Genomic DNA, 57,671 nt, shown 5'->3' on the forward strand with positions numbered 1-57,671 from the left:
CGCGAATACCAACCTGAACGATTTTTTCCAATTGTGGAAGTTTGATCGCGTTGAACATAATTGATGCGTGAGAGTAGGTAAAACCTTCATAAGCATTACGTAAATCCATGTGTGCATCGAAATGTAAAATTCCAAATGAATCATGGTTTTCAGCTAAAGCTTCATAATATCCCAAAGGTGTAGAATGGTCTCCGCCTAAAAGAATTACTTTCTTACCTTTATTCATCCAATACAATGAGCGTTCTTTTACTTCGTCATTGAACTGTTTGGAAGCTTTGTTTATTTCTTCTAAATACCCTCTTAGTGTAGCGTCATTTTCAATATCTTCACCATTTTCTAGCGCTTCTATAATAGGTTGCGCTAAACTTTTATATTTTTCACTGTTTTCCGACCAGTGCGCAGGAGTTTCATCCATGAAAATTCCTAATTTCCATAAATCCGGAAATTCCTGGTGCAGTAAATCAACCTGAAATGAGGCGTTTAAAATAGCATCAGGACCATTACTGGCACCGCTTCCATAACTTACAGTTACTTCCCAAGGTGCGGGTACAACAATAATATCACTTTCTTCAGCTGTAAAGGGAAGCCCGTATATGCTGGAATCTGGTAAGCCAGGTTGTGATGGATCGAAATTTTCAATTTTTGTTTGCTTTGTCGACATGTTATGAATCACTAGTTGAACTGCAAATATAAAAAAACTTACCTGCGTTAAAAAGGATATCTTGATCCATGGTAGGGAGGGTAAATGAACAAATAAAGGTTCGGGAATTTAGGCTATCTTTACAGTCTACTAAAAGTATAAGAAATAAAATGGCAGAACAACGTATCCATATTTGGACAGGGACATCAAATAAAACGGAAGAACAATTTTATAAATATTTTGACCAAAGCAAATTTATTAAGGATTATAATCGATTTAAAACGGATGAAACCTATGCGAGAAATGCACCTGACTTTAATCTCCGTTCACAGTTTAGCAAAGCAATTGACAAACAGTATGATTATGATGTAGATTGGATCACTGTTTACTTTAGTCGCAAAAAAATGAGTATTCAAGCTGCTATAGAAGAACTGCCTATATGGAATGATCAAACAGAAGTAGCAATCTATCAGGCATGTGTTGACAAAGGAATTTCAAATGTGAATGCCATATTATGTTATGCTGATGCCGAATTGATCATAGACAAACCAATTGGAAATTACAACGATATGACCTATATAGGTTGTTTTAATATTCCGGCTTAGTATATCCTAACAAATCAGTACGTAATTAAGGTGATGCTTCGTTCGAATTCTCATATCGATTCCATAAAAGGAGCTAATGTAACATGTGCTCCTTTTATGGAATCGGCAGCGAGCGAATTTAAGTTCTTTTTGAAAGAATCCAATAATTATAACCAATGGAAAGACAGTGTCTATTTATTTGTCTGACCTGCATGTTATAGATTATTCATGAAATCTATATATTGGGTAACACTTTTTTCAATCCATTCCTCTGAACTGTCTTGTTCTAGGCCATAATAAGCAAAGAAGGGTTGATAATCGGCTTTTATATATTCAAAAGTTAATTCAAAATTTCGGGTCAGTTCCTTTATTGTGTATTTATACTTTCCGTTAGCAGCGTACTCTTCCTCATCTATGCCGATCGACATTGCTAGAGCAATCTTTTTTCCTGAGACTTTGTAGCCACTTTTGCTTCCGTATGCCCATCCATAAGTAAAAACCTCATCTAGCCATTTTTTTAATAACGGAGGGCAATTAAACCAATAAAACGGAAATTGAAATACAATTTTATCATACTGCTCTATCAATTTCTGTTCTGCTACAACATCAATCTTTTCATCTGGATAGATGGCATGTAATTGATGGATGTGATATTGCTTAGGATGCTTGTTTAATTCCTCCATCCATCTTTTATTGATTATGGAATTTTCTGCATCGGGATGAATAACAATTACTAATGTTTTCATATGTCTTTTAATTTTAAAATTCTCATACAAAAGTAATTGATGAAGCATAAATTTTGTAGGTTAGATGCTAATTGTGGGATACTATAAAAAAAGTAAGTAATGACAAAAATAAAAGAAACTTCAACAAACTTTGCAAATAAGCAGGCTTTAGCCAATGAATGTTTGGAGGTTTATGCTTCTAACATAATTGGCGGTCAGTGGTCGCTGGCGATCTGCTGCTATCTAATTAACGGAAAACACCGATTTGGAGAATTGAAAAAATGTTTACCAAACATTACCGAGCGTATGCTGACCTTACAACTACGTAAGTTGGAGGAAAATAAAATTGTGAAACGAACGGTATACGCTGAAGTCCCTCCGCGCGTTGAATATGAATTAACTTCAATCGGAAATGAATTGAAACTTATTATTGAAGAACTTGGAAAGTGGGGTGAAAAACATAAAGCTGAGGCAATACAGGACTGAATATTTTAGGTACAGTATAATGTGGGGTTTTATCTAGGGAAAAGTTGTTGGTAATTTGTTGTAAATTCTCAATGGTAGAAATGCAATTGGAGCAGTTTTACAATTATCGTATAATATCTTTAACATCCAGTACATGGTATCGATCCGAATGGTGCTATTGAAATCCAGTAATAACAAAAAAGCTTCACATTTCTGTGAAGCTTTTGGTGATCCCGCTGGGATTCGAACCCAGGACCCATACATTAAAAGTGTATTGCTCTACCAGCTGAGCTACGGAATCCTTTCTTTTTTGAAGAAATTTCGTTTTTGAAAGTGATGCAAAGGTAGAAAAAAAGACGATATGTGCCAACTTTTAAGTTAAATATTCTTAAATTATTTTGTTACTATTTGGTAATGAAATGATTAAATTTTTATCACCTTATTTTTTAGCATGTATCATCCTTGGATTTTGTTGCATATCATGATGTAATATCACTGTTTTAAACCCCTTTTTTTGTAACATATCGACTGTTTCATCCCCATAATACTGATTAATTTCAAAATATAAGTCACCTTCAGCTGTTAAATGCTTCAGGGCAAAAGAAGCTATCGTCTCATAAAATAATAAAGGAGCAGTTTCTTCCACAAAAAGAGCTAAATGCGGCTCGAATTCTAATACATTTGGATGCATTTCCTCTTTTTCTTTTGGTGTAATATAAGGAGGATTACTGACGATAATATCATATTGCTGGGATTGAAAGATATATTCCCATTCTAGGATGTCTGCATTCACAAAATTTATTGGTGCATCTAAACGGAGTGCGTTACGTTTGGCTGTGGCAATAGCTTCTTTAGAAATATCCAATGCAGAAATATGGGCTTCCGGCAAATGCTTTTTAAGTGAAATCGGTATGCAACCGGATCCGGTTCCAATATCGATAATACGTAACGGTAGCTGATCCCGATGATTGCGGATGATCAGATCAACTAATTCCTCTGTCTCTGACCGCGGAATTAGAACAAAAGGATTGACTTCAAAAACTTCTCCAAAAAAATCAGCTTTTTTTAAGATGTGTTGTATAGGTTTCTGTTTCAGCAGATCTTTTAAAATATTTGAAATCCGACTGCTTTGTTCTTCTGATAATGGCAGTTCTTTGTTCAGACTGTACTGCATCTTGGAAAGTCCTAAAACATCTTCAATAACTATATAGAAGATGTTTTTGATTTCTTCTGCGTCATAAAATTTAGCTAGATCTTTTTGGAATAAGCTGTCGTAGGTTTGTAATTTTTCCATTGGTCAAACTTAGATAAATTTGTTTTATTTACAATTATTATTGCCTCAGATATTAAACAATTTATTTGTTGAAGTCATTTTTATTGGAACTTACCTTATTAAATAAGATGAATCTCTCCTCTAGTATTCAGAACTATTGGATAGTCTAAATTTACAATATTGCTCGTATTTTAAGTTATAGTATTGTTTTGATACTTTTGTATATGAATATGCAAGAAAGCTACATGCGTAGATGCCTGGAACTGGCCGCTTTGGGAGCAGGTACTACAAGTCCTAATCCAATGGTGGGTGCCGTTATTGTTTGTGATGATCAAATTATTGGAGAAGGATTTACATCACCTTATGGTGGAGCTCATGCCGAAGTTAATGCTATTCAGCAGGTATTGGACCATTATGGGGATGAGGCAGCAGCTAAATTAAGACAGTCAATTTTTTATGTTAGTCTTGAACCTTGTGCACATTATGGTAAGACACCACCATGTGCAAATCTTATTGCGAGATACAAGCCTAAAAAAGTATATATAGCATGTTTAGATCCATTCGCAAAAGTGAACGGTAAGGGTGCAGAGATTTTAAAAAATGCAGGAATAGCTATTGAGATCGGACTATTAGAACAGGAGGCTTTGTGGTTAAATCGCAGATTTTTGACACGTGTTCAAAAAAATCGCCCTTATGTTATTCTCAAATGGGCAGAAAGTGCAGACGGATATCTTGGAAAAGAAGGGGAGCAAGTGTGGATTAGTAATGGGGCGAGTAAGCAGTTGGTTCATAAATGGCGAGCTGAGGAAGATGCAATTTTAGTGGGCGCTAAAACTGCATTGGTTGATAATCCTAGCTTGACCGTACGCGAGTGGAATGGAAAAAATCCGAAACGTATATTGATAGATAAATTACTTTCTGTTCCCGCTGAAGCTGCTATTTTTAACGATGAAGCTGAAACCATTATTTTTAATGCTGTGAAGACGGAATGGTCTGGTCATAATAAGTATATCGAATTGGAAAATTATGATTGGTATCTTCCTCAAAATATTTTGTATCAATTGTATTTAATGGATGTGCAATCTATTATTATTGAGGGTGGAGCAAAGACATTGTCCCTATTTATTGAAGCTAATTTGTGGGATGAGGCTAGGGTTTTTAAAAGTAAACGTACTTTGGATGGCGGGATAAAAGCCCCGCAGGTAAAAGGTGAATTGAAAGAAATTATGAAAATTTCGGATGATCAATTGGAAATTATCGTAAATATATAAACTTTAAATTATTTGATTATCTTTAGGTTATGGCTATTCCTGAAGATCTTTTGCAATTCATATGGAGGTTGCGTCTGTATCACACAGATCAATTAAAAACCGTTAATGGCGAATCCATCCAAGTTTTACATGTAGGTGAACATAATGACAATGCGGGACCAGATTTCTTGTTTTCAAAAATCCGTATCGGAAGTGAGTTGTGGACAGGTAATGTGGAGATTCATGTCAGATCATCTGATTGGTTTCTACATGGACATCAAAAAGATGCAAAATATGCAAATGTAATTTTACATGTTGTGTGGGATCATGATCAAGAAGTGATTCATGAAGATGGCTCCCTTGTGCCAACACTCAGACTGTCGGATTATGTTTCTGAAGAATTACTGAAGCAATATCAGCGTTTAATGGATGGGCAACGTTGGATTCCATGTGAAAGTCAGATACTTCATTTAGATAGTTTTAAAGTGGAGAGCTGGGTAGAGCGTATGACAGTAGAAAGAATGGAAGATAAGTCAAGATTGATACTTGAATTACTACAAAAATTTGATGGAGATTGGGAGAAAATATTTTTTATATGGCTGTTTCGAAGTTTCGGATTTAAAGTAAATGCAGACGCTTTTCAGGCTTTAGGCGAGCAATTGTCAAATTTATTATTGCTGAAATATAGGACAGATATCAGTAAATTGGAAGCTATGATTTTTGGTCAGGGGGGTTTTTTAAATTCTACTTTTGACGAAGCATATCCTCTACAATTACAAAAGGAATATCTTTATCTTAAAAAAGCCTATTCCTTAAAAGAAACTCATTTTCCACTGCTTTTTTCACGGATGCGACCTCACAATTTTCCCACTATTCGAATAGCTCAATTAGCCAGTTTGTTACAAAATGAAAGTGTTCGTCTACAAGGAATCTTAGCGATTGAAAATTTAAGTGAATTTAGATCGCTACTTAATAATATAAGGGTTACTCATTACTGGAAGACTCATTTTAGTTTTGCGAAGCAATCCTTAGCGACTAGTGATCATAGTTTAAGTGAAATGAGTCAAAATAGCTTGATTATTAATGCATTTATTGCATTAACATTTTCTTATGGGGCTTACTTTAAGCTGGAAGATTTGAAAGAAAAGGCAATGCGATGGCTAGAAGAATTACCAACTGAAAGAAATAATATTATTCAAAAATTTGAAGATATAGGGGTTAATGCGTGGCATGCGGCACATTCACAAGGTTTGTTGCATATAAAAAGGAAGTATTGCGATTCAAAACAATGCTTACGTTGTGGGATTGGCTTAGAATTGCTCCGGCGTTAGTTTACATATCCTTAAGTATTGTTGCAATATCACTGTAGCCTTTTGAGGCAGCGAGATCTGATGCTGTTTTGTTATTGGAGTTCTTTAATTCAATAATAGCTCCATGTTCAAGGAGTAAAACGATAATTTCAATATTTCCTTGTTGTGCTGCTAAATGCAATGGGGTAAGACCTGTTTGCTGTCTGTTGTTAACATTTGCTCCAGCTTCAATAAGTAGCTTTGTAATTGCCGTGTTTTTATTTAGAAGAGCAATGTGAAGCGGGTAGAGATGTTCCTCATTTTGGGTAGGGATATCAGGATTGGCTTTATGTGCAAGTAATAGACGAACAACATCTTCTTTATTAAAATGGGTCGCTAAAGCGAGGGCAGAATAACCATGTGTGGAGACCTCATTAACAACTGAAGGTAACTGTTTAATCATCGCTTCAATATAATTATCCAAGCCGGCAGCCACTGCTTCATGAATATTTAAGCCTTGATTGTGCTGAAGAAGAACGCGGATGATTTGAGGTTTATGAAAATAGCAAGCTAGTAATAAAGGCGAAATGCCGTGACTTGTTTCTTCTAAGATTAAGGCTGGGTTGCTTGTTAAAAGCAAATCTAAATTTCTACTATTTCCAGATTCGATGTATTGTTCTAATATACTTAAACTCATTTTCTAGTATTATACGATCTTAACGGTAACTAAAATAGAAAAAAAAAGTGATGAAAATCTGGATTTATAAAAGAAATGTACAGATTATTTTTTATTAATAATCATTGGTTGTGCATGTAGATAACCTTGTTAAGTTTTAATTTATCAGGCTTTTAGGTAATAAATAAGGTGTTTTTAATTATTTTTAGGAATATAGTTGTAACAATTATTCTTTTTTTTAAAAAATCCTTTAAAATATTCACACTTATGGTATATTTGTATACGCCCCTCCCAAGGGTTTGTTTTTCATAGGTAGATGTAGGGTCGAATATTCCTTATTCGACCCTTTTTTATAGCTTTGTTTTATTAAAAGGAAATTATGTCTAGAAAAATTGTAGTAGCAATAACAGGAGCAAGTGGTTCCATCTATGCTAAGGTTCTGCTAAATCGACTGATGGAATTAAAAGATCAGATCAGTGAAGTGGGAGTAGTAATGTCTGACAATGCCAAAGTTGTGTGGCAGGAGGAGTTGCAAAATAAAGATTATGAACAATTCCCTTTCCAGTTTTACAGTAAAAATGATTTTTTTGCGCCATTTGCTTCGGGATCTGCACGATTTGACACGATGATTATCTGTCCTTGTTCAATGGGGACTTTAGCACGTATCGCGCATGGTATTTCTTCTGATTTAACAACAAGGGCAGCTGATGTCATATTGAAAGAACGTAGAAAATTAATTTTAGTAACTAGAGAAACACCTTTAAGTCATATTCATATTCAAAATATGAAAGTTGTTACTGATGCAGGTGGTATTATCTGCCCGGCATCACCGTCGTTTTACAGTTTGCCAAAAACTTTTGATGAATTGGCAGGTACAGTCGTGGATCGGGTGTTGAGTCTGGCTGGTTTTAATTTTAATCATTATCAGTGGGGAACAGAATAGCGATAGCTACGTGAATATTTTCTAAAATTCAATGGAGAATCGATAGTATTTTGTAACTTTGTTTTTTGAAATGAAGCAGTCTAAAGCTACACGTATTAAAAATAATCCTTCCTCTAATTTTCAAAGAGAAAACTCGCTATTTTTATTGAATTCTACTAAGGAAAGAGTATTAGTGTGCTTTAAAATTGTGCGTACTTACTATTCAAATCCAATAAATTTCAACTTCTTAAGCATATGAAAAGCGTATTAATTACTTCTGTCAAAGTGGTTTTGCCGGGAAATGAATTTGATCAACAGGTGGTTGATGTATTCATTGAAAAAGGAAAGATTTCCAAAATTGCAAATTCCATTGAAGTCGCTGATAAAAATATAGAAATATTCGATGGTTCAGGAAATATCCTTTCTATAGGTTTCTTTGACCTAAATGCTAATTTTGGTGAGCCAGGTTTGGAAACCAAAGAAGATATTACTTCTGGATCGGCAGCTGCCGCCGCTGGAGGGTACACTGCTGTTGCTGTGATGCCCAATACGCAACCGGCAATCCAAAGCAGGGCTGAAGTCGCTTTAATTGTCAATATTGCAAAAGGTAATTTGGTAGATATTTTACCGATCGGAGCAGTGAGTAAAAATCGCGAAGGTCATGAAATGGCTGAGTTGTATGATATGAAACAGACTGGTGCCATTGCTTTTAGTGATGGTAATAAAAGTATGCAGCATGCTGGTTTAATGAGCCGTGCATTATTATATGCGCGCGGATTTGGAGGCTTAATCATTGCTCATCCAGAAGATGCTTCAATGGCGGGAGGTAATAAAATGAACGAAGGGGTGATGAGTACTTATTTAGGTATGAAAGGTATTCCTAATCTTGCAGAGTCTTTGATGGTTTCTCGTGACCTTTATCTAGCTGAATATGCCGAGTCACCTATTCACTTTACTACGATAAGTACAGCCGAAGCGGTAGATTTGATAAAAAAGGCAAAAGCAAAAGGAATTCAGGTTACCTGTGATGTTGCCGCACATCAATTGGTTTTTACTGATGATGAAATTGTTGATTTTGATAGTAATTATAAAGTAAGTCCCCCGTTGCGTACCAAATCCGATGCAAAAGCGTTAATAAAAGGATTGAAGGATGGTGTTATTGATGCTGTTGTTTCACAACATACTCCGCATGAAATTGAATTTAAAAATGTTGAATTTCATATCGCAAAAAATGGTATAATTGGTTTACAGACTGTTTTACCTCTTTTAATCAAAGCAGGATTAAACGAACAACAGATAGTTGAAAAATTAGCTGTAAATTCACGACGGGTAGTTGGATTAACTTTGCCTGAAATAAAAGAGGGTGAAGTGGCCAATTTGGTGCTATTCAGTATGAATGAAAATTGGATTTTTGATCAAGAATCAAACAGATCCAAATCTAGAAATAGTCCTTTGTTCGGAAAAGAGTTAAAAGGGAAAGTTAAATTAGTGATCAATAATGGTCAAATCATAAAAAATGCTTAATAATGGAAGCGAATATTAAAGCGGCTGTTGCTGCAGGGATTAATACCTACGGTAGAGTAGATAACATCGAAACAAAATCAGAATTTTTAACAAAAGTTGAGCATGTTTTTGATACCGATGGAAAATATATCGATAAATTGGCTTTATTGGATGAAGCTTTTGATGACTATCCACTATTTGATGAGTTAAGAGAAGTATATGTCGATCTGTTATTGATGAACTTTTTTTCTATTGATATTCAAAAATTAGAAGAAGATTATTTGGAGTCTGAAGAATGGGAGAAAATCGAAGATGAAACAATAGATCGCGGTACAGAACTATTGAATATATTTTTATACTTACGTGAATGTAAAGATGATGAGATTGATCCTGATTTAGATGATTACTTGAAGGAGTTTTTATTGGTTGATGAAGATGAGTTTCAAGATGAGCATGAGATTTATGAAGATATCATTGCCAATCAAATTTTAGTAGAAAGTACATATGCAGAAATTGCAAAAACTGCAAAAACAATCAATCCATCAAGTGAGGTTTATGAGCTATTTTATGCAATCATAAGTTTCTTCAGTGAGATTAACCCTAAAGATGCGCAGTTTGAAGAGTATGAATCTCACAGTGAAAACAAAGCTTTCGATGCAGCTCTTTATCAAATTATTACTAACTTTTACAAGGGCTAATGGAAGTTGGTGTTGACAAAAATAGTAAGATTACAAGTATCCTATATGGTGTTGGCTTAGGGGTGATTTCATTTTTCTTAGGATTATGTTCCATTTATGTAGTAAAGCCGTTAGAAGGATCAGCCTTATTGCAGTACAGCAATCCATTTTTTAATTTTATTTTATTTTTAGGTGTGACGGTTTTAATAACCTTTGCGCTACGAAAAAAAATGGGAGGTATCTGGGACTTTAGTAAGGCGTTGAAATGTATTTACATCATGCTTGTAATTAATCATTTAGTCGCTTCAGTAAGTACCTTTACCTATTTAAAATATGTAGAACCAACTCTTCAGGAAGAAAATTTTCATGTAATGATGAATGCTCGGATTGAAAGTATGGAAAGAAGTACAGGTTTTGCCAGTGAAGAAGAAAAGCAAAAAACAATAGATGTAAGCATTGAACAAATGGAGAAAGATAATGAATCGGTTGCAAACATGACTTTGGGCGCTCGTGCAAAAGGTTTTATTATCACCTTACTTCCTTATTTTTTGTTTGCCCTAATGTTAGCCGCTTTGACAAAAAATGGTCAAAAAGCTAGCAGTAATCCTGCTGTTTAAAAGAATAAATTTAAAAAAATCATTACGTTAAGGTGTTGTCAGAATGACGATACCTTAACTTGTTTATAAAGCAAATATATTGACAATGATCAACGTACATATGGATATTTCAGTTGTTGTTCCCCTTCTTAATGAAGAAGAATCTTTACCAGAGCTAACCTCATGGATAGACCGTGTGATGGCTAAACACCAGTTTTCTTATGAAATTATTTTAGTTGATGACGGAAGCAAGGATAAATCATGGGCTATAATTGAAGAATTAAAAAAGAGCAATAACAATATTTCAGCAATAAAATTTAGACGTAATTACGGTAAATCTGCTGCTTTAAATGTTGGCTTTGCAGCAGCTCAAGGTGATGTGGTAATTACAATGGATGCCGATTTACAGGATAGTCCTGACGAAATTCCGGAATTGTATGATCGTATAATGAATAAAGGGGCAGATCTAGTTTCTGGATGGAAACAGAAACGCTATGATCCACTTACAAAGACATTACCTACTAAACTGTTCAATGCTGTGACAAGAGGTATGTCGGGAATTAATAATTTGCATGATTTTAATTGTGGATTGAAAGCATATCGTAAAGATGTTGTTAAAAACATTGAAGTGTATGGAGAAATGCATCGTTACATTCCTGTTATAGCGAAATGGGCAGGTTTTACCAATATTCAAGAACAGGTTGTACAGCATTATCCAAGAAAATACGGTACAACCAAATTTGGTGCAGGTCGTTTTGTAAAGGGTTTTCTTGATTTATTATCCATATTTTTTGTTGGAAAATTTGCTAAACGTCCTATGCACTTCTTTGGTGTAATGGGTGTAGTGAGTTTTTTAGTAGGTCTTATTATTACTTTATACTTGATCTGTCACAAATTGATGAGTATCGCCGCTGGGACACCATTTAGAGATGTCACAGATCAGCCGATGTTTTTTTTATCATTGACAGCGATTATCATTGGTTCACAATTGTTTCTAACCGGTTTTTTGGCAGAATTGGTTTCGAGAAACAGTACAGATCGTAATAATTATCAGATCGAGAAAGTAATATAATTAATAGAAATGCGCATTGTTATCTTAGGATCTGCATATCCATTAAGAGGAGGGGGGATAGCTTCATTTAATGAACGATTGGCGGAGCATTATCAGCAAATGGGACATGAGGTGGATATTTATTCTTTTTCACTCCAGTACCCCAATTTTTTATTTCCTGGTAAATCGCAATTTTCAGATGAGTCCGCACCAAATGGATTACGAATTTTTTCAAAGGTGAATTCTGTCAATCCTTTTAACTGGATCAAAATAGGACTGGAACTAAAGAAAGCAAATTATGATCTCTTAATCGTGCGCTTCTGGATGCCTTTCTTTGGGCCCTGCCTTGGAACGATTCAGAGAATTGTACGTCAAAACAAACACACAAAAGTAGTATGTATTGCTGATAATATCATTCCACATGAACATCGGATTGGAGATCAAATATTAGCGAAATACTTCTTAAATGCTGTTGATGGTTGTGTGACGATGAGTAGAAGTGTTTTGGATGATTTAAAAGAGATCAATTCTAAGATACCTGCAACTTATACACCACATCCTTTATACGATAACTATGGTCCTAGCATTAGTCTAGAACAAGCAAGAGCAGCGCTGAAGATACCAGTGGAAGACAAAGTTGTCTTGTTTTTTGGTTTTATACGCCAGTATAAAGGATTGGATATGCTTTTGGAAGCGTTAGGAAAAGTAGAACTTAAGGAATTAAATGTAAAATTATTGCTAGCTGGAGAGTTTTATGGAGATGAAGATCTTTACCAGTCACTAATTCAAAAGTACGGTTTGCAAGACCGTGTTTATCTCCATACTTCCTTTATTCCGAATGATGAAGTTGGCAAATATTTCTGTGCAGCCGATGTTGTCGTATTACCCTATAGAACTGCGACACAAAGCGGTATTACCCAAGTAGCCTATCACTTTGATCTTCCTATGATCGTTACTCGAGTAGGCGGACTGCCAGAATTGGTGCACGATGGACTCGTTGGTACCGTTGTCGAACCTAATGTAGCGGAAATTGTAAAAGGAATAGCATCTTTTTATGATCAAAATAAAGGAAGTGTCTTTCGTGAAAATATGAAAGAGGAAAAGAAAAAATATAGCTGGGATATCTTTGGTGAAGAAATAATTCGATTGGCGAAATAATCTTTAAAATTTAATGTATAAAGCTTTTCATATACAATTATTTAGGGACTGATTGCTATTTATTTCCAGCCAGGTTTATCAGAAAAATCAGAATTTTATAGGTTATCAACAATGATAAAAGTGCATTGCAACCTGTACAATTCCTATTCAAATAGAGGTAATTGTATTGCAAATCTGAGCAAATTTATCTAAGTTTGAATATAGGCACAAGCATAAATAAGGGAAAAATTGGTAGCATATACACAAGGAAGTTTAGATAAGATCGAAGAACTTTTTAAGGATCAGGGATATAGGGTGAGGTACGAGAAAGGGACTTTTAAGACAGGAGCGTGTGTGTTACAGAGTTCACTTGTAGTTGTCGTGAATAAGTTTTCTAATTTAGAGATGAAAATTCAGTCTTTGATGGCTATTTTAACTGAAATCGACATCGATCAATCACGCGTTAATGAGAAGCACCTTACTATTTATACACAAATTACTAAACTAAAATCAAAACGTTGATAGTCAAATTTTTAGGAACTGGAACTTCGCAGGGTGTACCTGTTATCGCTTGTCAATGTGCTGTTTGTTTATCAAATAATCATTTTGATAAACGTCTTCGTTCCTCTATTTTGATTAGTTATGACGATAGAAACATTGTCGTAGATACGGGGCCAGATTTTAGATATCAAATGCTACGCGAACATGTGATGCATATGGATGCGGTATTAATGACACATTCACATAAAGATCATATCGCAGGTCTTGATGATGTTAGAGCATTTAATTTTAAGCAACAGTCTTCCATAGATATTTATGGTACAGGTGTTCTTCATGATGCGTTAAGAAGAGAATTTTACTATGCTTTTTCTGGAGTAAAATACCCTGGGATACCGCGTTTAGAATTAGTGGAAATTGAAGCATTAAAACCATTTCATTTGTTTGGAAAGGAAATTCTTCCTTTGGAAGTGATGCATTATCAAATGCCTGTCTTAGGTTTCAGAATAGACGATTTTGCTTATATTACAGATGCAAAGACCGTATCCCATTTAACAAAAGAAAAACTTCAGGGATTGAAAGTTTTAGTTATAAATGCTTTACAAAAAGAAAGCCATGTTTCGCATATGACTTTGGATGAAGCTGTAGCTTTTGCTCAAGAAATAGGAGCTGAACAAACTTATCTAACACATATTGGTCATCGCATGGGGCTACATAAAGATGTTGTAAAGGAACTTCCTGCAAATATTACTTTAGCTTACGATCAACTTGAGATCAGGGTGTAATTATACACTTCTATACCTTTGAGTAGATCTGTGCAATTTCTAAATCCTCAGGATAAGTTATCTTAATGTTTTTATAATCACCAATCACAATATGAATAGGTATACCTAATCTTTCAACAACGGAAGCATCATCTGTAAAAGTCGCCTCTTCATCCTGTTCATAAGCAGTTTCTAGTAAACCTCCTTCAAAAATCTGAGGCGTCTGTACAAGCCAAATATGATTACGATCAATTGCATAGTTGGTATCTGCTGTCGTCATACGAACAGAATCAGTACACGAACGAGCAACGATTACCGCTTTAGAAACCTCCACTTGTTCAAAAGCAAGATCAATTATATTGGTGGCTATTAAAGGTCTCGCCGCGTCATGCACAGCGATAGCAATTTCCTGTAAATTTAGTTGCTTTTTTTTGATAAATGCAATTCCATTTTTGACTGTCTGAAATCTTGTTTCTCCTCCATAAGTAATATCATGAGGAATAGTAAACTTGTATTCTTGACAAAGAGATTTCCAAAAATACTCCATTGCTGGATCAATCGCTATGATGATATGGGGTTGTTTTGTACTTGTATAGAACTTCTCTATCGTATGCATCAAGACTGGTTTCCCGTTCATCAATAGATATTGTTTCGGTAAATCTGACTGCATACGACTACCTTTGCCAGCCGCAACTATTAAAACAAAGCTTTGATCGATCATGAGTTATGATGAATATAAAAGGATTGAAAACAAAAAACGTGGATAAATATACTATTTATCCACGTCTGTATTTTTTAATTGTCGATTAGATAATCAACATGGCATCGCCATAGCTGTAAAATCTGTATTTTTCTTTAACCGCTTGTTCATAAGCATTCATAACGTGTTCGTAACCACCAAAAGCAGCAATCATTACTAATAAAGTAGATTCTGGAGTATGGAAATTCGTAATCATTGAGTTTGCAATACTGAAATCGTATGGCGGATAAATAAATTTACTCGTCCAATCGTTCGCTGGTTTTAAGTGACGATCAGCAGAAACAGCTGATTCGATTGCGCGCATTGAAGTCGTTCCTACGGCACAAACTCTTCTTTTTAAGTCAATAGCTTTATTTACTGTTTTAGCAGCTTCTTCCGTGATGATAAACTGCTCAGAATCCATTTTGTGTTTTGTTAAATCTTCAACTTCAACTGTTCTGAAAGTTCCCAATCCAACATGTAAAGTTACTTCAGCAAAATCAACACCTTTTAGTTCCAAACGTTTCATCAACTCGCGAGAGAAGTGAAGACCTGCAGTTGGTGCTGCAACTGCTCCTTCATTTTTTGCATAAATTGTTTGATAACGAAATTTATCCTCAGGTGTTGCTTTACGAGTAATATATTTTGGAAGTGGAGTTTCACCCAAAATCTCAATATTACGACGAAATTCTTCATCAGTTCCATCAAATAAGAAACGGATTGTACGTCCACGTGAAGTCGTGTTGTCAACAACTTCAGCAACTAATAAATCATCATCTCCAAAGTAAAGTTTATTTCCTACACGGATTTTTCGAGCTGGATCAACCAATACATCCCATAAACGAAGTTCTTTGTTTAATTCACGTAACAAGAAAACTTCGATTGTAGCACCAGTTTTTTCTTTATTGCCATATAGACGCGCCGGAAAAACTTTTGTATTATTTAAAATCATGACATCTTTGTCATCAAAATAATCTAATACATCTTTAAAAATTTTATGCTCAATTTTACCAGTATCACGGTGTAAAACCATTAAGCGTGATTCGTCACGATTTTCAGTTGGTTCAGACGCCAAAAGAGACTCTGGTAAGTTGAATTTAAATTGAGATAACTTCATCTTTAATATTGATATTTTAAATGATTGCCTTTTATATGTATTTAAGTTCCCTATAACAGACTTATTGGAACATAAATAAGCATACAAAGGTAGTCAATTTTTTAGTTAAAAGGGAGTTTCTTTCTGGATTAAATTGATTAATGAATTGATTTTGACATAAAATCAAAACTTAATTGTAATTTAGAACCTGAATATGCTAGCAATAGGTCTCATTAAGGAAAGTGCAAAATTCGCACTGTCGGCTCTAAAAGATAACCGTACGCGTACTTTATTGTCCTTATTAGGGGTAACAATAGGTATTTTAACGATTATTGGTGTCTTTTCAGCTGTTGATACATTACGAAATAATATAGAAGATTCTGTTAAGAAGATAGGATCAAATACATTATACGTTCAGAAATGGCCTTGGACTGGAGGGCCCGATTTCCCTTGGTGGAAATATCTCAATAGACCAGAACCTAAATATGAGGATTATTTAATGCTGAAAGAACGCATAACAACGGCAGATAAGATTGCCTATATGATTGATATCGGTAATTCTACGATTAAATATAAAAATAATAATGCCTCTGGGGTGTCTATTTCAGCAGGAACACAGGATCAGTACAGTATTCAGAATTTGAATGTTGAAAAAGGTAGATATTTTGTCGAAAGCGAAACCCGTGCAGGGTCATTAGTGACTGTTTTAGGTGCTGTCATCGCAGAGGGACTTTTCCCAAATAGTGATCCTCTGGGAAAATATGTCAACATGCTGGGACGGAAGGTACAGGTAATTGGTGTATTAAAGAAGGAAGGGGAAGGAGTTCTGATCAATACTTCTCCTGATAATAGTGCATTTATTCCCTTTGAGCTTGCTCGAAATCTAGTTAATTACGATAATTTTTCACCCAGTATTGCTGTTCGAGTGATGTCAAAGTATTCTTTAGCAGAAGCTGAAAGTGAAATTAAAGTTTTAATGCGTTCAATTCACCGCATTTCTCCACAACGAGAGGACGATTTTTCAATTAATCAAACAACCATGATAACTTCCCAACTGGATAAAATGTTTGGCATTGTAAATCTAGCCGGTTTCTGTATTGGAATCTTTTCCATATTGGTAGGCGGATTCGGTATAGCCAATATTATGTTTGTGAGTGTCAAAGAACGTACACATATTATTGGTATTCAAAAGGCTTTAGGAGCTAAAAACTTTTTTATATTGTCTCAATTTTTGATCGAATCAATCGTGCTCTGTCTATTAGGCGGTGCTATTGGCTTATCTATCGTGTTTCTGATCACATTATTGGTTAAAATTGGTACTGGGTTAGCAATTGTCGTGAGTATAAAGATGGTACTCTTAACAGTCTTTATTTCGACGTTAATTGGTTTGATATCAGGTATTGTTCCGGCTTTGATGGCTTCTAGATTAGATCCAGTGGAAGCAATCCGTAGCAAATAAGCTATAAAATAAAATTAAGTTTATTCTTTACTTCATGATGTAGCGAGTTTTTGTATTATTTATCGTAATTTAAGTTCAGCTTAAACTGATTAAATTATTTAAAGATAAATACTATGGGAGACTCGATAAAAAAAGAGGAAATTGCAAATGATCTGTTAGATGCAAACTCGTCTGAAGATAATGTACATCATGTTAATAATCCTGTATTAGACCTTCCTACTATAGAGAAAAAATACCTGGCTAGAGTAAGAGCATGCTCTAAGGATCGGAATACATTTTATTTTACAGATGGTATTGCTAAAGTGGAAATTCGAATAGTTTCTGATGAAATTATTCGCGTTCGTTTGGCTCCTCAAGGATCTTTTTTAGATGACTTTTCTTATGCTGTTATCGATACAGATCAGCACGCAGTATCGTTTTCTGTAGATGAAGATGAAACAAGTTATTACGTGAAAACAAATAAGGTGATCTGCGCTATCCGTAAAACAGATTTTTTGGTTTCATTTCAAGATCTTTCAGGTAAAGTATTCAATACCGATGACAAACCAATGCATTGGGAGGAAAATCCAGACTTCGGCGGTTATTATGTCTATTGCAGCAAAAAGGCACATGAAGATGAAGCTTTCTTCGGCTTGGGAGACAAAGCAACAAATTTAAATCTTAGAGGTAAACGATTTAAAAACTGGAATTCGGATACCTATGGCTATGCTTTTAATCAAGATCCCCTTTATAAAACAATTCCTTTTTATATCGGAGTGACTGGTGGAGAAGCCTACGGTATTTTCTTTGATAATACATTCAGAACATTCTTCGATTTTGCTTCAGAAAATAAACAACGTACAAGCTTTTGGTCAGAAGGCGGTGAGATGCAATATTATTATATTCATGGCCCAAATATGATCGATGTGGTAAAACGTTATCATAGTATCACTGGAACACATTATATGCCTCCATTATGGGGGATTGGTTACCATCAATGTCGATGGAGTTATTACCCTGAGCAGAATGTAAGAGAGATAACAGCAGAATTTAGAAAAAGAGAAATCCCTTGCGATGCTATTTACCTTGATATCGATTATATGGATGGCTATCGCTGTTTCACCTGGGACAAAAAATATTTTCCGGATCCTAAAAAAATGATATCAGATTTAGCTGCCAATGGCTTTAAAACAGTGGTTATGATAGATCCTGGTATTAAGGTTGATGAAAATTATTGGGTGTTCAAGGAAGGACAGCAAAATAGGTATTTCTGTCGTCGAGGTGATGATTATTTTATGGAAGGTTTTGTGTGGCCTGGAAGATGTCAGTTTCCCGATTTTACAAATCCAACTGTAAGGGAATGGTGGGGTACTTTATACAAAGGCTTGGTTGATGACGGAGTTGCTGGATTTTGGAACGATATGAATGAACCTGCTGTTTTTGGAAGAGGTACATTTCCGGATGACGTAAGACATAACTATGATGGCTATCGAGGTTCCCACAGGAAAGCGCATAATATATATGGCATGCAGATGGTACGTGCTACATATGATGGTTTAAAAAAGCTATATAAAAATAAAAGACCTTTTACTATCACGAGAGCAGCGTATTCGGGTACACAGCGTTTTTCTTCGGTATGGACCGGAGATAATATTGCAACATGGGAACATCTTCGTATTGGTCTTTTGCAGTTGCAAAGATTATCCGTTTCGGGACTTTCTTTTTGCGGAACCGATATTGGAGGATTTACAGGAGAACCGGATGGAGAATTGTTTACACGTTGGATGCAATTTGGCGTCTTTTCTCCATTCATGCGTGTACATTCCGCAGGTGATACCCGCGACCGTGAACCATGGAGTTTTGGCCCTGAATGGGAAGCAATATGTAAGAAATTTATTGAAATGAGGTATAAATTACTACCTTATATCTATACCATTTTTTGGCAACAACATCGTTATGGAGAACCTATTTTAAGACCGATTTCCTTGGTGGAACAACATATCCCTAAAAATTTAATACGAGAGGAAGAGTTTTGTTTCGGAGATAAAATTTTAGTCTCACCTGTTCTTAATCCTGGACAAAAGAATAAAGTGGTTTATCTTCCAGAAGGAGAATGGTATTATTATTTCAATTTACAGAAATATGTAGGTTTACAGGAACATACTATTGATACTCCCCTAGATGAAATGCCGATTTTTGTAAAAGGAGGAAGTATAATTCCTGAATATCCCGTGATGCAATATACATTTCAGCAAAAAATTGATGCCTTGAAATTGAATGTTTATTTCAGTAGAGGTAAGTTTGACTCTTATACCTATGCTGATCATGGCGATACCTTTGCTTATGAACAAAGTGTCTATGCTGAAAAACACTTCCTTTTAGAAGGGACAGATAATAGCTTAGTGATACTGCAACAAGTGGAAGGACTTTACAATGAAAGATTTGATGATTACAAAATTTATCTGATCGGCATTCCATTTGAAGTAAGAACAGTTAAGGCAGATGGTGTTGAACTCAACTTGTTAAAAGATGAATCAGGCAATGATTACATCCAAGTAGAAAAAGATTTCAGAAACTTAATTATAACATAATTTACGATTATTAAACCTAACACCTAATCTGATCATGGGTCAACCAGTAGAAGTATTTTCGTTACTTACAGCATTCGACATATCATTATTTAGAGCTGGAAGACATTACAAATTATATGAGAAATTTGGATCTCATGTTGTTGAGTATAGCGGTCAATCAGGAGTTTATTTTGCCGTGTGGGCACCTTATGCAAGTCAAGTTTCCGTCATTGGAAATTTCAATGGCTGGAATCCTTATACACACCTTATGCATGTGCGTTGGGACGGAAGTGGTATCTGGGAAGGATTTATTCCAAATATTGGAATAGGAGAAGTATATAAATACCATATTAATTCGATGGCAGGAGAGCAATTGGAAAAAGCTGATCCTTTTGCGTTGATTAGTGAGTTACCACCACAAACTGCGTCAATCGTCGGTACAACTTGGTATGAGTGGGAGGACAAAAACTGGATGTCACAAAGAGCTCAGTTTAATAGTTTGGATAAACCTATGTCGGTGTATGAAATGCACTTGGGATCCTGGCAACGTGATCCTTCAGATCCCGATCGTTTGCTTTCCTATCGCGAAATTGCAGATCGATTAGTTCCCTATATAATAGAAACAGGATTTACACATGTCGAGTTTCTTCCTGTTATGGAACACCCCTTTTATCCATCTTGGGGTTATCAGATTGCGGGTTATTTTGCTGCATCTTCACGCTATGGGGGACCACAAGATTTAATGTATTTGATCGAATCTTTACATAAGCATAATATCGGTGTAATTTTAGATTGGGTACCTTCACATTATCCTGGTGACGCTCATGGATTATATCGTTTCGATGGTAGTTTCCTTTACGAGCACGAAGATATAAGAAAGGGCTTTCATCCAGATTGGAAATCATATATCTTTAATTATGGTCGAAACGAAGTGCGATCATTCCTCATTAGTAATGCGCTCTTTTGGTTGGACCGTTATCATGTGGATGGTTTGCGTGTGGATGCCGTTGCTTCCATGCTTTATCTTGATTATTCGCGTAATGAAGGCGAGTGGGAACCCAATAAATTTGGAGGAAGAGAAAATTTGGAAGCTGTAGAGTTTTTAAAAGAATTTAACGAAGCTGTTTATCATCATTTCCCAGATGTTCACACCATCGCAGAGGAATCAACATCTTGGCCTGGTGTAAGTAAGACAACATCTGTAGGAGGATTAGGTTTTGGTATGAAATGGATGATGGGTTGGATGCATGATACGTTAGATTATTTCAAAGAAGATCCTATTAATCGCCGATATCACCATCATAAATTGACTTTTGCAACTGTATATGCATATCATGAAAATTTTATGTTGCCCTTATCTCATGACGAAGTTGTGCATGGAAAAAAATCTCTTTTGTATAAGATGCCGGGTGATGAATGGCAGAAATTCGCAAATTTAAGAGCACTTTATTTGTATATGTTTACATTAACCGGGACGAAACTGTTATTTATGGGTGATGAATTTGCGCAAACAGCAGAGTGGAATGAAAACAAATCTTTGGATTGGCACTTACTGGATTATTCGCCACATAAAGGTATGCTTAGGTTTGTTACCGCCTTAAATCGTGTGTACAAAAGTCAACCTGCACTTTATCAGAAAGCTTTTGTAAGCGATGGTTTTCAATGGGTAGAACAAGGAGATTATACCAATAGCGTGTACGCGTATTTACGCAAGGGATATGAAGAAAAAGACAACTTATTAGTCATATTAAATCTAACCCCAGTTGTTAGAAAAGAATTTAGGATAGGTGTACCAAAAAATGGCGTATGGGAGGAAATTTTGAATTCAGATCAATTAGAATTTAATGGGAGTGGACTGATCGGCGAAGCTTACAATTCAACACATGTTCACTGGATGGGTTTTGAGCAATCGATAACGATAACTTTACCACCTTTAGGAGGTATAATATTAAAACGAAAAGCATAATGAAAGTAATACATTTAAGTGTTGAATGTTTTCCGGTAGCAAAGGTAGGCGGACTGGCAGACGTATTGGGAGCTTTACCTAAATATCAGCGTAAACTTGGTGTTGACGCATCCGTTGTTATGCCTTGGTATAATCGGAAATTTACACAAGAAAATAAGTTTGATCATATTGCCTCCGGAGCTTTCTATCAAGGATCGGAATTATTGCATTATGAAATTTTGAAGGAAGCAGATGATCTGCTTGGATTTCCATTATATCTTATTCGCATACCCGGTAAATTAGATCGTGAGGAAGTATACTGTTACCAAGATGAATCTGAGCAATGGCTGTCATTTCAACATGCTTTTTTACATTGGTTAAAAGCAGATGGCATCCAACCCGATTTGATCAATTGTCATGATCATCATGTTGGATTAGTTCCTTTTTTATTGAAATACAGTTATGAATTTCAACAGTTTTCGCATGTTAAAACACTTTTTACAGTTCACAATGGACAGTATCAAGGCTGGATGAATTGGAGTAAAGGTATTTTATTGCCAAGTTTCGATACTTGGCGATGGGGATTGCTTGATTGGGATGGTGTAATTAATCCCATGGCAGCAGCGGTTAAATGTTGCGATGCATTTTCTACGGTTTCAGAAGGATATCTAAAAGAATTATTTATCGAAGCAAATGGTCTACAATCTTTGTTTGCATCCGAATCGCAAAAAGGATATGGCATTGTTAACGGGATCGATACAGATTATTGGAATCCGCAGTTAGATACTTTAATTGATTCGAATTATAATCTTAATACAGTTGAAAAAGGTAAATCACAAAATAAAAAAAGCTTATGTGAACAGTATAAATTAGATCCTTCTTTACCATTAATGTCGTTTATAGGCAGATTTGCGATAGAAAAAGGAGCAGATTTATTAGCTGAAATAATTGATCAACTTTTGGGAAATATTAAATCCAAAATGAGTATATTTATTTTAGGCTCAGGAGATCAAGATATTCAGGTTGCTTTGCAACAGGTTTTAGAAAAATATCCAAAACAGCTTGCAGTTTATTTTGGGTATAATGAATCACTTGCACATCAAGTATATGCAGCAACAGATCTGTTATTGATGCCCTCAAGAGTGGAGCCTTGTGGATTAAACCAATTATATGCCCTACAATATGGGACAATTCCGGTCGTAAGAGGTATTGGCGGGCTCAAAGATACAGTTATTGATGTGAAAGATACAGGTGGATACGGTATCGTATTTCCCGAAGCACATGTTGAAGATGCAGTACAGGGTGTGATAAGGACTTTAGAAATAGTTAACCAGGCCGATTTGTTGTCAGAAATTAGACAAAGGGAAATGCATTTGGATTTTTCATGGAATAAGTCAGCTCAAAAATATTTGGATTTGTACACTAAATTATTGAAATAATATGTCACACAAAGTAGTCTCTATTGTTTTGGGGGGTGGACGAGGTACTCGTTTGTATCCCTTGACCGAACAGCGCTCAAAACCAGCTGTACCAATTGCTGGTAAATACCGTTTGGTGGATATTCCGATTTCGAATTGCTTAAATTCCGGATATAATAAAATCTTTGTTCTGACACAGTATAATTCGGCATCTTTAAATAAGCACATTAAAAACGCTTATAATTTCAGTATTTTTAGTAAAGGATTTGTAGATATATTAGCTGCAGATCAAAATAATGAAGGCGATCGTTGGTTCGAAGGGACAGCCGATGCCGTGAGGAGAACACAGAAAAATCTGCTGAATGTCGATTATGACTATGTACTTATTCTGTCAGGTGATCAATTGTATCAAATGGATTATGCTGCATTAGTTGACTTTCATGTTAAAAACAAAGGAGATGTCACCATTGCAACTATTCCTGTCACTGGTAAAGATGCAACAGGATTTGGAATTTTAAAATCGGATGAAAATAATGTTATTACCTCTTTTATAGAAAAGCCTAATAAAGAAGAACTGTTAAACTGGGGGTCCGAAGTATCAGAAGAGATGGATAAGCGTGGTAGACATTATTTAGCTTCTATGGGGATTTATGTTTTTTCAAAAGGAGTATTAGCCTCCTTACTCAAAGAAAATCCAGGTATGGATTTTGGGAAAGAAATCATTCCTGAAAGTATTGATTCCAAAAATGTGCTGAGTTATCAATTTGATGGGTACTGGACCGACATTGGTACAATTAGTTCTTTTTTTGAAGCAAATATTGGTTTAACCGATGATATCCCTGATTTTAATTTGTTTAATGAAACAGTTTATACAAGAGCACGGATGTTGCCTCCTTCTAAAATATCAGGAACTACATTAAACAATACAATTGTTGCAGATGGATGTATTCTTAATGGCGATAAAATTCAGCGTTCCATCATTGGTATTCGCTCCCGTATAGGACATGGTACAGTGATTAAAAACACCTATATGATGGGGAGTGATTATTATGAACAACTGGAGGAAGTTTTGGAATTAGGAAGTACGCAGGCACCTCCGCCAGTAGGCGTCGGTGAACGATGTTATATTGAAAATGCAATCCTAGATAAAAACTGTCGTATTGGTAATAATGTTCGTATAAAAGGAGGGAAGCATCTTAAAGATGGAGATTATGAGACCTATGCTGTTTGTGATGGTATCGTGGTCGTAAAGAAAGAAGCGGTTATTGTGAACGGCATTACCATTGGCTGTTAAGTGAAATTTTGAAAATTAAGGTAATTTTTTAAATTACCTTAATTAAATCAAATTGGAAGAGATGACTTTGGGTTGGAAAAAAATCATAGGTAATTTAATACTATTATTACTGTTTGGATATAGTTGTATTCTAATGGCAGAAATTATTTGGCAATATCGAAATTTTGAATTAGATACTTCTTTTTTACAGATTAAACAAACTGAAATAACAGAGATCTTCTGGTACAGATTTATGTTTTATGCCCATGTTACTTTTGCAATTTTAGCGCTTCCAGCTGGATTTACACAATTTAATACCACCATTTTAAGAACATACCCACGTTTACATAGAGCATTTGGTTATTTATATGCTGGTGCTATTTTAATTGTTGCAGCACCCTCTGGTTTTTTAATCGCAATGCAAGCTAACGGTGGACCAGTTGCTCAGATTGCCTTTACATTACTTGCAATATTTTGGTTTTACGTTACACTTCAAGCTGTTCTAAAAGCAAAAACGGGAGATTTTAAAGCGCATAAAAATTTTATGATCAGAAGTTTTGGATTGACATGTTCGGCATTAACTTTGCGCTATTGGAAACTTGTATTAGTTTATTTCTTTCATCCCTATCCCATGGACCTATACCAATTGGTGGCCTGGTTAGGCTGGATTCCAAATCTACTAATTGCAGAATGGATAATTAACCGTAATAAATAATATGAAAAGACTTTTCTATATGGCACTGGCATTCGCCATGCTAACCTCTTGTAATAGTAAAACAGATAAAAAATCTTCAGACCAATCAGTTTCGGGAGCTATGGTCGAAAATGAGATTCATCCAGAATTATATGGAAATTGGGTAGGCGATTTTACTGTAGATGAAAAAGTTTCGGAAGAAATTCTTGAAAAGCAAGGCGAGTTTCCTGCGGAATTCGATTATAGTCCTAAAATTAATTTGACAATTAAAAGAATTACAGCCGATACAGTCATTGCGCAAAATGTGGTAAAAGGAAATTTAAGACCTTTGGTAGGGAAAATAGAAGAAAATGGAAATTTGATCACCTTTATCTTGGATGAGCCCGGAGATAAAAAATCTGACGGAAGATTTGAGTTCAAATTGAATAAAGATACTTTAGAGGGGGCTTGGACAGCATTTGATCAAAGTGTAAATGTGAAAAAAAGGAATTTCAAATTAATAAAAAAACAGTTCGTTTATAATGCTAATCTCATGTTACCTAATGATGAAAATAGCGAACCATTAATTGATTGGTATGCGTCAAAAAAGGAAACAAAGACGATGGCAGACGGAGATTCAACTTACACCTTTATTAATGATTTATATCGTGCAGCATCGCCTGTTGTATATACGCTCAATGCGTCAAAAACAAAGCTCACAGAAGCCGATTTAAAAAATTTGAAGAAGTTGGATTTAGAGATTATTCGAAATACTATTTTTGCACGTCATGGATATGCTTTTACTAAAATTAATGTGCGTCAATTCTTTGATCCGGTGGATTGGTATGTGCCGGTTTCCAATGATGTAACAAAAGAGCTAACGCAATTGGAACGTGATAATATCGCCCTATTAACACGTTTTGAAAAGTTTGCAACTGATAACTATGATCATTTTGGTCGTTAGGTACAAGTTGTATCTGATATACATAATAAGTTTCGCCTAAAATTTACTTAAGTTTGATATCTAAAATTTAATCATTGAGCACTATCCTAATCATCGACGACGAAGAAAAGATTCGTACACTACTTGCTAGAATTATTACCCTAGAAGGCTTTGAGGTATTTCAAGCTTCAGATTTAAAGAAAGGATTGAAACGCTTGGAAGAGCAAGATATTGATGTTGTAATCTGTGATGTTAAATTACCCGACGGAAGTGGTGTAGATAGCACAAAAGTAATAAAAGAGAAGTACCCGTTAATTGAAATTATCTTGTTGACAGCATATGGAAATATTCCTGATGGCGTACAGGCAATTAAAAATGGAGCTTTTGATTACATTACCAAAGGAGACGATAACAATAAGATTATTCCATTAGTAAATAATGCAAGCGAAAAGGTAGCATTGGCAAAAAGAGTTCAAAAACTCGAAAAACAGCTAGGAGACCGCTATTCCTTTGACAAGATTGTCGGAAAATCGAAACCAATATTAAATGCAATTGATTTAGCAAAAAGAGTTGCTGTTACTGATACAACAGTGTTATTAACAGGTGATACAGGAACTGGAAAAGAAGTGTTTGCACAAGCGATACATCAGGCAAGTAACCGTAGTAAGTTTAATTTTGTCGCCATTAATTGTGCTGCTTTTAGTAAAGAACTATTGGAAGGTGAATTATTTGGACATAAGGCCGGTTCTTTTACCGGTGCAATGAAAGATCAAAGAGGACTTTTTGAAGAGGCAAATAAAGGCACTATTTTTCTTGATGAAATCGGCGAAATGCCAGTGGAATTGCAAGCCAAAATTTTAAGGGTATTAGAAACTGGCGAATTTTTAAAAATTGGAGAAACAAAAGTAACACGTGTAGATGTTCGTATTATTGCAGCTACGAATCGTAATTTGGAAGAAGAAATAGCAAATGAACATTTCAGAAGTGACTTATTTTATCGTCTTTCGGTATTCAGTATTTATTTGCCAGCACTGCGTGAACGTAAGCAAGATATTCATTTATTGGCAAATCATTTTACACAAATCTTTTCTTTGCGTGCTAAGAGAAAAGAATTACAAATCTCGCCTGAATATATTACTGCATTGGAAAACCATCAATGGAAAGGAAATATTCGTGAACTTAAAAATTGCATAGAACGTAGTGTGATTTTATCAGACAATGATGTATTGTGTGTTGACACGCTTCCTTTTGCTAGTATAGCCGTTGATTCAGGTGTAAAAATGTTATCTGCCTTCTCCATGGCAAGTGTAGAAAAAGTGCATATTCAAAAAGTACTACACCATACTCAGGGAAACAAAGCAGAGGCTGCTCGTCTTTTGGAAATTGGTATTGCAACACTCTATCGTAAGATTGAAGAGTATAAATTAATATCATGAGCTAGAGGTCTCTGGTCTTACGGAGGCCTTACATATTGTTATCTTCCTCTCGGATGATTGTTTAATAATTACTTTGTTAAGTATATTTCAAACTTGTATTGAACTGATTTTGGAAAGAATAGACTATTCCTCAGAGAACTTAGAAGTTTATAGTTTAAGATAAAAAAATCCAATTGTTGTTATAGGAATGTCAATTGGATCTCGTTAATACCAATTTATCTGTATATCGGCCTTATATTCATTATACGGCCATTTTTATATTACTTTCATTATAATGCCACTATTCTTGGCTCTTTCAGACATGTTGTTCCTTACAACTTTCGAGCAGTGTAATAATTCTCTGTAAAAATTCCTTTTAACCTTATATCACTCTGCATCATACCTCTTAAAATTCCTTCTATTATGATAATGAGCCTATCATTTTGATAGGTTTTTCTGTTTTTAATTATTTGCGTTATTGTCTTAAGTTGCTCTTATTGAGTATTTTATTTTCCTGTTATTAGACTTGGAATAAAATTGGCATCCAGCACTTCCAAAATGAATACTCATGTTAAATTCAAAATGGAAAAAAATCAGGCAGTACGACATGTACTGGAAATCCGGCATAACGTCTGGACTATTGAAAATTGCCTTTGTTGCAATTGTGACTTTTGCGCTTGTAAAATTTGTAGATATTCTCAGCACATAAATTAATAAAGATGATAGCCATAATATTGACACTTGTCGGTGTAATTTGTTTTGCACTGTTTTTTAAATCAATTGACTTTTTTGATCAGATTTAAGGTGAAGCCAAGAAGTAGATAATCTTGATATATAGCAGCTATTATGTACTACTCGAGCAGTCATCAACAAATGAAAAAATAATAGAATGAAAACAAAAATGATAAGTACCCTGGAAGAATGGATACCAGAGTCCAGTAATTGGATTTCAGATAAAGAATTAGGCGATCATACCGTAGCTGATTATATCGTATTAGGGAAATTAGCCGAACAATGCTTAAAAAAGATGAACTCAGGTAATGAATATGAGTATGCAGACGCCGAAGAAATTGCAAAAGTGGTGAATTTGATATATCAGGGAGGAAACCAATATACACGTAATGCGATCGAAAATGAATTTCTGACTAAGCTGTCCATAGAAGAAAGTCCAGCAAGTTTAAAAAAGCATCTGGCCATATTGCCAAAAGAATTGAGGAAGGAATACCTCAAAACGATAATGGAAAATTAAAATTATAGCAAACGATGATAGCATTACTCATAGTAGCAGTAGGCGTGTTTGCATACATCGTGTATGTATTACTAAAGCCCGAGCAGTTTTAACAATCAAACTGTGAATGAAATAATATTTAAAATTTAATTATGAATACAGAAATAATAGCCATAATCGTCATGTTTCTTGGTACGATCGCTTTAGCAATTCCTTTAGGGAAATATATTGCGAAAGTATTTGCTGGAAATAAGACAATCTTTGATCCCGTTTTCAATCCGATTGAAAGATTATTTTATAAACTAACAGGTATAAACCCAAAAGTTGAAATGAGTTGGAAGCAGCATATGATTGCGATGCTCACCATCAATATGATTTGGTTTCTGGTGGGAATGCTGGTACTGATGACGCAAGGAAGATTACCTTTAAATCCAGATCAAAATCCAAGCATGACAGCAGATTTGGCATTCAACACGGTAATCTCTTTTGTTGTGAACTGTAATTTACAACATTACTCTGGTGAAACTGGGGTGAGTTATTTGGGACAATATTGGTTGATGTTTTTACAGTTTGTCAGTGCAGGTACTGGTATGGCTGCGGTAGTAACTCTTTTTAGAGCTTTTAGAGATAAAACAGCTACAGATTTAGGTAATTTTTATGAATATTTTATAAAATCCTGTACACGAATTCTGCTTCCATTATCCTTTATTGTAGCTATTATACTTGCTTTTCAAGGAACACCTATGACGTTTGAGGGTAAGGATACGATTGTAAGTCTGCAAGGTGATACCGTTGAAGTATCGCGAGGATCTGCCGCAGCGTTTGTTGCAATCAAACATATTGGAACAAATGGTGGTGGTTTTTTTGGAACCAATTCAGCTCACCCTTTTGAAAATCCGACCTATTTAAGCAATATGATCGAAATGGCCGCGCAGATGATCGTACCATTTGCCATGATATTTGCTTTCGGCTATTTTATTAAGAGGAGAAAATTGTCCTGGATGATGTTTGCCGTGATGACTGTAGGATTTTTGATGTTGGCAATTCCCAATATCAAGATGGAAATGGATGGTAACCCTGCTTTAACGAGTTTGGGAATTGATCAGTCATTAGGTGCAATGGAAGGAAAAGAAATCCGAATTGGAGCAGCAACATCTGGGTTCTGGAGTATTGTGACAACAGTGATTTCAACTGGATCTGTCAATTCCATGCACGATAGTTCAATGCCACTTTCCGGAATGAATGAATTATTAGCAATGATGATAAATAGTTTTTATGGAGGTGCAGGAGTTGGTATCCTTAACTTTTTCATCTTCATTATTCTTGCTGTATTTATCAGTGGCCTGATGGTGGGGCGCACACCTGAGTTTTTAGGAAAAAAAATAGAAGCTAGAGAAATGAAGATTGCGATGATTATTGCATTGATTCACCCATTTCTAATCTTAATCAGTGCAGGTTTAGCAACCGCATTTCCCGGACAAGGTGCATCAACACTAAACAATCCTGGTTTTCATGGTTTCAGTGAGATCTTATATGAATATACATCTTCATCGGCAAATAATGGAAGTGGATTCGAAGGTTTAGGTGATAATACACCTTGGTGGAATATCAGCACTGGTATCGTTTTGATCTTATCACGCTTCTTGCCGATTATCGGACCAGTAGCAATTGCAGGTTTGTTGGCTAAGAAAAAATTCATTCCTGAGGGCGAGGGAACTTTACAGACAGATACAGCAACTTTTGGGATTTTGGTATTTACAGTAATCATTATTGTAGCTGCATTATCATTTTTCCCAGCATTAGCGTTAGGTCCTATTGCTGAATATTTTTCTATGCGTTAATCTCATTTGAATAGTAACGGATCGCTGGGTAATGTATACAGACACGATCATTTACTTCATCAATATAAATAATTAAAAATGAATAAGAATCAATCATTATTTCAGAGTGATATGTTATTGCAGGCTTGCAAACAGTCTTTCGTGAAATTGAACCCCAAACTGATGTTTCGTAATCCCGTGATGTTTACGGTAGAAATCGGAACTTTCGTGATGCTCCTAGTCAGTTTATGGATATTGTTAGGTGAATCATCACAAGGTAGTTTTGGTTACAATTTTACCATATTTTTGATTTTATTGCTTACACTGTTATTTGCCAATTTTGCAGAAGCTATTGCAGAAGCTAGAGGAAAAGCACAGGCAGACAGTTTACGTAAAACACGAGAAGAAACTCCAGCCAAATTGGCAAATGGAAGTATGATTTCTTCATCACAACTTGTAAAAGGAGATATCTTTATATGTGAGGCAGGTGATATCATTCCTTCTGATGGAGAGATTGTTGCGGGATTGGCAACGATAGACGAAAGCGCAATTACTGGAGAGTCAGCTCCTGTGATTCGTGAAGCAGGAGGAGATAAGAGCAGTGTAACAGGCGGAACAAAAGTATTGTCCGATAAGATACAGGTAAAAGTAACAACGGAACCAGGGGAAAGCTTTTTAGATAAAATGATCGCTTTGGTAGAAGGAGCCAGTCGTCAAAAAACACCAAATGAAATTGCACTGACTATTCTTTTGGCAGGATTTACGTTGGTATTCATTATTGTGACTGTAACTTTAAAACCATTTGCAGATTATGCCAATGCGCCCATCACAATTGCAGCTTTCATTTCATTATTTATCTGCTTAATACCAACTACGATTGGTGGATTATTATCCGCGATTGGTATCGCAGGAATGGATAGAGCGTTGCGGGCAAATGTCATTACTAAAAGCGGAAAAGCAGTAGAGACGGCTGGAGATATTGATGTCCTATTATTGGATAAAACTGGTACCATTACCATTGGTAACCGTAAAGCAACACATTTTTACCCAACGAAGGGCATAGCCGAAGAGCAACTGATTAAAGCTGCTGTATTAAGTTCAATGAGTGATGAAACTCCTGAAGGAAAATCAATCATTGAGTTGGCTGGTGTTAATCCCTTGGCCTATCCAATCAATGCACCCGTTTTTATCAAATTTACTGCAGAGACAAGAAGTTCGGGGATCGATTTTGATCAGACTCGTATTCGTAAAGGTGCCACTGATGCGATCCGTAATATCGTTACGCAGGCCGGAAATGTATTTCCAGTAGATATAACCGATCAGGTTACTAAAATTTCTCAAAATGGAGGTACGCCCTTAGTCGTTTGTGAAAACGAAATTGCTTTAGGCGTCATTGAATTGCAGGACGTTATTAAACCAGGGATTCAAGAGCGGTTCGAACGTTTACGGAAAATGGGTATCAAAACAGTTATGGTAACCGGCGATAATCCATTGACGGCAAAATATATTGCCGAAAAGGCCGGAGTCGATGATTTTATTGCTGAAGCTAAGCCAGAGGATAAGATGAACTACATCAAAATGGAACAAGCTAATGGCCGTCTGGTAGCCATGATGGGAGATGGTACAAATGATGCTCCTGCACTGGCTCAGGCAGATGTTGGTGTTGCAATGAATAGTGGGACGCAAGCTGCTAAGGAAGCAGGCAACATGGTTGATTTGGATAATGATCCGACGAAATTGATCGAAGTTGTGGAGATCGGTAAACAATTATTGATGACTCGTGGCACACTTACTACTTTTAGTATTGCAAACGATGTGGCGAAATATTTTGCGATTATTCCAGCTTTATTTATTACGGCTATTCCAGCTTTGCAAGGATTAAATATTATGCAATTACATAGTCCAGAGAGTGCCATCTTATCTGCCGTGATATTCAATGCCCTAATTATTCCATTTTTAATTCCATTGGCTTTGAAAGGGTTGGCCTATAAACCGATAGGTGCAAGTGCACTGTTACGGCGTAATCTGCTCATTTTTGGAGTAGGGGGTATTTTGGTGCCATTTGTAGGCATCAAATTGATTGATCTTATTGTATCCTTATTTATTTAAAAAAACGAAATCATGAAAAAGCATATTTTACCAGCTATAAAGCTGACTTTTATCCTAATTGTTTTTTTTGCAGTCATTTATCCTTTTGCTGTATGGGCCATTGCTCAAGCAGCTCCAAATGAAGGTAAAGGTGAAATCATTACTTTTAAAGGTAGGACTTATTACAGCAATATTGGTCAGGCCTTTACAAATGATCACTATTTCTGGTCCCGTCCTTCTGCGGCTGGCTATAATGCAGCAGGATCTGCGGGAAGTAACAAAGGCCCTTCAAACCCTTCATATCTGGCAGAGGTAAAAGGTAGGATAGATACATTTTTGGTGCATAATCCCGCTATTACAAAAGCACAAATACCTGCTGATCTTATTACTGCAAGTGCGAGTGGCTTAGATCCTCACTTTTCAGTACAGGCAGCTCAGGTTCAGGTGAAACGTATTGCTAAGATCCGAAATATTGCAGAAGCAGACTTAATGACATTAATTCATGAGCATACCGAAAAACCATTAATAGGACTATTTGGTCCTGCGAAAATAAATGTATTAAAGTTGAATATTGCATTAGATCAATTATCTGCAAAATAATTTAATATGAAATATCCAGGTCGTACACATTCGAATAAATGTAATTCTGTTAAGAGTGATGTGTACGCAGTCTGGATATTTCATATCATCCTTATACATCAATTAACAAATGTGAAATCAAGGTGTGAAATCATCTGCTGCGGATGTTAAGCATGATTTACACAAATGCTCTATCAACAAAATGATAAAATTAAGATGAAAAAATATATCATCAGTTCCCTATTGTTATTAGGAACTATCCATATTTTGCAAGCACAAGAAAACGTTGAGATCAAAAATCCGTTAACGATCAGTGGTTATGTTGAAGTATACAGTCAGTACGATTTTTCCAACCCTAAAAATAATTCCCGACCAGGATATGTATACAGTCATCATCGTAATAATGAGGTTAATTTAAATCTTGGATTGATTAAATTAAATTATGAATCTGATCGAATCAGGACTAACCTGGCATTGGCAGCTGGTACTTATATGAATGCAAATTATGCTGCAGAACCAGTAACGTTGAAAAATATCTACGAAGCAAATGTCGGTATTAAGATTTCAGAAAAGCATAATTTATGGATTGATGCTGGTGTCTTGCCATCTCATATTGGATTTGAAAGCGCCATTAGTAAGGATTGCTATACCCTGACACGTAGTATAGGAGCGGATAACTCTCCTTATTTTGAAACAGGAGCTAAGGTATCGTACACGACCGATGACGGTAAATGGATGATGAGTGGATTAGTTTTAAATGGCTGGCAAAGAATTCAGCGGATTGACGGAAACAGTACCCCCGCTTTTGGGCATCAGTTAACGTATAGGCCGACGGATAAAATAACTTTAAACAGCAGTTCGTTTATTGGTAATGATAAAGCTGATTCTGTTCGTCAGATGCGGTATTTTCATAATTTTTATGGACAGTTCCAACTGAATGATAAATTTACGGTTATAACAGGGTTTGATATTGGTGCTGAACAAAAGGAAAAAGGAAGCAGTCATTATAACACATGGTTTACTCCAGTTTTGATCGCTTCCTATAAACCTCATGATGATTTTGCTATAGCTTTACGAGGTGAATATTATCAAGATAAGAAAGGGATAATTATTAATACCGGAACTGCAAATGGTTTTCAAACATTTGGTTATTCCTTTTCAGTAGATTATGTGGTTTTCTCAAATTTAGTCTGGCGAACAGAGTTAAAGAGACTACAGAGTAAAGATGCTATTTTTGCTGATCGAAATGATTCTTTGGAAAAAGATAATATGATTGGAATTACTTCTTTGGCATTACGATTTTAATCGAATTATTATTTCTCTTGTTGTTTTACACTGGTTTATAAAATAACAAGAGAGCTAATAACATGATCTATTCTTATATGGAAGAAAGAAAAGATGCGGAACATTTCTTAGGGCTGATAAAAAAATCTAGGAAAGGAAAATTTAAACTGTATATCGGTATGAGCGCTGGTGTAGGGAAGACTTATCGTATGCTACAAGAGGCACATATGCTTCTACATAGTGGGGTAGATATTAAAATAGGTTATATTGAAACTCATAATAGAAAAGAAACACATGCATTGTTAGATGGTATTCCTTTGATACCCAGACGTAAACTTTTTTATAAGGGAAAAGAGCTTGAAGAATTGGATGTTCAGGCGGTTATTAACATACATCCTGAAATTGTCATAATTGATGAACTTGCTCATAGTAATATTGAAGGAAGTGTCAATGCTAAGCGTTGGCAGGATGTTATCGATATATTGGATGCGGGTATCAGTGTGATCAGCGCAGTCAATATTCAGCACATTGAAAGTCTGCATGATGAGATTAAGAATATAACAGGTGTTGATGTACAGGAACGTATACCCGATAGTGTGCTTGGATTGGCCGATGAGGTCGTTAATATTGATTTAACAGCTGAAGAGTTGATAAATAGATTGAAAGATGGTAAAATTTATGATGCTGCTAAGATAGAAATGGCATTAGCAAATTTTTTTAATAGTGATCATATTTTGCAATTACGTGAACTGTCTTTAAAAGAAGTTGCTTCACAGGTGCAAAGGAAAGTTGAGACGGAGGTTATTCATCATAAATATATGAAGAAGGAGCAATTTCTAGCTTGTGTAAGTTCAAATGAGAAGACTGCTACGATCGTAATTCGTAAGACCGCAAGGTTAGCAAACTATTATAATAGTAAATGGTTTGTTCTCTATGTGCAAACGCCTAAAGAAAGTGTTTCTAAAATAGCTCTGGATAAACAGCGACATTTGATTAATAATTTTAAATTAGCAACAGAATTGGGCGCCGAGATTATAAAGGTTAATCATAGCAAGATTGCTACAGCCATTATTGAGCAATGTGAAGCAAAACAGATAACGACAGTTTGTATAGGTAAGCCACATTTGGGATTAATCAAAATCATTTGGGCAACAAATACTTTTAATAAACTTCTGACGAAGCTTTCAAACGAAAAAATTGATCTTATAATTCTTTCATAATGCGTATAAAGACAAAATTAACTTTTGGTGTTGGGTCACTTTTTCTGATGATTGTACTATTGGTTGTGGTAAGTGGCTGGTATGTCAATCAGTTGAAAAGGGATACCAATAATATTCTCGTTGCCAATTATAACACTTTGCAATATGCCCGCAATATGCTGTTGGCATTGGAAGAATATGCTGTTGATCCAGTTGCGTTACATGATTTTAAGGAAAATCTAGAGAAACAAAAGCATAATGTTACTGAAATCGGAGAGGTGCAGGCTACAAAGATGGTCGAAAAACATTTCTATCAGTTTACCGAAAATAAAGCGGATGTTACGTTGCTTTCCAAAATAAGAAAAGACATTACTGAATTGATGCGTCTCAATATGGAAGCCATAGAACGTAAAAGTGATATTGCTTCTGTAACTGCAGAAAAAGCCATTGCTGTCATTTCTATTACCGGAACATTGTGTTTTCTGATTGCTTTTGTTCTGATCGTTAACCTGCCATCAAATATTGCGAATCCTATTAAAGAATTGACAGAAAGCATTAAGCAGATTGCAAATGAAAACTATAAAAAACGAATACATTATGATAAACGTAATGAATTTGGAGAGCTTGCAAATTCTTTTAATACAATGGCTGAAAAACTAGAAGAATATGCCGAAAGTAAATTGGATAAAATATTAAAAGGTAAAAAACGAATAGATACTCTTATTAATAACATGCATGATCCTGTAATTGGGATTGATGAACAGAAGGTGGTATTATTCGCGAATGAAGAAGCTTTGAAAATTTCTGGTTTACAAAATGAACAGCTAATTGGAAAGCAAATACAAGATGTAGCGGTGACAAATGATCTGATACGAGATTTTATCAAAGATATTTTTCAGGATCAGAAACAACGAGAAGCTACTCTTCTTAAGATTTATGCAAATGGTAAAGAAAGTTATTTTGAGAAGGAAATTGTCGATATCAATATTGTACCGACGGGAGAATTAGATTCTCAATTTATAGGACAGGTCATCATGTTGCGTAATATTACCCAGTTTAAAGAAATGGATTTCGCTAAAACGAATTTTATAGCAACCATATCGCATGAACTTAAAACACCGATTGCCTCCATAAAGATGGGGTTACAACTTTTAGAAAATAAACAAATTGGTGTACTCAATGAAGATCAAAATAATCTTGTTCAAAGTATCCGCGAGGATACCGGGAGGTTGTTGAAAATTACAGGTGAGCTTTTGAATATGACGCAGGTTGAAAGTGGGACCATTCAGTTAAATGTAGCACCGACCAATGTGAGCGAACTTATCGAATATGCTATACGCGCAACAAAAGCGATAGCAGAACAAAAACATATAGAATTGCAATTGCAAATGGAAAATAACCTACCAGATGTGCTCGCGGATAATGAAAAAACAGCCTGGGTATTGACCAACTTACTTTCAAATGCAGTACGTTATTCCTATGAAAATGCTATTATTGGGATCTCTATTGGATCTAGTGAGGATAAAGTGAAATTTGCAATTAAAGATGCTGGACAAGGTATAGAAGATCAGTATAAGGATAAAATATTTGAACGGTATTTTCGAATTCCGGGAACAAAAAAAGAAGGTACAGGTTTGGGTTTAAGTATCAGTAAAGAGTTTATAGAAGCACAGGGGGGGACTATAACTGTTGATAGTGAATATGGTTCAGGAAGTACTTTTTCTTTTACATTGAATCGTATTGATACCAATAATTAAAAAAAACTAGTGTCTGTAGCAACACTTGAGATTGAGATAGAGAAAAATCTAATATGTTTTTCATTCCATAATTTTCGCTTTGAGATTTGGAGTGGCCACAATAGGGTAAAGGACCCTGTGTGCTTGGCAGTTCTAACAAGTGGTGTTGCACATTCATTTTGCTTAAAGGTATGATAGCAATGCGCGATGGCTCATTGATTTATCACTCTGGTCAATGTATATACCAACTTAGCCGGTTGTCTTCGCGTTTTTGGTAAACCATTTTGCGTTGCAGCGGTGTAGTAATTCGTCATGTCCAATTGATTTATCACGCTGGCCAATGTATATTGAAATTTTGCCGTCTGTCTTTATTCTTACGGTAGTTCATTTTACGCTATTGCTTATTATTAACTCTGCATGGCTTATAGGTATTGCTACGTAACATGCTTTTAGGGAAATATTATTTTACTATTAAGTTAATTGAGTTTACTGACGGGTAAAATTTTGATATTGTTTAGCCTTTTGTTTAAATTAAAAGAGCTTCTCGTACAGAATCGATGCACTTAGGGAAAGTCTGATTTTTAGTTGAATTTATTGAACATCATATTGGGGAGCTTATTTTGTATTCGGAATTGACGTAAAACCCATACGACAGCTTTGATATGCCGTATGCCGAAATAAAATTAGCAGAAGGATTTATGAATACACCATACCGCGGCAGGATAAATCATATCCGTTCCCTTGCCATGTTACGTAGCAAATTGGGCTAATCTGAGTATATAACAAAAGAAGAGACTATCTTTAAAGACAGCCTCTTCTTTTGTTATGGGTTATAAAAGTTTATGCTAATTTGCCTAATGCTTCTTTGATACGTCTTAAAGCTTCTACTAAGCTTTCATCCGATGCAGCATAGGACAGACGGATGTATTTATCATTTCCAAATGAATCACCACCAACTGTTGCGACATGACCTACATTCAATAGGTATAGAGCTAAGTCAGATGAATTGTTGATTACATTTCCATTCTCATCTTTTTTTCCAAAGAAAGAACTGATTTCTGGGAAGAAATAAAAAGCGCCTTCAGGTAAGTTTGTTTTAACTCCTGGAATTGCGGATAATAGATCATAAACCAGTTGACGACGACGAGCAAATGCCTCTTTCATTTTATTCACTGATGCTAATCCTTGCTCATAAGCAACGATTCCTGCACGTTGTGATATCGAACATGTTCCCGATGTCGTTTGTCCTTGTAATTTGTCATTTGCGGCAGCGATCTCTTTATTACAAGCAATATAACCTAATCTCCATCCGGTCATTGCAAATGCTTTGGAGAAACCGTTAATGATAATCACACGATCTTTAATGCTATCAAATTGAGCGATAGATTCATGTTTGTCTACAAAATTGATATGTTCATAGATTTCATCTGATAAGATAAATACCTGTGGATGTTTTTCAAATACTTTTGCCAAAGCAGCTAACTCATCTTTACTATACACCGTACCTGTAGGGTTATTTGGTGATGAGAACATGAACAATTTAGTTTTAGGCGTGATAGCAGCCTCAAGTTGCTCAGGAGTTATTTTAAAGTTATTATCGATTTCAGTATTGATAAAAACCGATTTTCCTTCAGCTAAAACAACCATTTCTGAATAAGAAACCCAGTATGGGGTGGGTATTACAACTTCATCACCAGGATTAACAAGTGTTAAAATAACATTTGATAAAGACTGTTTTGCACCTGTAGAAACTACGATTTGAGAGATGTCATAATCAAGATTATTTTCAATCTTCAATTTATTCACAATAGCCTGACGTAATTCTGGGTATCCCGGAACTGGCGAGTAACGTGTCCAATTTTCGTCTAAAGCTATCTTAGCAGCTTCTTTAACGTGGTCAGGAGTATTGAAATCTGGTTCGCCAACACTTAAGCTGATAACATTAACGCCTTTTGAGGCTAATTCGCGACCAAGCTTAGTCATTTTAAGCGTAGCCGACTCGGATAAGTTGTTTATCCTATCTGATAAATATGATTGTGTGCTCATGGTAAGACAAAGATATTATTTAGAATGCAAATAATACTTTAATTTCTTGAAAAAAGACAAACGATTGCTTCTTTTTTACTGAAAATATGTAAAATTATTAAGATTTTGATTGCTTTAGAATAACATCTATTCTAATTTTTCAGCACGTATATTACCGATGTTACGATGTTAGAAATATACGATAAATTTTATAATGATATTTCTGCTTAGCATTGATCACCATTTCATTTATCAGATTGCATTGATGTAAAAGAGTATGCTAAAAGATTAGTAGTTTCAAACTAAAAAGGAAATCGTAGCGTTATATGACTACCTTTGTCGCGAAAATAAAGTATTATTATGTCTAAGCAAAAAAGATTAGTTCTGCTATCCCTTTTGACAGGGCTAGGATTGATGATCATCAAATTTGTCGCGTATTTCCTTACTGCTTCCAATGCTATTTTCACCGATGCTGCGGAAAGTATTGTCAATGTCATTGCCTCAAGTTTTGCTTTCTATAGTATTTATTTAGCCGCTCAACCTAAAGATAATAATCATCCTTATGGCCATGGCAAAGTGGAATTCTTTTCTGTTTTCTTGGAAGGGGGACTTATTTTTATAGCCGGATCAATCATACTGGTAAAGGGATTTTACAATATCTTTTTCCCATCTACATTATCAAATTTGGAAGAAGGGATCGGTTTAGTTTCTGTTACGGCCCTGATTAATTTTGTAATTGGATTCTACATCATGAAAAGAGGGCGAGCATTGGGTTCTCTTACATTGGAAGCCGACGGTAAACATCTACAAGTTGATGCCTATAGTACAATAGGCCTAGTAGTCGGTCTTATTCTTATGAAATTAACAGGCTTAAAGTGGATCGATATTGCAATTTCTTTTGCTTTGGGCAGTTTTATTTTATATAATGGCTATAAATTGTTAAGGCAGTCAGTGGGTGGACTTATGGATGAGTCCGATGTAGATCTAGTAAAAGAAGTCGTTCAAGTTTTGCAAGAAAACCGTCATACAGATTGGATTGATATACACAATCTGCGTGTGCAACGATATGGCAATGAACTGCATGTTGATTGTCACTTGACACTTCCAAATTATTATTCCTTAACTAAAGTACACGATGAAATCTCGATTTTAGATAAAATCGTTAATACCAAAATGTCGATTGAAACCGAGTTTTTTATTCATGCAGATCCATGCCTTCCCGAATGCTGCAGCTATTGTCAAGTAAAAGACTGTCCAATACGATCGAAAGAGTTTACAGTTGAGATTGAATGGCAAGTAGAAAACGTCACAGCAAATCGAAAACATTTTTTATCTTAATCGATAAATCATGAAATTATGTGCATAAATAGGGGACAGCTTAGCTTAAATGTCTGTCAAAAAAAGTATCTTTGCTTTTTAGAAACGATTTTTAAAAATCCTATATGAAGCAAATACGTAATTTCTGTATCATCGCACACATTGATCACGGTAAAAGTACATTAGCCGATCGATTATTGGAGTATACCAACACCATTACACAACGTGAAGCGCAGGCACAATTACTAGATAATATGGATTTGGAACGTGAACGTGGTATTACCATTAAGAGTCACGCTATCCAAATGAACTATATACAAGACGGAGTGGAGTATATCTTAAATTTAATTGATACTCCCGGACACGTCGATTTTTCTTACGAAGTATCACGTTCAATTGCTGCCTGCGAAGGAGCTTTGTTAATTGTAGATGCTTCTCAAGGTATACAAGCACAAACAATCTCCAATCTTTATTTAGCATTGGAGCATGATTTAGAGATTATTCCAATATTGAATAAGATGGATCTTCCGGGTGCTATGCCAGAGGAAGTGAAAGACCAGATCATTGATTTAATTGGTGGTAACCGAGAAGATATTATTCCAGCATCTGGTAAAACAGGACTTGGGATTCCTGATATTTTAAAAGCAATTGTAGCACGAGTTCCAGCACCAGTGGGGGATCCCAATGCGCCATTGCAAGCCTTAATCTTCGATTCAGTTTATAACTCTTTTCGTGGTATCATGGCCTATTTCAAAGTTGAAAATGGTGAGATCCGTAAAGGTGATAAAGTGAAATTTGTTGCTACAGGAAAAGAATATTCTGCAGATGAGATTGGAACTTTGAAATTAAATCAAGTTGCTAAAGATGTCGTTAGAACAGGTGATGTTGGATACATCATCTCAGGGATTAAGGAAGCTCGTGAAGTAAAAGTTGGTGATACGATCACCCATAAGGAAAGGCCTTGTGAAGGTGCTATTCAAGGATTTGAAGAAGTAAAACCAATGGTTTTTGCCGGAATATATCCTGTTGATACAGAAGATTACGAAGAGTTACGCGAATCGATGCACCGTTTGCAATTGAATGACGCATCTTTAGTGTTTGAACCAGAGTCTTCAGCAGCGTTAGGTTTTGGATTCCGTTGTGGATTCTTAGGAATGCTTCATATGGAGATCATCCAGGAACGTCTTGAGCGTGAGTTTGATATGACTGTTATCACAACTGTTCCCAACGTTTCTTACAAAGCGTATTTAACAAAAGATAAGGAAGAAGTTCAGGTTCATAACCCATCCGATTTACCAGATCCAAGTAAATTAGATGCTATTGAGGAACCTTATATTAAAGCAAATATCATTACTAAATCTGATTTCGTAGGACCGATTATGTCTTTATGTATCCAAAAACGTGGTGCAATCATTAATCAGTCATATTTAACTTCAGACCGTGTTGAATTGGTATTTGAGATGCCAATGGGGGAAATTGTATTTGATTTTTATGATAAGTTAAAAACGATTTCCAAGGGCTATGCTTCTTTTGATTATACACAGATAGGTTATCGTCAATCGGATTTGGTCCGTTTGGATATCCGTTTAAATGATGAACCTGTAGATGCATTGTCATCTCTAATTCACAGAAGTAATGCATATGACTTTGGTAAGAAAATTTGTGAAAAATTAAAAGAATTACTACCTCGCCAACAGTTTGAAATTCGTATCCAAGCATCTATTGGAATGAAAATTATTGCCCGTGAGACAATTTCTGCTTTACGTAAAGATGTAACAGCAAAATGTTATGGCGGTGATATTTCTCGTAAGCGTAAGCTTTTGGAAAAGCAGAAAAAAGGTAAAAAACGAATGCGTCAAGTAGGTAACGTTGAAATACCGCAATCGGCATTTATGGCGGTACTGAAATTAGATTAGAAACTTAAAAAATCCTATTCCTATAAAAATGAATTTATTAGACGGTAAACTCGTATCAGCTAAAATCAAAGAAGATATCAAAAAAGATACAGCTGATTTTACAGCGCAAGCTGGACGTAAACCTCATTTAGTGGCTATCCTAGTTGGAAACGACGGAGGTAGTGAAACTTATGTGGCGAGTAAAATGCGTAATTGTGAATTGGTAGGTTTTGAATCTACTAATATTCGTTACGATGTTGATGTGACTGAAGAACAATTGATCGCGAAAATTCAAGAAATAAATGCGGATGCAAATATTGACGGTTTGATCGTGCAGTTGCCACTTCCAAAGCATATCGATCCCGATAAAATAACTGAAGCAATAGATTACCGAAAAGATGTAGATGGTTTTCATCCCATCAATTTGGGCAGAATGCAACGAAATCTTCCTTGCTTTATCCCAGCAACACCTTATGGTATTATGTTGATGCTGGATCATTATAAAATTGAAACTGCAGGTAAACATGCTGTAGTGGTAGGTAGAAGTAATATCGTTGGTTCACCAATGAGTATTCTTTTAGCACGAAACTCTAATCCAGGTAACTGTACAGTTACCTTAACACATAGTCGTACAAAAGACCTTAAAACAGAAGTTTTACGTGCGGATATTATTGTTGCTGCAATTGGCAAGAAAAACTTTGTTACTGCAGATATGGTGAAGGATGGCGCAGTTGTAATTGATGTAGGTATTAATAGAGAAGACTCAACAGAAACAAAATCTGGCTTTAAATTATATGGAGATGTAGATTTTGAGCAAGTCGCTCCTAAAGCTTCATGGATAACTCCTGTACCTGGAGGAGTGGGCTTGATGACGATTGTAGGATTACTTAAGAATACACTAGAAGCGGCAAAAGGCACAATTTATCCTAAAGCATAATTGGCATAAATATTGTTTAGTTAAATCTGTTAACCAAAAAAATATACGAAATGAAAAAAGTTGCATTTTTAGCATTATTCGCAGGAGTTTCATTAACTTTTGCGGCTTGTAATAACACGCCAAAAGAAGATAAAAATAGTGATGGAGAAGTCACAGTCGGAGAAAAGTTAGATAATTCTCTTGATAGTTTAGATAAACATGCAGACGTTGCTGCAGCTGATGCGAAAGCTAAATATGAGCAAGCTCAAAAAGATCTAGATGCTGCAATAGCAAAAGGAGATAAGAAAGCTGAAGAAGCTGCACGTAAAACGGTAGATGAGACAAAAACTGCTTGGGAAAAAATTACTTCAGGTACTGCTAAAGTAGCGGGAGATGTTGAAGAAGGTGTTAAGGATGCCGCTCATGCAACTGGTCATGCTATCGATAAAGCCGCCGAAGCGACTGCTAAAGCTGGAAAATCTGCAGTTGAAGGCACTAAAGATGCTGCCAAAGCTGTAGGTGAAGGAACCAAAGATGCAGCTAAAGCTGTAGGTGACAAAGCCAAAAAAGTTGGTGAAGCATTGAAAAATTAAATCGAAATAAGATTTTAATAAAAAAGCCTTTCAGAAATTCTGAAAGGCTTTTCTTTTGATTTGAAATTTTTAATTTTCCTTTCGAATGGTAACAGCATTCTTATGTGCATGAAGTCCCTCTAATTCTGCTAAGATCTCCACAGTAGAACCAATATTAAGTAGTCCTTCCGGACTTATATGTTGGAAAGTAATCTTTTTTACAAATGAATCTACAGATACACCTGAATAGGATCTTGCATATCCTGATGTGGGTAAAGTATGGTTTGTTCCAGAAGCATAATCTCCCGCACTTTCAGGCGTTAAGTGTCCTAAAAAGACAGAACCTGCATTTAAAATAAGACGAACAAGACGTTCCCATTGATCGGTTTCTAGGATCAGATGTTCTGGTGCATAATAATTACTAAACGCCAGTGCCTCATTTAAATCAGTTGCTAACACCGCATAGGAGTTCTCGATTGCTTTGCTTGCTAATTCAAAACGGGGTAAAATAGCAAGTTGCTTTTCTAATTCAAGATTTACAGCTTCAATAATATCTTTGGAAGTTGCTACCAGTACAGCCTGACTGTCCGCACCATGTTCAGCTTGAGCTAATAGATCTGCAGCTACATAAGCAGGTGTGGCAGTTTCATCAGCAATTACTAAAACTTCAGATGGACCAGCAGGCATGTCGATACTTACATTGGCCATACCTTGAACAATGCTTTTTGCTTTTGTCACAAATTGATTGCCAGGTCCAAATATTTTATCAACTTTAGGGATCGTTTCCGATCCAAAAGCCATTGCCGCTATAGCTTGAGCACCACCGACAAGGTAAATGCGTTCGATTTTTAATAATTTGAGACAATAGGCTACGAAACCGTTTATTTTTCCACTTTTTTGGGGAGGAGAACAAACAATGATTTCTTTACATCCCGCAATTCGTGCTGGTACACCTAACATTAATAGTGTACTTGGTAGAACAGCGGAGCCTCCCGGTATATAAAGACCCACTTTTTCAATAGGGCGGATCTCCCGCCAGCATTTTACACCTATCGTGGTCTCTACAACTCGCTCACGCTTTACTTGTGAAGAGTGGAATTTATGAATATTCTGGAACGCAATTTCTAAAGCCCTTTGTTGTTCGCGATTAATCGTTGATGCCAGTGCATCAATATCGTTAGCATCAAGGTAAAGTTTTTCTAATTCAACTTTGTCAAATTGTTGTGCATAGCTAATCAAAGCTTTATCACCATTTTGACGAACTTCTTGTATAATATCTAAGACAGTATCTTGGATAGCATGCGAAGGATCAGTATTACGCGTTGTTAATTCCTGCAATTCAATGGGATTTAACTGAGCATATTCAAAAGTTTTAAGCATGATGAATTTTATTTTAAGCGCAGTGCGCTTATTAACTACATAATAATTTTTTCGATCGGCATGACCACAATTCCTTGGGCACCTGCAGACTTTAGCTTGTTGATCTTACCCCAGAAATCATCTTCTGAAATAACGGTATGAACGGCAACCCAACCTTCTTCTGCTAAAGGAACAACAGTCGGTGATTTTACACCATGTAAAAGACCTGTTATAGTAGGTAAATTAACTTTCTCAACATTCAGAACAACGTACTTAGTTTCTTTTGCCATTAACACCGACTGGATTCGCTGTAAAAGTTCTGCTAAGATTTCGTTATTCTCCAATCCTGGACGACCGATAAGAATTGCTTCAGATTTACGGACATCGGCAAACTGTTTTAATCCATTATTTTTAAGGGTTCCGCCCGTAGAGACAATATCACATATAGCGTCGCTCAAACCTAAGCCAGGGGCAATTTCAACAGATCCGGATATCATCTGAATATCTGCCTCGATGCGGTATTCATCTAAAAATTTCTTTAAAATAACAGGATAAGAAGTTGCAATAGATTTTCCATTAAGATCTCTTAAATCTTTAATATCACTATCTTTTTGAACCGCTAGTTTTAAAGTACATTTTCCAAAACCGAGACGTTGTAGATAATTAACTTCAGATTCAGTTTCATCAATGACATTTTCACCAACTATTCCGAGATCAGCAATTCCTTGCTCTACATATCCTGGAATATCATCATCACGAAGGAAAAGAATTTCAAGAGGGAAATTGGAAACGGTTGTTATTAAAGAACTTTTATAATTTTCGAAGTCGAGACCACAGTTTTTAAGTAATTGAACTGATTTTTCGTTTAATCTACCCGATTTTTGGATAGCAATTTTAAGATTTTTCAAAGCTTTATAATGTTAGCTGTAAATTATTAATAAATAGAAATCAAACACAAGGGAAAAAATGCTTCACGTAGAAACACACTTATTACATATCGCCGCAATGGCGATGATGCATATGAAAGTGATGTCCGTGAGCAAAAATCATGTTTGTATTAATAATGTGTCAAAAATAGTATTTTGTTAATAGAAATCAAATTTAAATAGCTATTAATTGATAAAAATAAAATAGAGATAGCGTAAATATGACATTTCTGCATTGAAATTAAACATATTTTACCTTACTAAAATATTTAATAAGCGATAGAAATTACGTTAAAGTATGCTTCAAGCTTCTTTTTGCGTGATGTTGTTATGATGCACAACATTATTACATTTGGAAGCTATTTATACTTTTTTAGTATAAAATTTAATATTAATTTTAAATTCTCGATGTCTGTAAGAAGAATAGGGACTTGTACAATCGAAAATAATAAGCTAAAATATGAATTTAGAAAATCTAAATCGCCGTTCTTTTCTAAAGAAAACAAATACCGTAGTTCTGGGGACTGCTCTGGCTGCATCAAGCCTTAATTTGTATGCAAACAGTGCTCCAAAGAAAATTAAGATCGGACTTGTAGGCTGTGGCGGTAGGGGGACAGGGGCCGCTTCTCAAGCATTGCGCGCAGATGCAAATGTCGTCATTACCGCTGTTGCAGATATCTTCCAAGATCAAGTAGACCTATGTTTAGATTCATTAAGACAGATATCAAATGATCAAGTAAAGGTCGATAGCAAAAACATCTTTTTAGGATTTTTAGGATTTCAAAAATTGATGAATACCGATGTGGATGTGGTTTTACTTTGTTCTCCACCAAACTTTAGACCAGATCATTTGGAAGAGGCCGTCAAAAAAGGAAAACACATCTTTTGCGAAAAACCTGTTGCAGTAGATATTCCAAACTTGAAAAGAGTTTTTGAAAGCGTAAAGATTGCTAAAGAAAAGAATCTCTGTTTGGTAAGTGGTTTCTGTTTTCGGTATGCAACACCAAACCGTGAAATCTTTCAAAGGATAAAACAAGGTGATATTGGTGATATACAATCTGTTTCTACTTTTAGATTTGGAGGAGAGTTAAGTCATAAGGAAAGACAGTCCGGTTGGTCAGATTTAGAGTATCAGTTGCGTAATTGGTTCTATTTCCAAAGATATTCTGGCGATCTTATTGTCGAGCAAGCTATACATAGTGTTGATATGATGTCTTGGGCATTGGGAGATATTGTTCCTAAGACTATTATTGCAACTGGAGGAAGACAGTCCCGAGAGTTGGATAAATTCGGCAACGTTTATGATCATATGTCTATTGAATTTGATTATGGCAATGGATTAAAGGCCTTTCATTCTTGTCGTCAACAAAATGGAACTGATTCCCGAAATTCAGTGGACGTCATAGGAAAGAACGGTCGTGCAAACTTAAATATTCCTTCAAACTTCGAGATTTATGGTGACAAAGCGTGGAAGTTTACTGGACGGAACAATAATATGTATCAAACCCAGCATGATGAACTTTTCGCAGCCATCCGTGATAAAAAAGTGATTAACGATGGACCACACCTTGCGAATAGTACCCTACTTGCAATTTGGTCTCGAACGGCCGCTTATACGGGGAAAGCGATTACGTATGATCAGATTATGCAATCGACAGAAGTTTTAGGCCCTACTTCATTAGAATATGATTGGAAAATGCAAGCTGATAATCGCGGGATTCCTCAGCCGGGAAAAACACCATTTGTTTAGGTATGGACGTTGGAATTAAGATATTAGTAGTCGGGTGTGGTAATATGGGAGCATCTCATGCCCGCGCCTATCATGACTTACCGGGTTTTGAAATTGTTGGGCTGGTATCCAGGGGAGAAAGTAAAAGTAGATTGAATAAATCGCTTCAGGCAGCTTATCCTGAATTTGATGATTTTGAAGAGGCGTTACTGCAAACAAAACCAAATGCAGTCTGTATTTCAACCTATCCCGATACGCATGAAAATTATGCAATCAGATCTTTTGAGGCAGGAGCACATGTTTTTCTTGAAAAACCTTTAGCGGATACAGTACTAGGCGCTCAAAATGTTATCGATGCAGCAATAAAGTATAATAAAAAATTGGTGGTAGGATATATTTTACGATATCACCCTTCATGGAAAAAGTTTATCGCAATTAGCCGTAAGATGGGAACACCTTTGGTCATGCGTATGAATCTCAATCAGCAGAGTCATGGTTATATGTGGGATGTACACCGCAATTTAATGAATAGTTTAAGTCCAATAGTAGATTGTGGTGTTCATTATATTGATGTGATGTGTCAAATGACAGACGCTAAGCCTGTTCGAGTTTCCGCTATCGGAGCTCGATTGACAAATGATATACCCGAAACGAATTATAATTATGGACAGCTTCAGTTACATTTTGATGATGGTTCTGTAGGATGGTATGAAGCAGGATGGGGACCTATGGTCAGTCAAACTGCTTTTTTTGTTAAAGATGTGTTTGGCCCTAAAGGGGCGGTATCTATTGTGCCAAATCATGCTGTCAGAGAAGGAGTGTCTGATTCGGTGGAAGCACATACCAAAACAGAATCAATTCGTGTACATCATGCTGATATTGATGTAAATAATGAATTTTTAAAAGCGGATGAATGGATTCATTTAGAAGACGAACCTACACATCAAGATCTTTGTAACAGAGAACAGTTGTTTTTTCAAAAAGCAATTGTAGAGGATTTGGATTTAAAGAAGCAATCGGAAGATGCTTTGAATAGTTTACGTATTGCTTTTGCATGTGACCAAGCTGTGAAAACCAAAAGTATAATAACGTTGTAAAGAACTTTTAATAGAGAAATAATGGTTTTAGGTATGTTATTTTGTAATAAGGCAATTAGCAGAACAGCATATGTAAACCATGGTTCACTATTTTATTTAAAACAATAAAATGTGGAGAAATAAAGTAAATTAATTTTAATTGTGAAAGATAGATCGTTTTGGTCTATCTTTTGTTGTTTAGGAGCTATATTTGTAATGTATGAAAAAATTGGTTCATGTTGTATTTCTTACTATACTGTTATCCCATTCTGCTACAGCTCAGGATAACCTATGGCAGATGAAATTGAGTTTTAAAGGACAGATCGCTGTGGAAGAATTAGAAAAGTCTGTGCCTGAATTTGCGTTAGATTTCTATGAGCCATTTTTAAAAGGAGGAACCACTGCTCAAGAGGTTACGATTTTTACCTCACCTACGAAGATTAAATCAGTTGATAATCTAGGGCACGTTCTGATTGCAGATCGAACTAAAAAACAGGAATATTCATTTACAAAAGGTGATGATCTACTTTCACAGGATGTGCTGTCTTCAGATTATCCCTTATTGAAGAATCCGACTGATCCAAAAGATGCTTATCTTATCTTGGAAAACGGGTCCGAAAAAGAAACCATCAACGGTGTTTCCTGTATAAAAGCATTGTTGAAAGTTGTGGACCCTTATTTAGGTGAAGTTGCAATGACAATTTGGTATGCTCCGGATCTACCGAGTTATTATCTAAGTAGTTTGCCTTTTTTGATTAATGTACCAGGAGCAGTTCTGAAATTAAATGATCAGGTGCATAATTCTTTAGGTTTTGAAGTCTCAGCTTTGTCTAAGCTAAGTGACTTAAAGGAATTTGAATTACCTCATGAGGTTAAAATTGTTAAGCTTTCAGAAAATGAAGGTAGTAACTTGGATGATGCAAGTGTTTTTCAAGATGCATTTGAACTTAAAGCACCTTTAAAATGGTTTTCACAGCAGAATGCCGCATATGGTGATGAACATTTGTTTGGGGTTAAAAAAGCGGATGGAACAATTGTGGAGCCTGCAAATTTTTATTCAATCGATGTATTGAATAAACAAAGAGCAATAGTTTCTGATAGTAGTAGTTTGTTTTGGATTATTGATGATGAAGCAAAAAAGATAAATCATGTAGGTTTTGAAGTGCTTTATGCTGTTAATGATGAGAACATGGTGTATGCAATAGAAGATCGATATGGTATCATCAATGCTTCAGGAGTGTCAATTATTGGAGGTTTAAGCAATATCAGCAACTTTGTAGGATCATATTTGCTATTTTCTGAAAACAATAAGCAAGGTTTATTGGATTTTAATGGGAAGATTGTTCTGAAACCTACTTTAGATTTTATTGATACTGATGAGCAAGGTAATATTCTGGTTAAGGATTTGAAGATTAGTTCCGAAGTACAACAATATTCACTACCAGATTTTCAGGAGAAGTACTTGAAATAGAGTCGAAAAAATATTCATTCAAAAATAAAGGCGATCATTGATCGCCTTTATGCTTTATTATTAATCCCAAATTTAGATTAAGGGATGTTCAAATATTTATGTGTTTGAAGTGAAATATTCCATTTAGGATTATCTTTGACATGATCAATGATCAGTGGGGTCATTTCAGGATATTTGGACCATTCAGGTTGCAAATATAATTTACAGTCGTTGTTTACTAATTTAGAATGTTCTTCAGCCCATTCAAAATCACTTTTATTAAAAACAATGACTTTTAATTCACCGGCAGCTTCTAAAACATCTTTTCTTGGAGCTTTAAATTTCTTTGGAGAAAGACAGATCCAATCCCATTCGCCACTTAGTGGATAGGCACCAGATGTCTCTATAAAAGTTTGAATTCCAGCTGCGTGAAGACCTCTTGTTAAGTAATCCAAATTGTAGATTAAAGGTTCTCCTCCAGTGATGACAACTGTCTTTGCAGGATATTTTTTTGCATTTTCAATAATCTGATCAGCAGAAGTAAGCGGGTGTAAAGTGGCATCCCAGCTTTCTTTAACATCACACCAGTGACACCCCACATCACATCCTCCCAATCGAATAAAATATGCAGCTTTTCCTGTGTGAAATCCCTCTCCCTGAATTGTATAGAACTCTTCCATCAACGGAAGTAAAGTGCCGTCTTCTGGAACTTGATGTGACATAGTAATGAATTTAAGATTGCAAAAATAATAAAAAAGATTGTGATATCGGGATTGTTTTCAATTCATTACTTTTAGATTAGATAGTCAAATCACTTGACGATCTTATTTGTCGCAGACAGGATTCTATATATCTCCATGTTTATCATTAGCGAATATTTCATCATGAGCTGTTAGTTCAGCTTTTCTATGATGAATATTCCTATGTTATGTTTGCATTATGATGTGCTATCTTCCAATTGAAGGGTAGAACTAAAATGTGTCGATCAATGATGGGAGTGCAATAAAGACTTAAAAGTACAATTATGGATTATTTTCAGTATATTTGATGGATAATAGGTCTAGGAATAGATTTAATTTATTAAGCCTTATTGATAATTAACAATTTAGTATGTTGTGTATCTGTAAGGTGTTGTTTTATAAATAATTACTAAAAATAATCATATTTGTTGATGATTAAAATTACATTACCTGATGGTTCCGTTCGTGAGTACGAAAAAGGAACATCAGCTGCTCAAGTAGCATTGTCAATCTCGGAAGGTTTAGCTAGAAATGTGTTAGCCGCCGAAGTGAATGGAGAGATTTGGGACTCATCTCGTCCTATTGAAGAAGATTCTGCAGTAAAGTTGTTGACCTGGAATGATACAAATGGTAAATCTACCTTTTGGCATTCTTCTGCGCATCTATTAGCAGAGGCATTAGAAGATCTTTACCCAGGTATCAAGTTTGGTATAGGTCCCGCGATTGAGACGGGTTTCTATTATGACGTTGATTTTGGAGATCGTGAATTCTCATCTGATGATTTTAAGCAAATTGAAGATAAGATGCTAGAACTAGCAAAACGTAAAGAAATTTTCGAACGTAAAGCTGTTTCTAAAGCTGATGCTATTGCATATTTTACTGAAAAAGGAGACGAATATAAATTAGATCTGATTAAAGATCTGGAAGATGGAAAGATTACATTCTATACACAGGGAGAATTTACCGATCTATGTCGTGGACCACATATTCCTAATACGGGATTTATCAAAGCGATCAAATTAACAAATGTTGCCGGTGCATACTGGAGAGGTGATGAGTCTCGTAAACAATTGACTCGTATTTATGGGGTAACGTTTCCAAAAGCTTCCGAATTAACAGAATATTTGAAGTTCATTGAAGAAGCAAAAAAGCGTGATCATCGTAAATTAGGTAAGGAATTAGAGTTGTTTGCTTTTTCAGAGAAAGTAGGAGCAGGATTACCATTGTGGTTGCCGAAAGGAGCAGCTTTGCGTCAAAAATTACAAGATTTTTTACAAAGAGCTCAGTTAAAATCAGGTTATGAACCCGTGATGACACCTCATATTGGTAATAAACAATTGTACGTAACTTCTGGGCATTATGATAAATATGGCGAAGATTCATTCCAGCCGATAAGAACTCCAGTTGAAGACGAAGAGTTTTTCTTGAAGCCGATGAACTGTCCACATCACTGTGAGATTTATAAAACAAAGCCACGCTCTTATAAAGATCTTCCTGTACGTTTTGCAGAATTTGGTACGGTTTACCGCTACGAACAATCTGGAGAATTACATGGTTTGACACGTGTAAGAGGGTTTACACAAGATGATGCACATTTATTCTGTCGCCCAGATCAGGTGAAGGAAGAATTTAAAAAAGTGATTGACTTGGTGTTGTATGTTTTCAAAGCATTAGGTTTTGAAGAGTATACTGCACAGATTTCATTAAGAGATCCAGAAAATCGTACCAAATATATTGGTACCGATGAAAATTGGGCTCTTGCAGAAAGTGCAATTATCGAGGCCGCTGCAGAAAAAGAATTATCCACTGTCGTGGAATATGGCGAGGCAGCTTTCTATGGACCTAAACTGGATTTTATGGTGAAGGATGCTTTGGGACGTAGATGGCAGCTAGGTACTATTCAAGTGGATTATAATTTACCTGAGCGCTTCGAACTGGAGTATACAGGTTCTGATAATGCAAAGCATAGACCAGTGATGATTCATAGAGCACCATTTGGTTCTATGGAGCGTTTTATTGCTGTATTGATCGAACATTGTGCTGGAGAATTTCCATTATGGCTTGCCCCAGAACAATTTATCGTCTTGCCAGTGTCAGAAAAATATGAAGAATATGCGAAAAACCTTTTAGAATCGCTAAATAATTCCGATATTCGCGGACTGATAGACTTGCGTGATGAAAAAGTGGGTCGCAAAATCAGAGATGCAGAGGTGAAAAAACTGCCTTATATGTTGATTGTAGGGGAGAAAGAGGCTGAGAGTGGCACGATTTCTGTGCGTAAACATGGTTCAGTAGACATGGGATCCATGACTGCTGACGAATTTAGAGAAGTATTAATTAAAGAAATAACCGTTTAAATATTTAAACATTTGGCATTAAAAAGACCAGGTGGTCCTAGACCACCAATGAGGAAGAAAGAACCAGATCACCGCATTAATGAACTAATCCGTGTGCCTGAGGTACGTTTGGTAGGTGACAATGTGGAAACAGGAGTATATCCTACACGTAAAGCTTTAGAGCTTGCAGATGAATTGGAACTTGATTTAGTTGAGATTTCGCCAAATGCTGTTCCGCCGGTTTGTAAAATTATCGACTACAGTAAATTTGTTTACGAGCAAAAGAAGAAACAAAAAGAAATCAAAGCTAATGCAAAACAAACTGTTATTAAGGAAATCCGTTTCGGACCTAATACCAGTGAACATGATTTTGACTTCAAATTGAAACATGCGATCAAATTTCTTGAAAGCGGTGAAAAAGTTCGTGCTTACGTACACTTTAAAGGCCGTGCAATTGTACACAAAGAACAAGGGGAGATCCTGTTATTGCGTTTTGCACAAGCGTTAGAAGAAGTAGGTAAAGTTGAATTATTACCGAAATTAGAAGGAAAACGTATGTTTTTAACTTTGGCGCCTAAATTGGTAGCTAAAAAATAATAAAAAAATTCTAACAGATTGATATAAAATTTAAAGTATTATGCCAAAAGTAAAAACCAATTCCAGCGCTAAAAAACGTTTTAAGCTTACTGGAACAGGTAAAATCGCAAGAAAAAACGCTTTCAAAAGCCACATCTTGACAAAAAAGAGCACAAAACGTAAACGTAACTTAACAACAACAAGTTATGTATCTGATGGCGATATGGGCAACGTTAAACGTATGCTTGCTATCGGTAAATAAGTTTTATTCGATTTAATTAATAATAATTTTTTAACCGGGTACAGGGTTGTAAGATCATTGAGAAACATGACGCCTTTTACCAAATAATTTTAAAAATATGCCACGTTCGGTTAACGCAGTTGCTTCGAGAAGAAGACGTAAAAAAATCCTTAAATTAGCGAAAGGCTATTATGGATCACGTAGCAAAGTTTATACTATTGCTAAAAATACAGTAGAAAAAGGTTTACAGTACGCTTACCGCGACCGTAAAACCAAAAAACGCGAGTTTAGAGCTTTATGGATTCAACGTATTAACGCTGGAGCCCGTCAACAAGGATTATCTTATTCAGTGTTGATTGGTAAATTAAACGCTAAAAATATTGGTTTAAACCGTAAGGTTTTAGCTGATTTAGCTTTAAACAACCCAGATGCTTTCAAAGCAGTTATTGACGCAGTAAAATAGAGTTTTAACCCTGAGTCAATTTGTTAGATATTGGAAAGGAACCCATCAGGGTTCCTTTTTTGTTGTTACAGACTTTCGATTATTTATCGTTTTAATAATGAGCTCTTTTAAGCTTTATTTTTTTTAACTTTTTTGAAGTTTGGAATATATTTTTATTTTTATATAAAAGAGCCGTAGTTTATGAAGTTTCAAGATTTAGTTAATTTGTATGAGGAAGGAAGATATGAGGATTGTTTGTCCGAATTAGAAGTTTTTCTGGTACTGAATCCTCAAGATATCCCCACTCTAATTTTAAAAGCTACTGTACTTAAAGAACTTGATTTTCAAAATTCAGAAGAAGATAGTAAGGAATTATTATTAGAAGATTTTCAGGAAGTTATTACAATTTATAAATCTATTCTTGAAATAGAGCCCAATAATGAGGCCGCTCTTTTTGGTTTGTTGGAAACAACCCGATTCTTTTATAAAGATTTAGATTACGATGAGTATGCATCGTATATAGATAGGTTGAGTATTCATGAAGATGAACTGGAGAACGTATGCCGTTTTAAAGCTGATTTAAATTATTTGCATGAAAAGTTTAATGAATCTATAGGTAATATCAATGAATTATTATCTATTTATGAAGTGCTATACGCTCATGATCGTATTAGTAAATGTGCTTTGCTAACAGAGAGTTTACTCTTTAAAGCAATGATACTCCGTGAAAATTTAGATCAACATCAACAAGCCTTAGCTGAATTTAAAAAATACAAACATGATATTCTTTCCAATAATGTATTGCTTTACCTAGATATAGGACAGCTTGCAATGGAGTATCATGATTATGACATGATCGGTTGGGCCGGTACTAAGGCTGTGTTATATGGAAATGAAGATCCTGAACTTGACGCAGAGATATTTAAGTTTTATGAACAGGTAATAGATCTATTAAATGGTGGCTTAGAAAACAAGCAATGTATTTACTTTGCAATTATGGTCCAACGTAATTTTCGTGAAGAACTGGGATTGGACTTATCCGATCCTCTCATCGAAGCAAAACGTTATATAGATCTTAATCCAGATTGGTTTGTACCCTATCACTTTGCGGGAACTTATATTCTTGAAGGTGGTAACTACGAAGAAGCTTTACCTTATCTGGTAAAAGCTGTCGAATTAGGTGGTTTTTCAGTTACTATATACCGTTATATACTCACTTATTACGAAGTTCATAAACAATTGCCCGTCGTATTAAATTGGCCGGAAGATGGACCTATTGACTATTTTAATTCTGGTTGCGAATTTTCGGAATTCGAAAATTCAATTGGCTCACCAATACTCGATATGGCCTTATTGAATTATCGCTTACAGTTTTTTGAAAGAGCATACCTCGCATTTAAAGCTTATTTCCACGAAAATAAATTTGAAGCGAATTACTTCATTAACCATCAGCTCATGTCCATGTGCTGTAATAATTATGCATTAGCGCTGAGCAGTAAACGAAAATACGATGAAGTGATTGAGATCTGTAAAGAAGGACTGACATATAGTAGATTCTGGGAGCTGTATAATACCATGGCAGATGCCTATTTTGAAAAAAATGAATTTGAAGATGCACTAATCAATTATCACGAATTATTGGATGATAGTTTTAAAGAATTTGATTTACCAAACTACCTTCGAATTTCAGCTTATGTAACGAAATGCGAATTTAAGCTCGGGTATATTAAGGAAGCTGAAGAGCGTTTAAAAACAATTTCTCGGGAATATGATGAATTGATTCAATCTTCAGAATATGCTGAATACGATGAGGAAGATTTATTTGTTACACGTCAGGCCTATATGGAAATTCAAAATGCTCGTTTTGATTTAATCAATCATCGTGGAGATTCTGAAACGTTAAAAGATTGGCAGAAAGAGCTGGAAAGCAAACCTGATGATGCTTCAAATTGGTACATGTTAATGCAAAATTATTTCCAATTGGAACAATATGAACAATGTATTGCTTGTGCTAATAACTATGAAGCGACAAAACCCATACAGGAGATGGCATTAATAGATTATCGCAAGTTACATTACCTCAGAGGGAAGTCGTACTTTTTAACTGCAAACTATACAGCAGCATTGCAGGATTTATTGGTGGCGTATAGCTCTACAAAAGCAACTTTGGAAGAAGAGGAATCACATGGTGATTTTCATTTAATACTGCTTCATTTAATCCGTACTTATTTTCATTTAAATGACTGGAACAATGTCATTCGAATTGCTCAAGAGTCTGACGAAATGTATAAAAGTCAGAATTGGGAAGAAGATGATGATTGGTGCGAAATGTTCTTGATGTCTGCCGAAGCATCATTTCAATTGAATGATACAGAAAACGGTAAACAAAAAATACAAAATATTCTAAAGTTTTTTCCGAAGCATGAAAAGGCATTAGAGAAAAAGAAAGAATGGAGCTCCGGTTGGTTTAGCTGGTTGAAAAAATAAAGATTTTATATCCTGAATGTTTAATTTGATCATTGCTAATGTATGGTATGGATCAGCCAAAATGCACCTGTTTAATTAGCATCGTTTATA

The 57,671-nt window shown here is 35.5% G+C and carries 50 protein-coding genes and 1 tRNA gene (1 of these 51 cut by a window edge); 40 read left to right on the plus strand and 11 right to left on the minus strand.

Annotated elements, in window-relative coordinates; genetic code table 11:
- Window positions 1-661, minus strand: partial view of an agmatinase family protein gene (locus EDF66_RS13180; protein ID WP_132843175.1) — the 5' portion only. It extends 416 nt beyond the left edge of the window; the window shows 661 of its 1,077 coding nt (coding positions 1-661); its start codon is at window positions 659-661; the stop codon falls past the left edge of the window.
- Window positions 662-810: 149 nt separating this feature from the next.
- Between EDF66_RS13180 and EDF66_RS13185 the strand changes: the two genes are divergently transcribed.
- Complete coding sequence (locus tag EDF66_RS13185; protein ID WP_165902443.1) at window positions 811-1,245, plus strand: immunity 22 family protein; 435 nt, start codon at window positions 811-813, stop codon at window positions 1,243-1,245.
- A gap of 194 nt (window positions 1,246-1,439) precedes the next feature.
- Here the strand turns inward: EDF66_RS13185 and EDF66_RS13190 are convergent, their stop codons facing one another.
- Entirely contained in the window at window positions 1,440-1,970 is a 531-nt protein-coding gene (locus EDF66_RS13190) for an NAD(P)H-dependent oxidoreductase (protein WP_132843178.1), read from the minus strand.
- A gap of 99 nt (window positions 1,971-2,069) precedes the next feature.
- Here EDF66_RS13190 and EDF66_RS13195 point away from each other — a divergent pair, with 99 nt between their 5' ends.
- Entirely contained in the window at window positions 2,070-2,435 is a 366-nt protein-coding gene (locus EDF66_RS13195; RefSeq protein ID WP_021191443.1) for a winged helix-turn-helix transcriptional regulator, read from the plus strand.
- Window positions 2,436-2,639: 204 nt separating this feature from the next.
- On the opposite strand, the gene EDF66_RS13200 is transcribed toward EDF66_RS13195, so the two are convergent.
- Together EDF66_RS13200 and prmC are read right to left on the minus strand one after the other, a co-directional pair.
- A tRNA-Lys gene (locus EDF66_RS13200) sits at window positions 2,640-2,715 on the minus strand.
- Between the two features lie 138 nt (window positions 2,716-2,853).
- Window positions 2,854-3,708 (minus strand): peptide chain release factor N(5)-glutamine methyltransferase, encoded by an 855-nt coding sequence (prmC, locus tag EDF66_RS13205; protein WP_132843179.1) that lies wholly within the window; start codon window positions 3,706-3,708, stop codon window positions 2,854-2,856.
- Window positions 3,709-3,911: 203 nt separating this feature from the next.
- Here prmC and ribD point away from each other — a divergent pair, with 203 nt between their 5' ends.
- Both ribD and EDF66_RS13215 read left to right on the plus strand, forming a co-directional pair.
- A complete protein-coding gene (gene ribD, locus EDF66_RS13210; protein WP_132843181.1) occupies window positions 3,912-4,958 on the plus strand; it encodes a bifunctional diaminohydroxyphosphoribosylaminopyrimidine deaminase/5-amino-6-(5-phosphoribosylamino)uracil reductase RibD in 1,047 nt (348 codons plus the stop codon).
- A 29-nt stretch (window positions 4,959-4,987) separates the two neighbouring features.
- A complete protein-coding gene (locus tag EDF66_RS13215) occupies window positions 4,988-6,268 on the plus strand; it encodes a DUF2851 family protein (RefSeq protein ID WP_132843182.1) in 1,281 nt (426 codons plus the stop codon).
- A gap of 1 nt (window position 6,269) precedes the next feature.
- On the opposite strand, the gene EDF66_RS13220 is transcribed toward EDF66_RS13215, so the two are convergent.
- Window positions 6,270-6,923: an ankyrin repeat domain-containing protein gene (locus tag EDF66_RS13220; RefSeq protein ID WP_132843184.1), complete on the minus strand. Its 654-nt coding sequence runs from the start codon at window positions 6,921-6,923 to the stop codon at window positions 6,270-6,272.
- Window positions 6,924-7,281: 358 nt separating this feature from the next.
- Between EDF66_RS13220 and EDF66_RS13225 the strand changes: the two genes are divergently transcribed.
- The 8 genes from EDF66_RS13225 (at window position 7,282) to EDF66_RS13260 (ending at window position 14,071) form a co-directional block, all read left to right on the plus strand.
- Window positions 7,282-7,845 (plus strand): UbiX family flavin prenyltransferase, encoded by a 564-nt coding sequence (locus EDF66_RS13225; RefSeq protein WP_132771829.1) that lies wholly within the window; start codon window positions 7,282-7,284, stop codon window positions 7,843-7,845.
- Window positions 7,846-8,079: 234 nt separating this feature from the next.
- Complete coding sequence (locus EDF66_RS13230; RefSeq protein WP_132843185.1) at window positions 8,080-9,348, plus strand: dihydroorotase; 1,269 nt, start codon at window positions 8,080-8,082, stop codon at window positions 9,346-9,348.
- A 2-nt stretch (window positions 9,349-9,350) separates the two neighbouring features.
- Window positions 9,351-10,025 (plus strand): hypothetical protein, encoded by a 675-nt coding sequence (locus tag EDF66_RS13235; RefSeq protein ID WP_021188139.1) that lies wholly within the window; start codon window positions 9,351-9,353, stop codon window positions 10,023-10,025.
- A complete protein-coding gene (locus tag EDF66_RS13240; protein ID WP_132843187.1) occupies window positions 10,025-10,621 on the plus strand; it encodes a DUF4199 domain-containing protein in 597 nt (198 codons plus the stop codon). The genes EDF66_RS13235 and EDF66_RS13240 overlap by 1 nt, the downstream gene beginning before the upstream one ends.
- 100 nt (window positions 10,622-10,721) lie before the next feature.
- Window positions 10,722-11,672: a glycosyltransferase family 2 protein gene (locus EDF66_RS13245; protein ID WP_021188136.1), complete on the plus strand. Its 951-nt coding sequence runs from the start codon at window positions 10,722-10,724 to the stop codon at window positions 11,670-11,672.
- A 9-nt stretch (window positions 11,673-11,681) separates the two neighbouring features.
- Entirely contained in the window at window positions 11,682-12,809 is a 1,128-nt protein-coding gene (locus tag EDF66_RS13250; protein ID WP_132843188.1) for a glycosyltransferase, read from the plus strand.
- Window positions 12,810-13,037: 228 nt separating this feature from the next.
- Window positions 13,038-13,310, plus strand: a complete 273-nt coding sequence (locus EDF66_RS13255) for a hypothetical protein (protein WP_021188135.1) — start codon at window positions 13,038-13,040, stop codon at window positions 13,308-13,310.
- Window positions 13,307-14,071 (plus strand): MBL fold metallo-hydrolase, encoded by a 765-nt coding sequence (locus EDF66_RS13260; RefSeq protein WP_132843190.1) that lies wholly within the window; start codon window positions 13,307-13,309, stop codon window positions 14,069-14,071. Before EDF66_RS13255 ends, EDF66_RS13260 begins: the two co-directional genes overlap by 4 nt.
- Window positions 14,072-14,081: 10 nt before the next feature.
- On the opposite strand, the gene EDF66_RS13265 is transcribed toward EDF66_RS13260, so the two are convergent.
- Together EDF66_RS13265 and queA are read right to left on the minus strand one after the other, a co-directional pair.
- Window positions 14,082-14,771 carry a 2-C-methyl-D-erythritol 4-phosphate cytidylyltransferase gene (locus EDF66_RS13265; protein ID WP_132843191.1) on the minus strand — a complete coding sequence of 230 codons (690 nt, stop codon included), beginning with the start codon at window positions 14,769-14,771 and terminating at the stop codon, window positions 14,082-14,084.
- Between the two features lie 85 nt (window positions 14,772-14,856).
- Entirely contained in the window at window positions 14,857-15,906 is a 1,050-nt protein-coding gene (queA, locus tag EDF66_RS13270; protein WP_045752934.1) for a tRNA preQ1(34) S-adenosylmethionine ribosyltransferase-isomerase QueA, read from the minus strand.
- A 193-nt stretch (window positions 15,907-16,099) separates the two neighbouring features.
- Here queA and EDF66_RS13275 point away from each other — a divergent pair, with 193 nt between their 5' ends.
- The 16 genes from EDF66_RS13275 to EDF66_RS13350 all read left to right on the plus strand — a co-directional run bounded on the left by EDF66_RS13275 (window position 16,100) and on the right by EDF66_RS13350 (window position 37,515).
- Window positions 16,100-17,344 (plus strand): ABC transporter permease, encoded by a 1,245-nt coding sequence (locus tag EDF66_RS13275; protein WP_132771824.1) that lies wholly within the window; start codon window positions 16,100-16,102, stop codon window positions 17,342-17,344.
- Between the two features lie 113 nt (window positions 17,345-17,457).
- Window positions 17,458-19,914 carry a glycoside hydrolase family 31 protein gene (locus EDF66_RS13280; RefSeq protein ID WP_132843193.1) on the plus strand — a complete coding sequence of 819 codons (2,457 nt, stop codon included), beginning with the start codon at window positions 17,458-17,460 and terminating at the stop codon, window positions 19,912-19,914.
- A 34-nt stretch (window positions 19,915-19,948) separates the two neighbouring features.
- A complete protein-coding gene (gene glgB / locus EDF66_RS13285; protein ID WP_132843194.1) occupies window positions 19,949-21,859 on the plus strand; it encodes a 1,4-alpha-glucan branching protein GlgB in 1,911 nt (636 codons plus the stop codon).
- Window positions 21,859-23,277: a glycogen synthase gene (locus EDF66_RS13290; protein ID WP_132843196.1), complete on the plus strand. Its 1,419-nt coding sequence runs from the start codon at window positions 21,859-21,861 to the stop codon at window positions 23,275-23,277. The genes glgB and EDF66_RS13290 overlap by 1 nt, the downstream gene beginning before the upstream one ends.
- A gap of 1 nt (window position 23,278) precedes the next feature.
- Window positions 23,279-24,550, plus strand: a complete 1,272-nt coding sequence (locus tag EDF66_RS13295) for a glucose-1-phosphate adenylyltransferase (RefSeq protein WP_021188128.1) — start codon at window positions 23,279-23,281, stop codon at window positions 24,548-24,550.
- 133 nt (window positions 24,551-24,683) lie between these two features.
- Window positions 24,684-25,244: a DUF2306 domain-containing protein gene (locus EDF66_RS13300; protein ID WP_243656046.1), complete on the plus strand. Its 561-nt coding sequence runs from the start codon at window positions 24,684-24,686 to the stop codon at window positions 25,242-25,244.
- 1 nt (window position 25,245) lies between these two features.
- Window positions 25,246-26,166 (plus strand): YARHG domain-containing protein, encoded by a 921-nt coding sequence (locus tag EDF66_RS13305; protein ID WP_132843198.1) that lies wholly within the window; start codon window positions 25,246-25,248, stop codon window positions 26,164-26,166.
- Between the two features lie 74 nt (window positions 26,167-26,240).
- Window positions 26,241-27,581, plus strand: a complete 1,341-nt coding sequence (locus tag EDF66_RS13310; protein ID WP_132771820.1) for a sigma-54-dependent transcriptional regulator — start codon at window positions 26,241-26,243, stop codon at window positions 27,579-27,581.
- 868 nt (window positions 27,582-28,449) lie between these two features.
- On the plus strand, window positions 28,450-28,809 hold the full coding sequence (locus EDF66_RS13315; protein WP_132771819.1) for a hypothetical protein: 360 nt from the start codon (window positions 28,450-28,452) through the stop codon (window positions 28,807-28,809).
- Window positions 28,810-28,823: 14 nt separating this feature from the next.
- Window positions 28,824-28,901 (plus strand): K(+)-transporting ATPase subunit F, encoded by a 78-nt coding sequence (gene kdpF, locus EDF66_RS26620; protein ID WP_084825336.1) that lies wholly within the window; start codon window positions 28,824-28,826, stop codon window positions 28,899-28,901.
- Window positions 28,902-28,940: 39 nt separating this feature from the next.
- A complete protein-coding gene (gene kdpA, locus EDF66_RS13325; RefSeq protein ID WP_132843199.1) occupies window positions 28,941-30,629 on the plus strand; it encodes a potassium-transporting ATPase subunit KdpA in 1,689 nt (562 codons plus the stop codon).
- A gap of 78 nt (window positions 30,630-30,707) precedes the next feature.
- Window positions 30,708-32,717 carry a potassium-transporting ATPase subunit KdpB gene (gene kdpB / locus EDF66_RS13330; protein WP_132843201.1) on the plus strand — a complete coding sequence of 670 codons (2,010 nt, stop codon included), beginning with the start codon at window positions 30,708-30,710 and terminating at the stop codon, window positions 32,715-32,717.
- A 12-nt stretch (window positions 32,718-32,729) separates the two neighbouring features.
- Window positions 32,730-33,296 (plus strand): K(+)-transporting ATPase subunit C, encoded by a 567-nt coding sequence (locus EDF66_RS13335; protein ID WP_031289228.1) that lies wholly within the window; start codon window positions 32,730-32,732, stop codon window positions 33,294-33,296.
- A gap of 195 nt (window positions 33,297-33,491) precedes the next feature.
- A complete protein-coding gene (locus tag EDF66_RS13340; RefSeq protein WP_132843202.1) occupies window positions 33,492-34,580 on the plus strand; it encodes a porin in 1,089 nt (362 codons plus the stop codon).
- Between the two features lie 77 nt (window positions 34,581-34,657).
- Window positions 34,658-35,779 (plus strand): sensor protein KdpD, encoded by a 1,122-nt coding sequence (locus tag EDF66_RS13345; RefSeq protein WP_132843204.1) that lies wholly within the window; start codon window positions 34,658-34,660, stop codon window positions 35,777-35,779.
- Window positions 35,779-37,515, plus strand: coding sequence for an ATP-binding protein (locus EDF66_RS13350; RefSeq protein ID WP_132843205.1), 1,737 nt, complete (start codon window positions 35,779-35,781; stop codon window positions 37,513-37,515). The genes EDF66_RS13345 and EDF66_RS13350 overlap by 1 nt, the downstream gene beginning before the upstream one ends.
- An 819-nt stretch (window positions 37,516-38,334) precedes the next feature.
- Here the strand turns inward: EDF66_RS13350 and EDF66_RS13355 are convergent.
- Window positions 38,335-39,540, minus strand: a complete 1,206-nt coding sequence (locus EDF66_RS13355) for a pyridoxal phosphate-dependent aminotransferase (RefSeq protein ID WP_232789315.1) — start codon at window positions 39,538-39,540, stop codon at window positions 38,335-38,337.
- A gap of 339 nt (window positions 39,541-39,879) precedes the next feature.
- Between EDF66_RS13355 and EDF66_RS13360 the strand changes: the two genes are divergently transcribed.
- The 4 genes from EDF66_RS13360 (at window position 39,880) to EDF66_RS13375 (ending at window position 44,240) form a co-directional block, all read left to right on the plus strand.
- The gene (locus EDF66_RS13360) at window positions 39,880-40,857 is read left to right on the plus strand and encodes a cation diffusion facilitator family transporter (RefSeq protein ID WP_132843207.1); all 978 of its coding nucleotides are present in this window, start codon (window positions 39,880-39,882) and stop codon (window positions 40,855-40,857) included.
- 104 nt (window positions 40,858-40,961) lie between these two features.
- Window positions 40,962-42,752, plus strand: a complete 1,791-nt coding sequence (gene lepA, locus EDF66_RS13365; RefSeq protein ID WP_132843208.1) for a translation elongation factor 4 — start codon at window positions 40,962-40,964, stop codon at window positions 42,750-42,752.
- A 28-nt stretch (window positions 42,753-42,780) separates the two neighbouring features.
- Complete coding sequence (locus EDF66_RS13370; protein ID WP_132773762.1) at window positions 42,781-43,668, plus strand: bifunctional 5,10-methylenetetrahydrofolate dehydrogenase/5,10-methenyltetrahydrofolate cyclohydrolase; 888 nt, start codon at window positions 42,781-42,783, stop codon at window positions 43,666-43,668.
- Window positions 43,669-43,718: 50 nt separating this feature from the next.
- Complete coding sequence (locus EDF66_RS13375; RefSeq protein WP_132843210.1) at window positions 43,719-44,240, plus strand: hypothetical protein; 522 nt, start codon at window positions 43,719-43,721, stop codon at window positions 44,238-44,240.
- Window positions 44,241-44,309: 69 nt separating this feature from the next.
- Here EDF66_RS13375 and hisD read toward each other — a convergent pair whose 3' ends face one another.
- Both hisD and hisG read right to left on the minus strand, forming a co-directional pair.
- Window positions 44,310-45,599 (minus strand): histidinol dehydrogenase, encoded by a 1,290-nt coding sequence (gene hisD, locus EDF66_RS13380; RefSeq protein WP_132843211.1) that lies wholly within the window; start codon window positions 45,597-45,599, stop codon window positions 44,310-44,312.
- Between the two features lie 35 nt (window positions 45,600-45,634).
- Window positions 45,635-46,486 (minus strand): ATP phosphoribosyltransferase, encoded by an 852-nt coding sequence (gene hisG, locus EDF66_RS13385; RefSeq protein WP_132843213.1) that lies wholly within the window; start codon window positions 46,484-46,486, stop codon window positions 45,635-45,637.
- A gap of 478 nt (window positions 46,487-46,964) precedes the next feature.
- Between hisG and EDF66_RS13390 the strand changes: the two genes are divergently transcribed.
- The 3 genes from EDF66_RS13390 to EDF66_RS13400 all read left to right on the plus strand — a co-directional run bounded on the left by EDF66_RS13390 (window position 46,965) and on the right by EDF66_RS13400 (window position 50,780).
- Window positions 46,965-48,254: a Gfo/Idh/MocA family protein gene (locus tag EDF66_RS13390; protein WP_132843215.1), complete on the plus strand. Its 1,290-nt coding sequence runs from the start codon at window positions 46,965-46,967 to the stop codon at window positions 48,252-48,254.
- A 2-nt stretch (window positions 48,255-48,256) separates the two neighbouring features.
- Complete coding sequence (locus EDF66_RS13395; RefSeq protein WP_021191524.1) at window positions 48,257-49,330, plus strand: Gfo/Idh/MocA family oxidoreductase; 1,074 nt, start codon at window positions 48,257-48,259, stop codon at window positions 49,328-49,330.
- 199 nt (window positions 49,331-49,529) lie between these two features.
- Window positions 49,530-50,780: a hypothetical protein gene (locus tag EDF66_RS13400; RefSeq protein WP_132843216.1), complete on the plus strand. Its 1,251-nt coding sequence runs from the start codon at window positions 49,530-49,532 to the stop codon at window positions 50,778-50,780.
- A gap of 77 nt (window positions 50,781-50,857) precedes the next feature.
- Here EDF66_RS13400 and EDF66_RS13405 read toward each other — a convergent pair whose 3' ends face one another.
- The gene (locus EDF66_RS13405; RefSeq protein WP_021191521.1) at window positions 50,858-51,481 is read right to left on the minus strand and encodes a 7-carboxy-7-deazaguanine synthase QueE; all 624 of its coding nucleotides are present in this window, start codon (window positions 51,479-51,481) and stop codon (window positions 50,858-50,860) included.
- Between the two features lie 449 nt (window positions 51,482-51,930).
- Here EDF66_RS13405 and thrS point away from each other — a divergent pair, with 449 nt between their 5' ends.
- From thrS to EDF66_RS13430, 5 genes are all read left to right on the plus strand, one after another.
- The gene (gene thrS, locus EDF66_RS13410) at window positions 51,931-53,856 is read left to right on the plus strand and encodes a threonine--tRNA ligase (RefSeq protein ID WP_132773759.1); all 1,926 of its coding nucleotides are present in this window, start codon (window positions 51,931-51,933) and stop codon (window positions 53,854-53,856) included.
- Between the two features lie 12 nt (window positions 53,857-53,868).
- A complete protein-coding gene (gene infC / locus EDF66_RS13415; protein WP_021191520.1) occupies window positions 53,869-54,432 on the plus strand; it encodes a translation initiation factor IF-3 in 564 nt (187 codons plus the stop codon).
- Window positions 54,433-54,472: 40 nt separating this feature from the next.
- On the plus strand, window positions 54,473-54,673 hold the full coding sequence (rpmI, locus tag EDF66_RS13420; RefSeq protein ID WP_021191519.1) for a 50S ribosomal protein L35: 201 nt from the start codon (window positions 54,473-54,475) through the stop codon (window positions 54,671-54,673).
- A 97-nt stretch (window positions 54,674-54,770) separates the two neighbouring features.
- On the plus strand, window positions 54,771-55,115 hold the full coding sequence (gene rplT, locus EDF66_RS13425) for a 50S ribosomal protein L20 (protein ID WP_021191518.1): 345 nt from the start codon (window positions 54,771-54,773) through the stop codon (window positions 55,113-55,115).
- Between the two features lie 180 nt (window positions 55,116-55,295).
- Window positions 55,296-57,581, plus strand: coding sequence for a tetratricopeptide repeat protein (locus tag EDF66_RS13430; RefSeq protein WP_132843218.1), 2,286 nt, complete (start codon window positions 55,296-55,298; stop codon window positions 57,579-57,581).
- The last annotated feature ends 90 nt before the right edge of the window (window positions 57,582-57,671 follow it).

Source organism: Sphingobacterium sp. JUb20 (genome assembly GCF_004342035.1).
Taxonomy (GTDB): domain Bacteria; phylum Bacteroidota; class Bacteroidia; order Sphingobacteriales; family Sphingobacteriaceae; genus Sphingobacterium; species Sphingobacterium anhuiense.

Bases quoted from the DNA above. Each gene is read 5' to 3' on its own strand.
- queA (WP_045752934.1), bottom strand. From the start codon at position 15,906: ATGAAGTTATCTCAATTTAAATTCAACTTACCAGAGTCTCTTTTGGCG.
- EDF66_RS13245 (WP_021188136.1), top strand. From the start codon at position 10,722: ATGGATATTTCAGTTGTTGTTCCCCTTCTTAATGAAGAAGAATCTTTA.
- EDF66_RS13225 (WP_132771829.1), top strand. From the start codon at position 7,282: ATGTCTAGAAAAATTGTAGTAGCAATAACAGGAGCAAGTGGTTCCATC.
- kdpB (WP_132843201.1), top strand. From the start codon at position 30,708: ATGAATAAGAATCAATCATTATTTCAGAGTGATATGTTATTGCAGGCT.
- EDF66_RS13350 (WP_132843205.1), top strand. From the start codon at position 35,779: ATGCGTATAAAGACAAAATTAACTTTTGGTGTTGGGTCACTTTTTCTG.
- EDF66_RS13430 (WP_132843218.1), top strand. From the start codon at position 55,296: ATGAAGTTTCAAGATTTAGTTAATTTGTATGAGGAAGGAAGATATGAG.
- rplT (WP_021191518.1), top strand. From the start codon at position 54,771: ATGCCACGTTCGGTTAACGCAGTTGCTTCGAGAAGAAGACGTAAAAAA.
- EDF66_RS13220 (WP_132843184.1), bottom strand. From the start codon at position 6,923: ATGAGTTTAAGTATATTAGAACAATACATCGAATCTGGAAATAGTAGA.
- EDF66_RS13280 (WP_132843193.1), top strand. From the start codon at position 17,458: ATGGGAGACTCGATAAAAAAAGAGGAAATTGCAAATGATCTGTTAGAT.
- EDF66_RS13400 (WP_132843216.1), top strand. From the start codon at position 49,530: ATGAAAAAATTGGTTCATGTTGTATTTCTTACTATACTGTTATCCCAT.
- EDF66_RS13235 (WP_021188139.1), top strand. From the start codon at position 9,351: ATGGAAGCGAATATTAAAGCGGCTGTTGCTGCAGGGATTAATACCTAC.
- EDF66_RS13275 (WP_132771824.1), top strand. From the start codon at position 16,100: ATGCTAGCAATAGGTCTCATTAAGGAAAGTGCAAAATTCGCACTGTCG.
- EDF66_RS13395 (WP_021191524.1), top strand. From the start codon at position 48,257: ATGGACGTTGGAATTAAGATATTAGTAGTCGGGTGTGGTAATATGGGA.
- prmC (WP_132843179.1), bottom strand. From the start codon at position 3,708: ATGGAAAAATTACAAACCTACGACAGCTTATTCCAAAAAGATCTAGCT.
- EDF66_RS13265 (WP_132843191.1), bottom strand. From the start codon at position 14,771: ATGATCGATCAAAGCTTTGTTTTAATAGTTGCGGCTGGCAAAGGTAGT.
- EDF66_RS13305 (WP_132843198.1), top strand. From the start codon at position 25,246: ATGAAAAGACTTTTCTATATGGCACTGGCATTCGCCATGCTAACCTCT.
- kdpA (WP_132843199.1), top strand. From the start codon at position 28,941: ATGAATACAGAAATAATAGCCATAATCGTCATGTTTCTTGGTACGATC.
- EDF66_RS13315 (WP_132771819.1), top strand. From the start codon at position 28,450: ATGAAAACAAAAATGATAAGTACCCTGGAAGAATGGATACCAGAGTCC.
- EDF66_RS13360 (WP_132843207.1), top strand. From the start codon at position 39,880: ATGTCTAAGCAAAAAAGATTAGTTCTGCTATCCCTTTTGACAGGGCTA.
- kdpF (WP_084825336.1), top strand. From the start codon at position 28,824: ATGATAGCATTACTCATAGTAGCAGTAGGCGTGTTTGCATACATCGTG.
- ribD (WP_132843181.1), top strand. From the start codon at position 3,912: ATGAATATGCAAGAAAGCTACATGCGTAGATGCCTGGAACTGGCCGCT.
- EDF66_RS13300 (WP_243656046.1), top strand. From the start codon at position 24,684: ATGGCAGAAATTATTTGGCAATATCGAAATTTTGAATTAGATACTTCT.
- EDF66_RS13215 (WP_132843182.1), top strand. From the start codon at position 4,988: ATGGCTATTCCTGAAGATCTTTTGCAATTCATATGGAGGTTGCGTCTG.
- EDF66_RS13335 (WP_031289228.1), top strand. From the start codon at position 32,730: ATGAAAAAGCATATTTTACCAGCTATAAAGCTGACTTTTATCCTAATT.
- EDF66_RS13340 (WP_132843202.1), top strand. From the start codon at position 33,492: ATGAAAAAATATATCATCAGTTCCCTATTGTTATTAGGAACTATCCAT.
- EDF66_RS13375 (WP_132843210.1), top strand. From the start codon at position 43,719: ATGAAAAAAGTTGCATTTTTAGCATTATTCGCAGGAGTTTCATTAACT.
- EDF66_RS13190 (WP_132843178.1), bottom strand. From the start codon at position 1,970: ATGAAAACATTAGTAATTGTTATTCATCCCGATGCAGAAAATTCCATA.
- EDF66_RS13185 (WP_165902443.1), top strand. From the start codon at position 811: ATGGCAGAACAACGTATCCATATTTGGACAGGGACATCAAATAAAACG.
- EDF66_RS13295 (WP_021188128.1), top strand. From the start codon at position 23,279: ATGTCACACAAAGTAGTCTCTATTGTTTTGGGGGGTGGACGAGGTACT.
- EDF66_RS13195 (WP_021191443.1), top strand. From the start codon at position 2,070: ATGACAAAAATAAAAGAAACTTCAACAAACTTTGCAAATAAGCAGGCT.
- rpmI (WP_021191519.1), top strand. From the start codon at position 54,473: ATGCCAAAAGTAAAAACCAATTCCAGCGCTAAAAAACGTTTTAAGCTT.
- EDF66_RS13230 (WP_132843185.1), top strand. From the start codon at position 8,080: ATGAAAAGCGTATTAATTACTTCTGTCAAAGTGGTTTTGCCGGGAAAT.
- thrS (WP_132773759.1), top strand. From the start codon at position 51,931: ATGATTAAAATTACATTACCTGATGGTTCCGTTCGTGAGTACGAAAAA.
- EDF66_RS13345 (WP_132843204.1), top strand. From the start codon at position 34,658: ATGGAAGAAAGAAAAGATGCGGAACATTTCTTAGGGCTGATAAAAAAA.
- glgB (WP_132843194.1), top strand. From the start codon at position 19,949: ATGGGTCAACCAGTAGAAGTATTTTCGTTACTTACAGCATTCGACATA.
- EDF66_RS13370 (WP_132773762.1), top strand. From the start codon at position 42,781: ATGAATTTATTAGACGGTAAACTCGTATCAGCTAAAATCAAAGAAGAT.
- EDF66_RS13250 (WP_132843188.1), top strand. From the start codon at position 11,682: ATGCGCATTGTTATCTTAGGATCTGCATATCCATTAAGAGGAGGGGGG.
- EDF66_RS13240 (WP_132843187.1), top strand. From the start codon at position 10,025: ATGGAAGTTGGTGTTGACAAAAATAGTAAGATTACAAGTATCCTATAT.
- hisD (WP_132843211.1), bottom strand. From the start codon at position 45,599: ATGCTTAAAACTTTTGAATATGCTCAGTTAAATCCCATTGAATTGCAG.
- EDF66_RS13405 (WP_021191521.1), bottom strand. From the start codon at position 51,481: ATGTCACATCAAGTTCCAGAAGACGGCACTTTACTTCCGTTGATGGAA.
- EDF66_RS13290 (WP_132843196.1), top strand. From the start codon at position 21,859: ATGAAAGTAATACATTTAAGTGTTGAATGTTTTCCGGTAGCAAAGGTA.
- lepA (WP_132843208.1), top strand. From the start codon at position 40,962: ATGAAGCAAATACGTAATTTCTGTATCATCGCACACATTGATCACGGT.
- EDF66_RS13390 (WP_132843215.1), top strand. From the start codon at position 46,965: ATGAATTTAGAAAATCTAAATCGCCGTTCTTTTCTAAAGAAAACAAAT.
- EDF66_RS13355 (WP_232789315.1), bottom strand. From the start codon at position 39,540: ATGAGCACACAATCATATTTATCAGATAGGATAAACAACTTATCCGAG.